This window comes from Arthrobacter sp. CAN_A2 (genome assembly GCF_015752045.1).
Classification (GTDB): domain Bacteria; phylum Actinomycetota; class Actinomycetes; order Actinomycetales; family Micrococcaceae; genus Arthrobacter_D.
Genome location: NZ_JADOUS010000007.1, coordinates 170488 through 226757 on the forward strand (window position 1 = coordinate 170488; position 56270 = coordinate 226757).

Sequence of the window (56270 nt, forward strand, 5' to 3'; positions counted from 1 at the left end):
AGGTCGATGACGTTGATGCTCCCGGCCGCCGAGTGCAGCCTGTCGACGTTCTGCGTGATGAGGCCGGACAGCAGGCCCCGCTGCTCCAGTCGCGCGACGGCGGCGTGACCGGCATTGGGGTCGGCCCGGCGCAGGTGCCGCCAGCCCAGGTGGTTCCGCGCCCAGTAGCGGCGCCGGAGGGCCTCGTCGCCGACGAACTGCTGGTACGTCATCGGGTTGCGGGGCACCGACCGCGGACCGCGGTAGTCCGGGATGCCGGAGTCGGTACTGAGCCCCGCACCGGTCAGGATGGCCAGGCGCAGCCCGCCGAGCAGGGCGACGGCCTCGTCGAGGAGGACGCGTTCCGCCTGCTGCAGCGCGGTGAGGTCGGACGCCGGGGGCTCGCGCACGAACCCGGTCAGGCCGAGCCCCGGGTTCGACTCCGGTCCGGGCAGGTCGTCACGCATCCGCATGCCGCCGCCCGGAGCGGTCACAGGGCCGCTTCGACCGAACTCAGCGCGCGGGCGTAGTCGGCGATCGGCCGGCCCTGCCCGTGGGCGGACGACACGACGGCGCGCACCACGCCGGCACCGTCGAGCACGTAGCTGATGCGCTCGGCGTAGCCGTTCTCCTCGTCGAACGCCCTGTAGGCGCGCGTGACCGACCCGTGCGGCCAGAAGTCGGCGAGGAGGTCGAAGGAGATGTCGTTCGCGTCGGCGAACGCCCGCAGCGTGTACTTGTGGTCCACGGAGACCGCCACGAGCGTGACGCCCGCGGCGTCGAACAGCTCCAGGTTGTCCCGGAGCTGCCCGAGTTCGTCCGTGCAGACACGGGAGAACGCGAAGGGGAAGAAGACGACGACGGAGCCGCCGACCAGGGATGACCGGGTCACGGTCTCGCCGAACTGGTTCGCCAGTGCGAACCCGGGTGCCGCCGCTCCGACGTCGAGGGGCACGGCCTACTGCTTCCGGCGGTTGACGAGCCGCGTGGCGGCCCATTCCTTGGACACGCCAGCCGAGGACGTCGAATGCAGTCCGGCCGTCGGGGCGGCTTCCTGGATGTCCGCGGGCGGTACATATCCGGGACGGCCCGACTTCGGCGTGAGGAGCCAGACGACTCCATTGCCGCCCAGCGAGGTCAGGGCGTCCACGAGGGCGTCCACCAGGTCGCCGTCGCCGTTCCGCCACCAGAGCACGACACCGTCGACGACATCCTGGTCGTCCTCGGTGAGCAGTTCGGACCCTACGCCGTCCTCGAGGTTTTCACGGAAATCGAAGTCGACGTCGTCGTCGTAACCGAGTTCCTGGACGAGGTCCCCCTGCTTGAAACCCAACTTGCCTGCCACGTTGACCGCAGTGGCGGCTTCAGCCTCGCTCACTTGTCTCCTCCTGGAAAGACGGGACTGTCGCCCGACGGATCCTGCTATAGATGCACATGCCTACCAGCCAACACCTTTATGCGCCAAGCATCAAGCCAGCGGGCGGATTTCAGGCGCGCCGTCGCCCGGCACGCCCGAATCGACCGCGGTGACGCCCCCGCCACACGCCCTCGGCGTAATCTGCCCGGCGTCCCCGCTCCCGCTACGCATCGGGCGCATGGCGGCGATAGAGTGAAGAACCATATGGCCTGGGTGCTTTCGCCGGGCATACACCTCTGCGCGGGCCCACGAGCCATGCGCAGGCATAAAGCGACACAGACAGAATCTGTGGAAGTGGAGAGATATCGCGTGGCTGCAGAACAAGGTACGGCGGATATTCTGAGCGGTCTGACCGCTGGCAAGCCCGACGGGGATCCCGAGGAGACTGCCGAGTGGATCCAGTCCCTCGACGAGCTGATCAGCACCCAGGGCACCGAGCGCGCGCAGTACATCATGCGTTCGCTCCTCCAGCGTGCCGGCGCCCAGTCCGTGGGCGTTCCGATGGTCACGACGACCGACTACGTCAACACCATCCCGGCGGACCAGGAAGCGGAGTTCCCGGGCGACGAGGAGATCGAGCGCAAGTACCGCGCGTGGCTGCGCTGGAACGCGGCGGTGATGGTGCATCGCGCCCAGCGCCCCGAGATCGGCGTCGGCGGACACATCTCGACCTACGCCGGAGCGGCGACCCTGTACGAGGTCGGCTTCAACCACTTCTTCAAGGGCAAGGACCACCCGGGCGGCGGCGACCAGATCTTCTTCCAGGGCCACGCCTCCCCCGGCATGTACGCCCGCGCCTACCTCGAGGGACGCATCACCGAGGAGGACCTCGACGGATTCCGCCAGGAGAAGTCGAAGGAGGGCCACGCCCTCTCCTCCTACCCTCACCCCCGCCTGATGCCGCACTTCTGGGAATTCCCGACCGTGTCGATGGGCATCGGCCCCATGAACGCCATCTACCAGGCGCAGTCGAACCGCTACCTGCACAACCGCGGCCTCAAGGACACCTCCGAGCAGCAGGTCTGGGCCTTCCTCGGCGACGGCGAGATGGACGAGCCCGAGTCGCGCGGCCTGCTCCAGCTCGCAGCGAACGAGAACCTGGACAACCTCAACTTCGTCATCAACTGCAACCTCCAGCGCCTCGACGGGCCGGTGCGCGGTAACGGCAAGATCATGCAGGAGCTCGAAGCCTTCTTCCGCGGTGCGGGCTGGAACGTCATCAAGGTGGTCTGGGGGCGCGAGTGGGACTCGCTGCTCGCCAAGGACCACGGCGGTGCGCTGGTGGACATCATGAACCAGACGCCCGACGGCGACTACCAGACCTACAAGGCCGAGTCCGGCGGCTTCGTCCGCGACCACTTCTTCGGCAAGTCGCCCGAGACGAAGGCCATGGTCGAGGACCTCACCGACGCCGAGATCTGGAACCTCAAGCGCGGCGGCCACGACTACCGCAAGGTGTACGCGGCATACAAGGCCGCCACCGAGTTCAAGGGAAAGCCGACGGTCGTCCTCGCGAAGACGGTCAAGGGATACGGACTGGGCCCGCACTTCGAGGGACGCAACGCGACCCACCAGATGAAGAAGCTGACCAACGCCGACCTGAAGGCGTTCCGCGACCACCTGCGGATCCCCGTCACCGACGAGCAGATCGACGATGACCTCTACAACGCGCCGTACTACCACCCGGGCGCCGATGCACCCGAGATCAAGTACATGCTCGAGCGCCGGGCTGAGCTCGGCGGTTTCGTCCCGGAGCGCCGGACCAAGCACGCCGACGTCGTGCTGCCCGGCGACAAGGCATACGAGACGGCCAAGAAGGGGTCCGGGAAGCAGATGGCCGCCACCACCATGGCGTTCGTGCGCATCCTGAAGGACCTCATGCGCGACAAGGAGTTCGGCAAGCGCATCACGCCGATCATCCCCGACGAGGCACGCACCTTCGGCATGGACTCGTTCTTCCCGACGGCCAAGATCTACAACCCCAAGGGCCAGAACTACCTGTCCGTGGACCGCGACCTCGTCCTCGCCTACAAGGAGTCCGTCCAGGGCCAGATCCTGCACGCGGGCATCAACGAGGCGGGATCCATGGCCGCCTTCACGGCAGCCGGCAGCGCCTACGCCACCCAGGGTGAGCCGCTGATCCCGATCTACGTCTTCTACTCCATGTTCGGCTTCCAGCGCACCGGCGACTCCATCTGGGCGGCCGCGGACCAGATGGCGCGCGGATTCATCATCGGGGCGACCGCCGGACGCACCACGCTGACCGGTGAGGGCCTGCAGCACGCCGATGGGCACTCGCCGATCCTCGCGTCGACCAACCCCGCCGTCATCACCTACGACCCGGCGTTCGGCTACGAAATCGGGCACATCATGCGTGACGGGCTCAACCGGATGTACGGGGACATCGGCGACAAGCCGGAATCCTTCCGCAACGTCATGTACTACGTGACCGTCTACAACGAACCGTTCCAGCAGCCCGCCGAGCCGGAGGAACTGGACGTCGCGGGCCTGCTCAAGGGCATCTACCTGCTGAAGCCCGCGAAGGTCGACGGGCCGAGGACGCAGCTCCTCGCGTCCGGCGTCGCCGTCCCGTGGGCCCTCGAGGCGCAGAAGATCCTCGCCGACGAGTGGGGTGTCTCGGCCGACGTCTGGTCCGTGACCTCCTGGAACGAACTGCGCCGCGACGGCCTCGACGCCGAGGAGGAGGCCTTCCTCAACCCGGGCGCCGAAGCACGCACGCCGTTCGTGACGCAGCAGCTCGAGGGCGCGACAGGTCCGATCGTCGCGGTGTCCGACTTCATGAAGGCCGTCCCCGACCAGATCCGCCAGTTCCTGCCGAACGAGTTCGCGACCCTCGGAGCCGACGGCTTCGGCTTCTCCGACACCCGCGCGGCGGCACGCCGGTTCTTCAAGATCGACAGCCACTCCGTCGTCGTCCGGGCGCTGGAGATGCTCGCCCGCCGCGGCGAGGTCGACGCGAACGCGCCGAAGGAAGCGATCGAGAAGTACCGCCTGCTCGACGTGAACGCCGGGACCACCGGCACCACGGGCGGCGAGGCCTAGGCCCCGAGTTCCGCTGGAGGGCGGCGGCGGGAGCAGTCACGAACTGTTCCCGCCGTCGCCCTTTTTGTAGCCTTCACACAAATGGAAGGTGGCGGGTCGGAGACCGTATGCTCGGAGGATGCCGCAGCCTGACGACGTTCCCGCCAGCGTCCCGACCACGGGAGGGGCGACGAACGCGGGCACCGCTCCCCCGGATCCGGCGACCGTCGAGAAGCTCCGCGCCACCATCGGGTCGCTGTCCACGGCGACGCTCCGGCAGCTCGACGCCGACCTGCCGTGGTACCGCGGACTGCGGCCGGACGAGCGCTCGGCGCTCGGCATGGTGGCGCAGAAGGGCATCGCGTCCTTCGTCAACTGGTACCAGAAGCCCGTCTCGCCGGCCTGGGTCCTCAGCGACGTCTTCGGCACGGCACCCACGGAGCTCACCCGCTCCATCAGCCTTCAGAAGGCCCTGCAGCTCATCCGGGTGGTGGTGCAGGTCGTCGAGGACCACGTCCCGTTCCTCGCGCCGGCCGCCGACCAGGGGCCCCTGCGTGAAGCCGTGCTCCGCTACTCGCGCGAGGTTGCCTTCGCCGCGGCCGACGTCTACGCCCGGGCCGCAGAGACCCGCGGATCCTGGGACACGCGGCTCGAAGCACTCGTGGTGGACGCCATCCTGCGCGGCGAGAGCTCGGACGCGCTCCGTTCCCGGATCGCCGCTGTCGGCTGGAAGTCCCAGGCCCGCATCACCGTGATGGTCGGCAGCGCCCCACAGGAGCCCAACGCCGGCTTCCTCAACGAACTCCGTCGCGTCACAGGGCGCCTGGCCGAGGACGTCCTCGTCGGCATCCAGGGCGAGCGGCTCATCCTGGTCCTGGGCGGGGTCCGGGATCCAGCCAAGGCCTACCCGAGGATCAGCGAGCTCTTCGGCGACGGCGCCGTGGTCCTGGGACCCGAGGCGGAGTCGCTGGTCGCCGCGAGCAGTTCGGCCCAGGCGGCCTTCGCGGGACTGACGGCCGCGAGGGCGTGGCCCGGAGCGCCCCGGCCGGTCTCCTCCGAGGACCTGTGGCCCGAGCGCGTCATGTCGGGCGACGACACCGCGCGGCGCTCCCTCATCAGGACGATCTACCGCCCGCTCCTGGCTGCCTCGAACGGGCTCGAGCAGACCCTGTCCGCCTACCTCAGCCTCGGGCACTCGCTGGAAGCCACCGCCCGGTCCCTCTTCGTGCACGCGAACACCGTCCGGTACCGGCTCCGCCGCGTCTGCGATGTCACCGGCTGGGACCCGCTCGTCCCCCGCGAGGCCTACGTCCTCCAGACGGCGCTGGTCGTCGGCCGCCTCGCGCCACCGCCGACGGCCGCCGTGCTCGGCGGACCGGCAGCCGGGACGGGGCGCGCAGCACGCGCCGCACCCGCCGACCAGGGCGCGACAGCGGCTGCCGCGCGTGCGGTGTCCTTGTAGACTTCCTACAACGCTGCACAGTGAGCTTGGTTCAGGCGAACACCCGATAATGCTCCACCGATTTGGAAAGCTGGAAGAGTGCTTGCAATTGCCTGCCCCGGACAGGGCTCACAGACTCCGGGCTTCCTGAGCCCCTGGCTCGAGCTCCCGGGAGTCCGGGACCACCTGGAACGGCTCAGCGACCGCGCCGGCACGGACCTGGTCCGCCACGGCACCGTCTCCGACGAGGAGACCATCAAGGACACCGCCGTCGCCCAGCCGCTGATCGTCGCGGCGGGCCTCGTCACCGCGCGCCTGATCCTCCAGGACCACCCGCTCACCGCGGCCACCGTCGTCGCGGGGCACTCCGTGGGTGAACTGACCGCCTCGGCCGTCGCGGGGGCACTCACCGAGGACGACGCCGTCGCCTTCGTCCGGGTCCGGGCCAACGCCATGGCCGAAGCCGCCGCCGCACTGCCCACCGGCATGAGCGCCGTCCTGGGCGGCGACCCCGACGAGGTAGCCGCCGTGCTCGCGGACCTCGGGCTCACCGCCGCGAACGCCAACGGAGGAGGGCAGGTCGTCGCCGCGGGTACCCTCGAACAGCTGGCTGCCCTCGCCGACGCTCCTCCCGCCAAGGCGCGCGTCATCCCCCTGAAGGTCGCCGGGGCCTTCCACACCAGTCACATGGCCCCAGCCGTGACGGCCCTCGAAGCGCTGCGCCCCAGCCTCTCGCCGACGGACCCGCTCGCCACCCTCGTGTCCAACTATGACGGAAGGCCCGTCGCCGCCGGCGAGGGCAACCTGGACAGCCTCATCGCGCAGGTCTCCCGCCCGGTGCGCTGGGACCTCTGCATGCAGTCCATGCAGGCGATGGGTGTCACCGGGATGATCGAACTGTCACCCGCAGGCACGCTGACCGGTCTGGCCAAGCGTGGAATGCGCGGTACGGCGGCACTCGCAGTAAAGTCGCCGGAGGACCTGGACGCCGCCCGCAGCTTCATCACGGAGCATTCGCGGACCTCGGATCCGGATCCGTCCCTTACCTCCGAAGGACCTCAGTGAGCATCGCCGCAATGAAGCAAGCCCCCCTCCGCGAACACACCCGCATCCTCGGCGTCGGCGCGTACCGGCCGGAGGTCATCGTCACCAACGACGACGTGTGCCAGTGGATCGACTCCTCCGACGAGTGGATCCGGCAGCGGACCGGCATCGTCACCAGGCACCGCGCGCCCCGGGATGTCAGCGTCATCGACATGGCGGAGGCCGCCTCCCGCGAGGCGCTGGAGGCGGCGGGCATCGACGCGTCGCAGCTCGGGGCCGTCCTCGTCTCGACGGTGACCCACCCCTACGCCACGCCGTCGGCGGCCGCTCAGCTGACCGACCGGCTGGGAGCGACGCCCGCACCCGCCTTCGACATCTCCGCAGCCTGCGCCGGCTACTGCTACGGCATCGCGCAGGGTGACGCGCTGGTGCACGCCGGGACCGCTGAGTACGTCCTTGTGGTGGGCGTCGAGAAGCTCTCCGACTTCATCGACAACTCCGACCGCACCATCTCGTTCCTCCTCGGCGACGGCGCCGGCGCCGTGGTGATCGGCCCCAGCGACTCGGCGGGCATCGGCCCGTCCGTGTGGGGATCGGACGGCAGCAAGCACGAGGCCATCCGCATGCACCGGTCCCTCATCGACGTGCGCGACTACGCCATCGGCGCCGTCGCCACCGACACGGAGCGCGCGGCCGACGTCGACGCCGGCCGCGAGAGCCTCTGGCCCACGATGCGCCAGGACGGTCCCACGGTGTTCCGCTGGGCGGTCTGGGAGATGGCCAAGGTCGCGCAGCAGGCCCTGGACGCGGCCGGCGTGACCGCCGACGACCTCGCGGTGTTCCTCCCCCACCAGGCCAACATCCGTATCATCGATGAGATGGTGAAGCAGCTGAAGCTGCCCGAGCACGTCTACGTGGCTCGGGACATCGTGGACGCCGGCAACACCTCCGCCGCCTCGATCCCGCTCGCCATGCACCGCACCCTGAAGGAACAGCCGTCGCTCCGCGGCACGCTGGCCCTGCAGATCGGTTTCGGTGCAGGCCTCGTGTTCGGCGCCCAGGTCATCGTTCTCCCCTAGTTTTCAAGCCCAGACCGCGAGAGTGCGGTTTGACCATCCCCGCCGGTGCACCGGCAAGAACAGAAAAGGAGCCACCATGGCTAGCAACGAAGAAATCCTGACCGGCCTCGCCGAGATCGTCAACGAGGAGACGGGCCTCGCCCCGGAGTCCGTCGAGATGGACAAGTCCTTCACGGACGACCTGGACATCGACTCCATCTCGATGATGACCATCGTCGTCAACGCCGAGGAGAAGTTCGGCGTGCGCATCCCCGACGAGGAAGTCAAGAACCTGAAGACCGTCGGCGACGCCGTCAACTTCATCTCGGGCGCACAGGCCTAGTTCCTGCGGTTCCGAGCGCTGCGGCCGCTCCCGGCGTCCCCGCCGTGAGCGGCCGTACTCGTAATCCCCCCGCCCCGGTCGAGCCGGCGCACCTCCCAGCTTCGAAAGAGTGACCATGCCACGCAAAGTCGTCATCACCGGACTCGGTGCAACCACCCCCATCGGCGGGGATGTCCCGACCATGTGGGCCAACTCCCTCAAGGGAGTCTCGGGCGCACGGACCATCGAAGCCGACTGGGTGCAGAAGTACGAGCTGCCGGTCACCTTCGCCGCCCAGATCACGACCCCCGCCTCGGAGGTCCTGTCCCGGGTCGAGGCCAAGCGGATGGACCCGTCCACGCAGTTCGCCGTCGTCGCCTCCCGCGAGGCGTGGCGGGACTCGGGGATCGAGGAGGTCGACAAGGATCGCCTGGCCGTCGCGTTCGCGACCGGCATCGGCGGCGTGTGGACGCTGCTCGACGCCTGGGACACGCTGCGCGAGAAGGGTCCCCGGCGGGTCCTGCCCATGACCGTGCCGATGCTCATGCCCAACGGCCCGGCCGCAGCCGTCAGCCTCGACCTAGGCGCCCGCGCCGGCGCCCACACCCCGGTGTCCGCCTGCGCCTCAGGCACCGAGGCACTGCACCTGGGCCTCGACCTGATCCGTTCCGGCAAGGCCGACGTCGTCATGTGCGGCGGCGCCGAAGCCGCCATCCATCCGATGCCGATCGCGGCATTCGCCGCCATGCAGGCGCTGTCACGGCGGAACGACGAGCCGGAGCTGGCCTCACGTCCCTACGACACGGCCCGTAACGGCTTCGTCATGGGCGAGGGCGCCGGAGCGCTCGTCATCGAGGCCGAGGAGCACGCCTTGGCGCGCGGCGCCCGCATCTACGCCGAGCTCGCAGGCACCTCCGTCACCGCGGACGCCTACCACATCACAGCCCCCGACCCCGAGGGCCTGGGTGCGACCCGTGCCCTGAAGGCGGCCCTCTTCGACGCCCGCGCCCAGGCGGAGGATGTGGTCCACATCAACGCGCATGCCACCTCGACGCCGGTCGGCGACAAGCCCGAGTACATCGCCCTGAAGGCCGCCCTGGGCAACCATGTGCACGAGGTCGCGGTATCGGCGACGAAGTCGCAGACCGGTCACCTCCTCGGGGCGTCCGGTGCCGTGGAAGCCGTGATGACGGTCCTCGCCATCCACGAGCGCAAGGCCCCGGTGACGATCAACCTCGACAACCAGGATCCCGAGATCCCCCTCGACGTCGTCACCTCCCCGCGCGACCTGCCCTCGGGCGACATCGTCGCCCTGAGCAACTCCTTCGGGTTCGGCGGCCACAACGCCGTCATCGTCCTCCGGAACGTCTGACCCTCCGCAAGGGGAAAGGCGCCACCCCCGTGGGGTGGCGCCTTTCCCCTTGCGGTCGATGCGGTGTGACATCGGAGCCCTGCGGCCGCAGCCGGGGCGAAGGTCTGCCGCCGACGGGACGTGCGGTCAACCCACCTGGTGCAGCCAGCGCACGGGCGCGCCCTCGGCGGCGTGGCGGAAGGGCTCCAGTTCCTCGTCCCACGACTCCCCGAGTGCGAGGGACAGTTCGTGGTAGACGGCAGCGGGATCGCCCGCTCCTGCCTCATAGGCGTAGCGGATGCGGTCCTCCGTCACCATGATGTTGCCGTGGACGTCCGTCGTGGCGTGGAAGATCCCGAGCTCGGGCGTGTGGGACCATCGGCCGCCGTCGGCGCCGGCGCTCTGTTCCTCGGTGACCTCGTAGCGAAGGTGTGCCCATCCGCGGAGCGCGGACGCGAGCTGCGCGCCGGACCCCTGCGGGCCGACCCAGGAGAGTTCGGCGCGCAGCATTCCGGGCGCGGCGGGCTGCGCCGTCCACTCCATGTCGATGCGCTTGTCCAGCACGGAGCCGATCGCCCATTCGACATGGGGGCACAACGCAGTAGGGGCTGAGTGCACGTACAAGACACCGCGCGCCATCACAACAGACATTCCATCCTCCATAGCTGTAGGTACGTCTTCCCCAACGACCTGCAACGGATGATGACAGTGCGATTAACCTGGCAGAGCTTCACGAGACCACCCGCGTTACCACGCGGGATCCGCCTGACTCCTGCTCATTCTGCACGAGACGCGTGAATTTCGCCACTTCGACAGCCCGCTGCCCATCCCTTGGACGGCCAGGCCCGGAATGGCTAGCCGACAGCGGTTCCTCACGCCCTCGGATGTGCCTGCTCGTAGCTGCGGCGGAGCCGGTCGACCGACACGTGCGTGTACAGCTGGGTGGTGGCGAGGCTGGAGTGCCCGAGGATCTCCTGGACCGCCCGGAGGTCGGCGCCGCCATCGAGCAGATGGGTCGCGGCGCTGTGGCGCAGCGCGTGCGGCCCGCTCGCGGCGGTGTCGCCCAGCGCGTCGAGGGTCGCGCTGACCTGCGCTCGCACCGCGCGCTGGTCGATCCGCCCTCCGCGCCGGCCCAGGAAGAGCGCGGGGCCGCTCTTCTCCGACACCCACCGTGGCCGGCCGCGTCGTAGCCAGTCGTCGACGGCGTGCGCTGCCGGGACGCCGTAGGGGACGGTGCGCTCCTTCGCGCCCTTGCCGAGCACCACGAGCGTTCGGCGCTCCGTGTCGAGGTCGTCGATGTCGAGACCCACCAGCTCGCCGACGCGGACTCCCGTCGCGTACAGCAGTTCGAGCATCGCGCGCAGTTGCAGCTCCTGCGGGTCGCCCTGTTCGGTCCGCTCGGCGACGGTCGTGAACATCGCGGCGGCCTGCGGCTGGCTGAGGACGGCGGGCAGGGTACTCGTCCTTTTGGGGGCACGGAGTCGGAGGGCCGGGTTGGCGGGGATCAGATCCTCCCGAACCGCCCAGTCCATGAAGGTGCGGACCGATGCGGCCCGCCGGGCGATCGTCGACCGGGACAGCCCGGCGGCGTCGAGCGCTCCGAGCCACGCGCGGAAATGCCGCAGTTCCAGCTGCGTGAGCGCGGTGACGCCCGACTCCCCTGCATGCAGCAGGAAGAGTTCCACGTCCTTCAGGTACGCGCGCACCGTGTGCTCCGAACGGTTGCGCTCCCGCGTCAGGTAGTCGCCGAAACCGTCGAGGCCGGCGCGGAGCTCGCTCGCCAATCCCGCACTGCTGTCTGCCATGAGTTCCTCCGCTCCCAGTATCCACGGCACACTCCGTCCGGCATGCTCTCCGACCCGGCGAGGCGCCCGCGGGCACCGAGCGGCAACAGGGCGGCAACCGGGCGGGCTCACCGCTGGAGGTCCTGCGCGAGACGCGGACCGGGATCTGCTCGGTGCTCCCGTTCGAGGTCCAGCAGCGCGGTCTTGGTCGCCGTCCCCGCGGCATACCCGACCACGGCTCCGGTGCTGCCGACCACCCGGTGGCCCGGCACCATGATCGACACGGGATTGTCGCGCACTGCCGCACCGACCGCGCGGCCCATCCGGGGGTTGCCGAGCTGCGTGGCGATATCGCGGTAGCTGCGGGTCTCCCCGTAGGGGATCGCCCCCACCTCGGCCCACACCCGGTGCTGGAAGGCCGTGCCGTGGAGCTCGACCGGAGTGTCGAACGTGCGGCGCGTTCCAGCGAAGTACTCACCGAGCTCCCGGCCCGCCTGGCGGAGGAGGTCGACGGTCCGGGCGGGAGGGGCCGCGGCTCGGGCCTCCGCCGCCGTCGGGAAACCCCGCTCGTGGAGGTGGTTCTCCGTGCTGCGGTGCCCGAGACGCGCCCGGTCCGGCGCCGGGGAATGCCCCGCGTGATACAGGCCGATGATCGCATCCGCACCGGCGACGACAAGCAGGGGTCCCACGGGTGATGGGATCTCGTGATGCCACCGGTCCGTCTCCGGGTCGTCGGGATGGTCGCTGGTCATGTGTGTCCTCCTGGGTGGCGGGTAGGGCGGGCGGGCTCAGGTGGAGCCGCGGTGGTGGACTCGGAGGTTCGATGGAGGTGGGCCGGTCAGGCTCTCCGGCGGCACCACCCGCCGCCGGCCCTCACCGCGAGTCCCGCCAGCTCGAGGCGCGCGAGTCCGCTGATGACCTCCCGCGTGGAAAGGCCCGCGACGATGGACAGCTTGTCCACCGTGGTCGGAGCACGGACCGGGAGGCCGTCCAGCAGCAGCAGGTCCGGGATGGTGAGGCCGTCGTGGTCCCGGACGGGAGCGGCGTCGGCCCGTGCCTGGTCGCCGAGCGACTCTGCCCCGAGCGGCCCCGCGAGCTCGACGACGTCGTCGGCGTCCGTGACGCATACCGCCGTCCCGTCCCTCAGCAGCCGGTGGCACCCCGCGGAGTTCACCGATTGCACGGAGCCCGGTACGGCTCCGACCGGACGGCCGAGCCCGGCGGCATGGTGTGCCGTGTTGAGCGCCCCGGAGCGCCACCGCGCCTCGACCACGACCGTCACCGCGCTGAGGGCGGCGATCAGCCGGTTGCGCTGGAGGAACCGCCAGCGCGTCGGGGAGCTGCCGGGCGGCACCTCCGAGATGAGCACGCCCTGGTCGGCGATCGCGCGCAGCAGGTCCTCGTTCCCGGCCGGGTAGTACCGGTCGATTCCGCAGGCCAGGATGGCGACGGTGGAGGCGTGGTCCCCTCCCCCGGTCGTGGCGAGCGCGGCCCGGTGCGCCTGCGCGTCGATGCCGTAGGCGCCGCCGGACACCACGGTGTAGCCGCGCAGGGCGAGGCCCGAGGCCAGGTCGATGGTGACGGAGGACCCGTAGGCGGTGCTGTCCCGCGACCCGACCAGTGCGGCGAGACGCGCGGACGGCGGGATCTCGTGCCGCCCCCGGACCCAAAGGCACAGGGGTGCCGTTCGCTGCAGGTCATCCAGCCCCGCCGGCCAGTCGTCGGACTCCGGGATGACGAGGCGCCCGCCGAGCCGTTCCAGCGTCGCCAGGTCCCTCTCGGGTGCCAGGTCGCGGAGCCGTGGAGTCCACCGCGCCAGCCCGTCCTCGAGCGGACGGCGGCCGCCGTCCGGGATGTCGAGTGTTTCGCTCAGGTGGCCGTGCACATCGGGGCCCGCCATGACCTCCCGACGGGCGATGCGCAGGGCATCCCGGGGTCCTACTACCGACACCAGGGCCAGGCCGACGGCATCCGATGGTTCGAACAGGCGGGACAGCGCGGCCCTGGCCAGACGGAGGTCCTGCTGCTCCCGACTCACGCGGCACGCTCCTGCAGCCGGAAGCCGAGAGCGGTGACGACGTCGTCCGCCTCAGGGCGGGAGCGCCCGGCCAGGTCCGCAATGGTCCACGCGACGCGCAGGACCCTGTCCCAGCCGCGAGCGCTGACGAGATTCCGGTCGAGCGCGCGATCGAGTGAGGCCGTGACCGCCCGGGGAAGCGCGAGCTCACCGCGGAGGATCCTCCCCTGGACCTCCGCGTTGGTGGCGTAGTCCCAGCGGTGGAGGCGTTCCCGCTGGGCTGCCCGCGCCTCGGCGACCCTGCCCGCCACGGCCGCGGAGGTCTCGGCCGACCGGACGTCCACGTAGTCGACCAGACTCACACGCTGGACGGCCAGTTGCAGGTCGACGCGGTCCAGGAGCGGCCCAGAGAGGCGGTTGAAGTACCTCCGGCGCTGCTGCGCGGTACACATGCAGTCGATCCCCTTCCCGTTCGCGAGACCGCAGGGGCAGGGGTTCAGGGCCAGGACGAGCTGGAACCGGGCAGGGTAGGACGCCGTGCCGGAGGCCCGGTGCAGGACCAGCCTGCCGCTCTCGAGCGGCTCGCGCAGCGCCTCGAGCACGCGTCTCTCGTACTCGGGCGCCTCATCGAGGAACAGGATGCCCCGATGCGCCCGGGAGGCAGCGCCCGGTCTCGGGATGCCGGTGCCACCCCCGATGATCGATGCGGGCGTCGCCGTGTGGTGCGGGCTCTCGAAGGGCGGCTTCCGCACCAGCTCGGTGCAGAACCGTTCGCCGGAGAGGCTGTGGATCGCCGACACCTCCATCGCGTGGTCGTCCTCGAGATCCGGGAGGATGCCCGGCAGCCGCTCCGCGAGCATCGTCTTGCCAGCGCCCGGCGGTCCGACCATGAGGAGATGGTGGGCGCCCGCGGCGGCGATCTCGAGCGCGAACCTCGCCTCGTGCTGGCCCGCGATGTCGGAGAGATCCCGGGCCGGCAGGGGCCGTGCCGTGTGGACGACCGGTTCGCTGCGGACGACGGGCTCGGGCAGCGTGACCTGCGCGGCGTCCGCACCGAAGGCCAGCACCACCTCGGCGAGCGTGCGGTAGGACCCGACCTCGGCGGCCGGGACGAGGGCTGCCTCCGGCGCGTTCTCCTCCGCGACGATGATGCGATGGTGCCCGGCCTCCACGGCAGCCATCACCGCGGGCAGCACACCGCGGACCGGCCGGAGCTGCCCGTCCAGCCCCAGCTCGGCGATGAAGACCGTGGACCCAACGCCGCGGACATCGCCCGCCGCGGCCAGCGCCGACATGACGATCGCGAGGTCGAAGGACGACCCCCGCTTCGGCAGGGACGCGGGGATCAGGTTCACCGTGATCTTCCGACGGCTGAGCGGCACGCCGGCGTTGCGGGCCGCGGCCCTGATCCGGTCCTTGGCCTCGTTGAGCGCCGCGTCCGGGAGGCCGAGCAGCACGAACGCGGGCAGGGTCTGCCCGATGTCCGCCTCGACCTCCACCACATGCCCGTTCATGCCCACGAGGGACACGGCGTAGGTACGTCCGAGCGCCATCAGATCACGGCCCGCACGTGTTCGATGCGCGGTGTTCCCGTGCCGTCGTCGAGCACGCCGACGGCGTCGATCCGGAAACCGCTGAACCGCCGGTTGTGCGCGCGGGCCCACTGCGAGGCGAGCAGATACAGCCTCTGGAGCTTGGCGGCCGTGATGGCCTCGAGGGGTTGCCCGAAATCGTCCGAGCTGCGCGTCTTGACCTCGACGACCACGAGGGTGGACCCGTCCACCGCCACGAGGTCGATCTCCCCCGCCGGGCACCGCCAGTTCCGATCCACGATCGTCAGACCGGCCCGCTCCAGGAAGACGGCGGCTGTCGCTTCCCCGCGACGCCCCAATTGATCCTTCGCCAACATGGCTATCACCTCCGCCCCCAGCCTCGTCGCGGCGGGTGGCCCCCACGGGGCGTCGGGCGGCTATGTGGACAACCAGACGACGCCGCCCCGGTCCACACGCCGGACACGGCACTGGTGGACGGACCGGCGTCGTCCTAGCGTGGAGGTGCAGCGGCAGCCGGCCGGCCGCCGCGCAGTCGACGGATGGAGGACACCGTGTCAGAGCAGAGTGATGTCATTCCCGGTGGGACCGAAGCGGATCTCCAGGGGCAGCGGGCCTCGGCCGGGGCCGGGGCGGCGAGCATGGCTGCGGCCGGTGAGGGGACGGGAGGCTCGGAGGCCGACCGGCAGGAACAGGACACCCCCTCGACGTCGGTGCCCCCGGCGGTGGTGTGGGCATCGCTGGCGAAGGGACAGGCGGCTCGGAAGCCGATCGCCTGGAGCAGGCCGCGGACGTGCCGCTCGATGCCGAGGACGCCTTCCCGCACGGGAGCGGGGACGACACCGGGTCCTGACGTGGTGGGACCCGGCGTCCTGACGGGGTAGCACCTGTCTACCGCGGTTCGGCAGGCCCCGCTCGCCGTGGCGGTAGGACCTCGGGCCTGGAGGTAGCCAGGACCCCCCGCCGTGGGCGCCCGGAGGGCGTCAGTTGCCCAGGGTGCCGTCCTTGGGCAACGCGATGTCGTCCGACTTGGCGAGCTCCTCCACGTTGACGTCCTTGAACGTGATGACGCGGACGTTCTTCACGAAGCGGGCCGAGCGGTACACGTCCCACACCCACGCGTCCTGCAGCGTCAGGTCGAAGTAGACCTCGCCGTCGGCAGAGCGCGCCTGGAGGTCCACGTGGTTGGCCAGGTAGAACCGGCGTTCCGTCTCCACGACATAGCTGAACAGTCCCACGACGTCCCGGTACTCGCGGTAGAGCTGGAGCTCCATGTCTGTTTCGTAGTTCTCAAGATCCTCGGCACTCATTCGACCATCATCCTCCACTTTCCATACGGGCTGCGCCGGGCCGGTCTAGGCTCCCCAGACGCCAGGTCCTTCGGTGGTACGCACTGGGGCCGGCCGCGTCGATGGCCGCGCGATGACCCTCCGTCGCATAGCCCTTGTTCACGTCCCACCCGAACTCCGGATGGTCCGCGGCGAGCGACACCATCAGGGCATCCCGCTCCACCTTGGCCAGTACGCTGGCTGCCGCCACGCTCAGGCACGTCAGGTCCGCCTTGATCCGGGTGTGGACCGGGGCGGTGCATCCGGCGAGGTCCACCTGCTCGACCGGGGCGCACGCGCCGTCGTCCGTCCCGTAAAGCACCCCCTGGGACCGCGCGGACAGCCAGTCGTGGTTACCGTCGAGGATGACGACGTCGGGGGTGACGGTGTCCAGGACCGAGGCCCAGGCCCTGCCCCCGGCTGCGCGCAGCGCGGACATCAGTCCCAGCGCGTCGATCTCGGCTGCCGAGGCGTGGCCGACGGCGGACGCGACGGACCAGCGGCGGATGCGGGGCACGAGCGCCTCGCGCTCGGACGGAGGGAGCAATTTGCTGTCCCGCACGCCGCGCAGAGGGGAGGGCGCACCGAGGTCGACGACGACGATGCCCACCGACACCGGCCCGGCCAGGGCCCCCCTGCCGACCTCGTCGCATCCGGCCACGTAGCGATGACCGGCAGTGGCGAAGGACTTCTCGACGCTCAGGGTGGGCGCGGTGGAGCGTTTCCTGCGCAGGGCCGTCATGGACCGGTGGGCGTGGGAGCTGGAGTGGCGGCGGAAGTCGGCCGCGCATCGGTCTCGGGCTCGGGTACGCCGTCGAACACCTCCGATGGGGTGCCGAGGAGACCGATCCGGTTCAGCGGCCAGGCGATGACCGCGGCCCTGCCCTCGACGTCGTCGATCTGGACGAAACCCGCACCGGGCTTGTCCCGGTTGGCCCGCGAGTCGGCGGAGGCGTTGCGGTGGTCCCCCATCACCCAGAGCTTGCCCTCGGGCACGACCACGTCGAAGGGCACGTCCGAGGGGCTTGCTCCCGGGTAGAGGTACGGCTCGTCGAGCGGCTCGCCGTTGACGGTGAGGCGGCCCTGGGCGTCGCAGCAGATGACGTGGTCACCCGGGAGCCCGATGACACGCTTCACCAGGTGCTGCTGGGACTCGTCGGGGGCGAGACCGATGAAGACGAGCGAGTCCTTGAGCCAGCTGCCCTGCGTCTCGGTCTGCACGGGGAGCCAGCCCTCGGTGTCGCTGAAGACGACGATGTCCCCGCGCTGCAGGTCGAAGGGCTGCGGCACCAGCCGATTGACGAAGATGCGGTCGTCGATCTCCAGGGTCTCCTCCATGGAGCCCGAAGGGATGAAGAACGCCCGGAAGAGGAAGGTCTTGATGAGGAAGGAGAGCACCAGCGCGATCACGACGATCGTGCCGATCTCCTTGAGCCAGGCGCCGACGCCGCGATCGCGGTCCTTGCCGTCGCGGCGTCGATCCCGGGGAGCGTCGGGCACGGCCCCGCCCGCAGGGGGTGCACCGGGATCGGACGCCGGTGCTGCGGGGGCCTCGGCCCGCGAAGAGGACTTCCTGCGGAAGCTCCGTGCCATGTGAAAACTTTCCTCTGTACTCGTGATGCCCGGCTGCCGCCGGCTCCGGGAACGGGCCTCCGACAGGCGGCCCGGGCTCCGATTCGACGTCAGTCGGACGGTCGGTCGATCGGGCCGGACCGGTCCAGTGGCCAGACTAGCTGAAAGGCCCGCCCGATGATCCGATCCTCGGCGACGAGCCCCCCGCCCGGCGAGCCGAGCAGCGACCGCGAGTCCATCGATGCCGAGCGATGGTCGCCGAGGAGCCACAGCCGCCCCTCGGGGACGACGACGTCGAACCTCGTGGTGCTCGCGGCCTCGTCCGGGTGGACGTACGGCTCGTCGAGGACGGTGCCGTTGACCGTCAGCGACCCGCCTGCGCTGCAGCACGCCACGCGGTCACCGCCGACACCGATGACGCGCTTGACGTAGGTGGTGTCGTTTCCGGCGAGTCCGAGCCACTGACCCGCGCCGGCGAGGACCTGCTCGGGGAGGCTCCGCGGATCACGGATCGGGTCGAAGGACCCGCGGCCGTCGAACACGACGACGTCGCCGCGCTGGACACCCTGGTCCGCGAGCTTGCTCACGAGCACGCGGTCGCCCTCCGTGAGCAGGGGCTCCATCGATGCCGACGGGATGAAGTAGACGTCCAGCAGGAATCCTCGCACGAGTCCGGTGACCAGGACGGCGAGGAAGACGGCGGAGAACACGAAACGCCAGCCCACAGAGCGGGGCCGGCGTTTCGGTTGCCCTCCAGCCGATGACCGGGAAGCGGGCGTTTCATGCACCAGAGGGAGCTACTTGACCGTCTTGGGGTCGCGCTTCTCCTTGATTTTCGCTGCCTTGCCGCGCAGTTCGCGCATGTAGTACAGCTTGGCGCGACGCACGTCGCCCTTGGAGACGACCTCGATCTTGTCGAGGACCGGGCTGTGCACGGGGAACGTACGCTCCACGCCGACACCGAAGCTCACCTTGCGGACCGTGAAGGTCTCGCGGATGCCGTCGCCCTGGCGACCGAGCACGAAGCCCTTGAAGATCTGAACACGGGTGTTCTTGCCTTCGATGATGTTGACGTGGACATTGACGGTGTCACCCGCGCGGAAGTCGGGGACGTTGTCGCGGAAGGATCCGGCGTCAACCGAGTCGAGAATATGCATGGTCATGCTCCTGGTGAACGCCACAGGTCATCCACGTTGGTCACGGCGGCCGAGGACCGGACGCATGGCCCGGACAATACCGCCGAAGTAGGTTTTCCGGCCGATCCGATGATTCGGTGGCCGGTGTGTGGAACTGTTGGCCGGACGCCCCCTGTGGCAGGGACCGGCCCAGTGGACACAGAGCACGATTATTCCACAGCGCAGACGCCAACTGCTAATGCTGCGGTTTCGTCAGCCGGCCGTCGACGACGTCGAAACCCGCCGCACGCAGCGCCTTGAGATCCGCTTTCCCCAGGACGCCGACGTCGACCCGGGCGAGGAGGTCCGGGCGGCGGTCGGCGGTGCGCTGGAACTGCTCGAGACGGCGCCATTGCGCGATCATCGCGTGGTTGCCGCTCAGGAGCACGTCGGGGACGTCGCGCCCGCGCCACGACGACGGTTTGGTGTACACGGGGTATTCGAGCAGGCCGTCCGAGTGGGACTCCTCCACGAGGGACTCCGGGTTGCCGACGACACCGGGGATGAGCCGCGCCACGGCCTCGACCATCGCGAGGACTGCCACTTCCCCGCCGTTGAGCACGTAGTCGCCGAGTGAGACCGGCCGGACGTCGAACTCCTCGCGCGCCCAGTCGACCGCGCGCTCGTCGATGCCCTCGTACCGGCCGCACGCGAAGACCAGATGATCGAGCTCGGCGAGCTCGTACGCCATCGCCTGGTCGAACACGGCACCGGCCGGCGACGGCACGATGAGGGTGGGCCGGGACGCGCCGGCGGGTGCCTCCGCCCGGACCGCCTCGAGCGCCTGCGCCCAGGGCTCGGGCTTCATGACCATGCCCGCGCCGCCGCCGTAGGGGGTGTCGTCGACCGTCCTGTGCCTGTCGGTCGTGAACGACCGCAGGTCATGGATGCGCACGTCCAGCACGCCGTCCTGGCGCGCCTTCCCGATGAGGGACAGGTCGAGCGCGGCGAGGTACTCCGGGAAGATGGAGACGACGTCGATGCGCACTAGTCGCGCGTCCCGCCCGGCCCGGAGTCGGCGGCGGAATCGCCGGGAGCGGCGTCGCCCGCGACGTCGTCGCCGTCGTCGGGCGCCTGGTTGGAGCCGGGGGTGTTGAGGTCGAAGAGGCCGGTCGGCGGGACGATGGTCACGAAGCCCCCCTCCGGGTCCACCTCGGGCACGATCGATCCGACGAACGGCACCAGCGCCTCGTGGCCGTCGGCGAGTTCGACGACGAGGAGGTCCTGGACCGCCATGGTCCGCAGGGCGGTGACCTTGCCCACGGACGTCCCGTCGACGCGGGCGTCGAGGCCGACGAGCTCGTGCTCGTACCAGGCGTCGTCGTCGTCGTCCTGGGCGCCGGCCGTGTCGACGAAGAGCTGTGCACCGCGCAGCGTCTCGGCCTGGTTGCGGTCCGCCACCTGCTCGAAGGCGACGATCAGGATGTCCTTGTTCCACCGCGCCTTCACGACCGTCAGTTCGGCGACCCCCGCGCCCTCGACACGGAAGGTCCCGCCCGGCTCGAAGCGGTCCTCCGGGGCGTCGGTGAAGAGCTGGACCGTCACCTCTCCGCGGATGCCGTGGGGCTTCCCGATCCTGGCTGCGAGTACGTCCATCGTGGTGCTCCTGCTTGGTCTGGCTGATGCGTGGGTACTACCTGGGTATATGGGAACGGCCCCACCACCAGGTCCTGGTGGTGGGGCCGTTCAGCATGCTGTCTGCCGTGAAGCTCGGGGCCGGTCAGTCCCGGCGGCGGTCGGTGTCCACGACGTCGACCCGCACCGGTTCGCCGTCCGCGAGGGCCGACACCACGGTGCGCAATGCCCGGGCGGTGCGCCCCTGGCGGCCGATCACGCGGCCGAGGTCCTCCTGGTGGACGCGGACCTCGAGCGTCTCGCCGCGGCGGTTGTTCTTCGCGGAGACCCTGACATCGTCAGGGTTGTCGACGATGCCGCGGACGAGGTGCTCCAGAGCTTCGGCCAGCAAGTTACTCTGCCTCGGTGGCTTCCGCGGCGGCGTCGTCGGTCTTCTTCGCCTTCGGCGTGATGGCCTCGGGGACGATCACCGAGCCCTTCTCGGGGGCGACGAACGCCTCCTTGGCGGCCTTGGTCCTCAGGGTGCCTTCCTGGCCCTTGAGTCCCTTGAACTTCTGCCAGTCACCGGTGATCTTCAGCAGGACGGAGACCTGCTCGGTGGGCTGCGCGCCGACACCGAGCCAGTACTGTGCACGCTCGGAGTTGATCTCGATGAACGAGGGCTCCTCGGTGGGGTTGTACTTGCCGATCTCTTCGAGGGCACGGCCATCACGCTTGGAGCGTGAATCCATGACGACGACGCGGTAGAACGGTGCGCGGATCTTGCCCATGCGCTTGAGGCGAATCTTTACGGCCACTTGTGTGGTCACTCCTTGTAAATGAAAAGGGGGCGAACCCGTCATCCTGCTCCCGTGGGGCGGGCCATTCATGAGGGTTCAAAGGACACAATGCACGCGCAGAGAGAGGGGCTGCGCGGATCGAGTACGGAACCATTGTGCCAGACGGCCGTGCTTTAGGCGATTCCGCCCGACGTGTCGGCGGCAGCCACCCTGATCCGGTTCCGCCAGGGGTCCTCGAAGCGCAACTCCGCCCCCGTGTGGTGGGTTGCGACGCCCGCGTGGGCCAGGCGGTCCGCCAGTGCACCGACCCCGTCCGCCGCCGGCACGCGGATGAGGACCTCGCCGAGTCCGAGGGTGTCCTTCCGCGGCCCGGCACCCCTGCTGTTCCAGACATTCATGGCCATGTGGTGGTGGTAGCCGCCGGCGGAGACGAACAGGGCCTGGTCGTGCCACCCGGCGGTGCGCTCGAAGCCGAGGACGTCCACGTAGAAGCGATGCGCCGTGCCGACGTCGCCGACCTGCAGGTGGATGTGGCCCACCCTCGCGGCCCTCGACGCCGCGTGCGACGCCGCGTCCTCGGTGAGGTACCGCTCGACGTAGTCCCGCGGGGGGAGGGGGAGGCTGTCCATCACCACCGTGCGGGTGCCGCGCCCGTCGCCCGTCCACGTCCACTCGCCCCTGGGCCGGTCGACATACAGTTCGATCCCGTTCCCCTCGGGGTCGGTGAAGTAGAACGCCTCGCTCACGAGGTGGTCTGCACTGCCCACGTAGGTACTGAGAGGATGCCGGGCGGCGGAGGCGACGGCGGCCGCCAGGTCCGCACGGTCCGTGAAGAGGAGGGCGGTGTGGAAAAGGCCGGCGTCACCGCGCTGCGGGAGGTGCAGGTGACGGGCGGACTCGAGGCGGAGGACCGCGCTCCCCCGCCGGCCGAGGACGACGGCGTCGGCCCCGTCCTCGAGCACTTCGAGCCCGAGGGCCGTGGTGTAGTAGTGGGCCAGACCGCCGAGATCATCGACCCTGAGCGTCAGCGCCCCCATGGCGGTATCGGCGGGCAGCAGGTCCTGCATGGGCATGTCGGCTCCTCGAGGTGGAAGGTTCTCCCCCTGCACAACTAGTTGAAGCTTCAACTTATTCCACGGATGCGGTCATGACCTCGCCGCGGAGCACCACGGCGCGGAGGGAGGCGAGGGTGCCCACCCCCAGGCGCGGATCGGCAGCGCAGACGACGGCGTCGGCGCTCGCCCCCTCCTCGATCCCCGGGAAACCCAGCCAGGCACGCGCGGACCAGCAGGCCGCGTCGAGTGCCGCGGCGGGGCCGAGACCCGCAGCGGACAGCGCCGCCACCTCGTCGGGGAGCCTGCCGTGGGCGATGACACTGCCGGCGTCGGTACCCGCATAGACGGCGATCCCGGCATCGTACGCCCGCCGGACCATCTCCTCCCGACCACCCCACAGCCGGCGCATGTGCGCCGCGTAGTCGGGATACTTGCCCGCGGCGCCGTCGGCGATGGCGGGGAAGGTGTCGATGTTGATCAGCGTGGGGACGATCGCCACGCCCTGCTCCCGGAATCGGGGGATGTGCCGCGGGAGCATGCCGGTGGCGTGCTCGATGCAGTCGATCCCGGCGTCGAGCATCCCGTCGAGCGTCTCGGCCGCGAAGCAGTGGGCGGTCACACGGGCACCCTCCGCGTGCGCGGCGTCGACCGCCTCCCTGAGGGCCGCGGGAGGGAAGGCGGGGGCGAGGTCGCCGAGGGAACGGTCGATCCAGTCCCCCACGATCTTGACCCAGCCGTCGCCGCGCCGCGCCTGCTCCGCGACGGCTCCGGCGAGGTCCGCCGGCTCCACCTCGACGGCGTAGTCGCGGAAGTAGCGGCGCGTCCGCGCCACGTGCCGGCCCGCGCGGACGAGGCGGGGCAGGTCGGCGCGGCCCTGCACCCACCGCGTGTCGTTGACGACCCCGGCATCGCGGATGAGCAGCGTGCCTGCGTCCCGGTCCTGCAGCGCCTGCTGTTCCGCCAGCTCGTTGGGCACCCGCCCCCGTCCGTCGAGGCCGACATGGCAGTGGGCGTCCACCAGGCCGGGCAGCACCCAGCCCTCGATCGTCCGTGCCGGCCGGCCGGGTGGGCGCCGGAAGGTGAACCGACCGTCCTGCACGTAGACGTCGGGCACGGACCGCGATGGCGCCGGCAGCACCGTCCCGGTGAGGTGCAGGAAACCGGGCCCGTCAGGCAGCACGGGATCCGTCGACGACGGTCATGCGGCGGCCTGCTGCCGGCTGGTGCGCAGGAAGGACCGGATGAACGCGTCGCCCTCGGCGGTGTCGTGCGGACGGTGCCCGCCCGGTGCCGTGCGGTGGATCGCGCCCGTGCCGGCGAGGTATGCGGCGACCTCCTCGTACAGGGGCTCCCATCCGCCGGTCAGCACCAGGGTCGGCACGCCGGGGACGATCGACAACGGGGCCTCCCAGGGAGGGCTCTGGAGGCGGAGCCTCGCGGCGTCGCGCCGGGCATCGGTCGTGGCGGGGGTCCGCGCGTCGGCGTCGGACACACGCCGCACGAAGGTGCGGAGGATGTCGTCGTCGGACATCGCGTGGCGCTCGGCGAAGAGGGGCTCCATCAGGGCGATGTGCGCCGCCGTGGCGGGGAGTTCCGCCGTGAGGGAGAAGCACGCGGGCTCCACCAGGGTGAGCGTGCGCACCAGGTCGGGCCGATCGACGGCGAGCATCATCGCCGCCACCGCTCCCTGGGAGTGGGCGACGACGTGTCCTCCGCCGCCTCCCCCGCCGCCCAGGGCATCCGCGATGATCTCCTGGTCCCGGTCATGGTCCGTGCCGACGGGTTCCTCGGTCGCGGAGAAACCGTGCCGGCGGACGTAGAGGCAGTCGAAGTCGATGGACAGGCCGTGCTGCCGGGGCCACGCCGCGGCACCGAAGGACCCGCTGCCATGGACGAAGACCACGCGCTCGGCGCCCATCAGGGCCCGCCCATCACTGCTCGGCGCTTCGGGTCGCAGGACGGCACGGCCGCCCTACTTCCCGAGGAACTTCTCGAAGCCCTTGGGGAGATTCATCGCCGACGGGTCGAAGTCCTCCTGGCCACCGAACGCGGCACCGGTGGGCGCCGCCGTGCGGGCGGCCGCGCGTCGCGCCTCCGCTTCCTGGAGCTCCTGCGCCGCCTTCGCGGGGTTGCCCGAGCGCGGCTTCTTCTTGCCCTTCGCGGCGGCGGCCTTGTTCTTGCGGGGCCCGCCGAAGCCTCCAGGACCGGCCATGCCGGGCATGCCCGGGATGCCGCCGCCGGACGCCATCTTCTTCATCATCTTCTGTGCCTGCGTGAAACGCTCCAGCAGGCCGTTGACCTCGGAGACATGGACGCCGGAGCCACGGGCGATCCTCGCGCGGCGGGATCCGTTGATGATCTTGGGGGCGAGGCGCTCGTGCGGGGTCATCGAGCGGACGATGGCCTCCACGCGGTCGATCTCGCGCTCGTCGAAGTTCTCGAGCTGCTCCCGCATGTTGGCGGCACCCGGCATCATCATGAGCATCTTCTTCATGGAGCCCATGTTGCGGATCTGCTGCATCTGCGCGAGGAAGTCGTCGAGGGTGAAGTCCTCCTGGTCGGCGAACTTCTTCGCCATCCTGGCCGCTTCGTCCTTGTCCCAGGACTGCTCGGCCTGCTCGATCAGGGTGAGGATGTCGCCCATGTCGAGGATGCGCGAGGCCATGCGGTCGGGGTGGAACAGCTCGAAATCGCCGAGCCCCTCACCGGTCGAGGCGAACATGACCGGCTTGCCGGTGACGGACGCGACCGAGAGTGCGGCACCGCCGCGGGCATCGCCGTCGAGCTTGGTCAGGACGACGCCGGTGAAGTCCACGCCCTCGTTGAAGGCGAGCGCGGTGTTGACGGCGTCCTGGCCGATCATCGCGTCGATGACGAACAGCACCTCGTCGGGGTTGATGGCCGCACGGATGTCCGCCGCCTGCTGCATGAGCTCCGCGTCCACGCCGAGGCGACCGGCGGTGTCGACGATGACGACGTCGTGCAGTCGGGCGCGCGCCTCGGCGACACCCTGGCGGGCGACGGCGACCGGGTCACCGGTGGCGGCCTCGAACTCGGAGCTGACGCCGGGGTGCGGCGCGTAGACGGGCACGCCGGCCCGCTCGCCGTTGACCTGGAGCTGCCGGACGGCGTTGGGGCGCTGGAGGTCGCACGCGACGAGCAGCGGGCTGTGGCCCTGGCCCTTGAGCCACTTGGAGAGCTTGCCCGCGAGCGTCGTCTTGCCTGCACCCTGCAGGCCGGCGAGCATGATCACGGTCGGCGGGTTCTTCGCGAGCCGGATGCGCCGGGTCTCGCCGCCGAGGATCCCGACGAGTTCCTCGTTGACGATCTTGACGATCTGCTGACCCGGGTTCAGGGCCTGCGAGACCTCGAGGCCGAGGGCGCGCTCCTTGACGGCGGCCGTGAAGGCACGCACCACGGGAACGGCGACGTCGGCGTCGAGCAGGGCGCGGCGGATCTCGCGGACCGTGGCATCGATATCCGCCTCGGTGAGGCGGCCCTTGCCGCGGAGGTTCTTGAAGGTCGCAGTCAGCCGGTCGGAGAGTGAATTGAACACGTGCCGTGCACTACTTTCATCGGGGACTTTGGAGACTCAACTCCCAAGGGTATCAACTGGGGACGCCCGGGAGCGCTCGGCGCCCCGTCCCGGGACCGCCCTGCGCCCTGCCCCGCCGTGCCGCCGGGCGCAGACCGCGACGCGCGTCGGCGGCGCAGGACACACACGGGGATAAGTGGCAGGGTGAAGAGGTGGATACTCACTCGCTCGCAGAACACGACACCATCCCCGACGACGCCGACACGCGCGTCAGGACGCTCCTGATCCTCGGTGCCTCCGGCGACCTGACCGGGCGCCTCCTCCTCCCGGGACTCGCGCGGCTCATCCGCCTCGGCCGGGCCGACGGGCTGAAGCTCGTGGGCGCGGGCTCCGACGACTGGACCGACGAGCAGTGGCGTGACCGGCTGGACGACTCGTTCGCCCACGCGCGCGAGAAGGCGGACGACGCCGGACGGGCATCGCTGCAGCAGGTGCGCGACGACAGCTGGTACCAGTTCCTCGACGTGACGAAGGACGGGCTGGCCGATCTGGTGCAGGGCCTCGAGGGTCCGGTGGCCATCTACTTCGCCCTGCCCCCGGCCGTCAGCCAGATGGCCTGCAGCGCACTCGGGCCGGATTCGCTGCCGAAGAGCACCCGCCTCGTGATGGAGAAGCCCTTCGGCACGGACCAGGCCAGCGCGCACACCCTCAACGAGAAGCTCTCGAAGCTGGTGCCCGAGCAGAACATCCACCGCGTGGACCATTTCCTCGGCAAGGCGACGGTGTTCAACATCCTCGGCCTGCGGTTCGCCAACCGCATCCTCGAGCCGGTCTGGAACAACCTGCACATCGAGAAGGTCGAGGTGATCTTCGACGAGGACCTCGCGCTCGAGAACCGGGCCCGTTACTACGACGGCGCCGGCGCGCTGCGCGACATGATCCAGAGCCACCTGCTGCACGTCATGGCACTCCTGGCCCTGAACGCGCCGTCCACCCTGCACGAGAGGGACCTCCGCGACCACATCGGTTCCATCCTCCGGGCCAGCACGGTGGACCTGGACAGTCCGGGCAGCAGCCGCCGGGCACGCTACGCGGCGGGCACGATCGGCGACCGGCAGATCCCCGACTATGCGGCCGAGACCGGCGTCGACCCGGAGAAGGGCACCGAGACGCTCGCGGAGATCACCGTGTCCATCAACAACGAACGCTGGTCCGGCGTGCCGTTCGTCCTCCGCTCCGGCAAGGCGCTCGGTATCAAGCGCAAGGAGGCCGTCATCACCTTCCGGCCGGTGAGCCACCTGCCGGTGGGCTTCACGGGCCAGGACGCACCGACGAAGCTGCGTATCGGGTTCGGCCCCGACACGCTGCAGCTGGAGATCGACGTCAACGGGCCCGGCGACATCTTCTCCTTGGACCGGGCGACCCTGAGCGCCGACCTGAACCAGACGGACCTGCTGCCCTACGGCGAGGTGATCGAGGGTGTCCTCGCCGGCGATCCGACGCTCTCGGTCCGCGGCGACACCGCGGAGGACTGCTGGCGCATCGTGGAGCCGGTCCTCGAGGCGTGGTCGGAGGGCCGCGTGCCCCTCGAGGAGTACCGGGCAGGCTCGGACGGACCGGAGGCGTGGCCGTCGTCGCACGGCCGGAAGGAGTAGGCCGCAAGGAGTCCGTCCGATGCGGCCGACCCATGCGCCCACCGACTCATCCTGGTCGATGGGCATCACGCAGGATGCCCCCTGAGGAGGGCGAGTCGGTGGGCAGAGGGATCAGCGCCGAACCCACCTGAGTGGGCTGATCGGGTGCACCGGAGGGAGTTCCGGCGCTCAGACGCTCGCGCGGGCCAGCAACTCGTCGAGCTGCTCGTAGGCTTCGCCGAGGCCGCCCTCCATCCCGGACTGCGCCGTGCCGTCCCGGGCCTCCATGCTCGGATAGACGGCACGGGCGCTCAGCCGCGTCCTGCCGCCGGGCAGGTCCTGGAAGGTCAGGAACTCGATGCTGACGACGTCGGGGTAGCCGTCGTACTCGAAGGTCTGGATCGCGAAGTCGTTCTCCCGGACCGTATGGAAGACGCCGCTGAACACGTGGTCGACGCCGTCCGGGCCGGTGTGGGTGTAGCGGTAGCTGCCGCCGGTCCGGAAGGAATAGTGGTCGATGCCCAGCTTCAGACGTCGCGGGCCCAGCCACTGAGCGACGAGATCGGGGTCCGCGTACGCGTGGAAGACCTCCCTCACGGGATGGTCGAACTCGCGGTCGAAGTCGATGAAGGGCAGGCCCTCCGGGATGGTGAGTTTCAGGGCATTGCTCATGACGAGTCCTTTGCCTGCGAGCCGCGTGCAGCGGCCCGGGTGGTGAGCACGGCGTCGAGGCCGCGGAACTGCTCCTCGTGGATCAGCCGGTACTGGTCGATCCAGGCGGTGAGCGCCTCCAGTCGTGCAGGGTTCAGGTGGACGGGCCGGCGCTGGGCGTCCCGCGTGCGCGTGACGAGTCCCGCCTGCTCGAGGACCTGGATGTGCTTCGAGATCGCCTGTTTGGTAATCGCGAAGGGTTCCGCCAGTTCGTTGACCGTGGCCGGACCCCGGCTGAGCCGGGCGATGAGGCGGCGGCGGACGGGATCGGCCAGCGCCAGGAAGGCGAGGTCGAGGCGTTCGTCGTCGGTCACGGGTCACGCTCCGGGTGTTCGACCACTGCGTCGATCAACGAGTTCATTGATCAACCAGATGGTTGTTCAAGGGTAGTCCCGCTGTTCGGGCAAGGGCAAGGGGCCGGCTTCCTCTTTCTACGGACCCGTGTGCCCACCGACTCGCGCTTGTCGCGTGGCATGTCGCGGGATGCCCCCTGATTAGGACGAGTCGATGGGCAGGACCGTCGAGGGCCGGCACAGCAGGACGCCCGGCCGGATATCCCGGCCGGGCGTTCTTGGCGGTGCTTCAGGTGCGGGGCTGCCTACAGGGCCGCGTCTCCGCGTTCGCCGGTGCGGACGCGGACGGCTTCCTCGACCGGGATGACCCACACCTTGCCGTCCCCGGCGCGGCCGGTGTTGGCGGTGGAGACCAGGACGTCGACGATGTCGGTCACCCACGCATCCGCGACGAGGACCTCGACGCGCGCTTTCTGCAGGAGGTCCACGGTGTATTCGGCCCCGCGGTAGACCTCGGTGTGACCGCGCTGGCGGCCGTAGCCGCTCGCCTGGCTCACGGTGAGGCCCTGCACCCCGTAGTTCTCCAGGGCTCCCCGGACGCCGTCGAGCTTGTCGGGCCGGACGATGGCTGTGACCAGTTTCATGAATGTACGCCTTCCGTGACGTCCTGCTGCGCGGAGTTCTGCTTGGTGCTGTGCTTGGCGCCCTGCTGGGAGATCATCTGCTCGGCGAACGGGTGGAAGGATCCGCCCACGCCCAGCCCGCCGAATTCGTAGGCGGTCTCCGCGTGCTCGGTGAGGTCCACGCCGGACACCTCGTCGTCCGAGCTGATCCGGAAGCCGATGGTCTTGTGGATGGCGAGGCCGATGATCGCGGTCATGACCGCGGACAGGGCGATCGCGATCGCAGCGGCCACGATCTGCGCGACCAGCTGGCCGACGCCGCCGCCGTAGAGCAGGCCGCCACCCTCACCCTCGATGGGCAGCATGATGAAGCCGAGGGACAGCGTGCCGACGATCCCGGCCACGAGGTGGACGGCGACGACGTCGAGCGAGTCGTCGAACCCGAGCCGGTACTTGATGCCGACCGCGAGGGCGCAGACCGCGCCGGAGACGAGGCCGAGGCAGAGGGCGCCGACGGGGCTGACGTTCGCGCAGGCCGGGGTGATGGCCACGAGGCCGGCGACGATGCCCGACGCGGCGCCGAGCGAGGTGGGGCGTCCGTCACGGATGCGCTCGGTCATGAGCCAGCCGACCATAGCTGCCGCGGGGGCTGCCATGGTGTTGACCCAGATCAGACCCGCTTCCTCGGCCGAGCCGGCCGCGCCGCCGTTGAAGCCGAACCAGCCGAACCACAGGAGCGCGGCCCCGAGCATCACGAACGGGATGTTGTGCGGGCGCTGTGCGGGGTCCTTGCCGAACCCCTGGCGCTTGCCGAGGATCAGGGCGAGGACCAGGGCTGCCACGCCGGCGCTGATGTGCACCACGGTGCCGCCCGCGAAGTCGACGGCTTCTCCGACCGCGCCGCCGACGGCGCCGTCGGCGCTCAGGAGGCCGCCGCCCCACACCATGAAGGCGAGGGGGCAGTAGACCAGGGTGACCCAGATGGGGACGAAGATCACCCAGGCACCGAACTTCGCCCGGTCGGCGATGGCACCGCTGATCAGCGCCACGGTGATGATGGCGAACGTCGCGCCGTACCCGGCGCCGATGAGGTCCTCGGTGCCGATGAGCCCGCTCATGCCGAACGAGGTGAACGGGTTGCCGAAGAGCTGGGCGATACCATCGCCGCCGGTCATCGAGTAGCCCCAGAGGACCCACACGATCCCCACGAGTCCGACGGCGATGAAGCTCATCATCATCATGTTGAGGGCGGCCTTGGCGCGGGTCATGCCGCCGTAGAAGAAGGCGAGCCCGGGGGTCATGAGAAGTACGAGGGCGGCTGAGATCATCACCCAGACGTGGCCTGCTGTCAGATCCATCAAACACGATCCTTCCAAAGGTGCGGGGACTTCCCGCTCCTCCAGAATGCGATGGCCGTGTTTCGGTCCCGGGGGCATCGTGTTGCGCGCAGGTTACGGGCGGAGCGTCGGAGTAAAGACCCTGTGACGCTCGTGTTTCCTGCAGGTTTCCCGGCCCGCCGGGCCTTGACGCGGAGCGGCTCGCAGCCCGCTCCCGCCGACGGTCCTAGCTGAGCAGGGCGTCGACGAATCCCTCGGCGTCGAACGGCGCGAGATCGTCGGCACCCTCGCCCAGCCCGATCAGCTTCACGGGCACACCGAGGCTGCGCTGGATGGCGACGACGATGCCGCCCTTGGCGGTCCCGTCCAGCTTGGTGAGGACGATGCCGGTGATGTTCACGACCTCGGCGAACACGCGGGCCTGGTTGAGGCCGTTCTGGCCCGTGGTCGCGTCCAGGACGAGGAGCACCTCGTCCACGGTGCCCTGCTTCTCGATGACGCGCTTGACCTTGCCGAGCTCGTCCATCAGGCCCACCTTGTTCTGCAGGCGCCCGGCGGTGTCGATGAGCACGACGTCGACCTCCTGCTCGATGCCGGTCTTGACCGCCTCGAACGCGACGGACGCGGGATCGGCGCCGTCGACGTCGGACTTCACCGTCGGCACGCCGACACGGGCACCCCAGGTGGCCAGCTGCTCGGCGGCGGCCGCGCGGAACGTGTCCGCGGCGCCGAGGAGCACGTCCTTGTCATCGGCGACGAGCACGCGCGCGAGCTTGCCGACCGTGGTGGTCTTGCCGACTCCGTTGACGCCGACCACCATGACGATGGCCGGACGGTCGGCGTGGCGCTGGGTGGCCAGGGACCGGTCCATCGTGGGATCGACGAGCTTCACGAGTTCCTCGCGGAGCATGTCCCTGACCTCGGCGGGGTTGCGGCTGCCCGTCACCTTCACGCGCTCGCGCAGCGCGTCGACGAGTTCCATGGTGGGCTCGGTGCCGAGGTCGGCCATGAGGAGGGTCTCCTCCACCTCGTCCCAGACATCCTCGTCGATGTTGTCCCGGGACAGGAGGGCGAGGAGGCCCTTGCCGAGGGCGTTGTTGGACCGCACCAGGCGGGCGCGCAACCGGGCGAGCCGGCCCTGGACGGGATCGACGGTGTCCAGGCGCGGGGCGGGCGCCTCCTCCAGGCCGCTGAGGTCGTTCGGGACGAGCACCCCGGTCGGCAGGCCGTCCGGCCGCTCCAGGACGTCCGTGGACGTGGCGCCGTGCGTCCCGCCGCCCTCCACCTGGTCATCGGGGTCCCGGGGCGAGGAGTACATGCCGGGAGGGGTCCGTCTGCCGCGCACGAGGAGGATCGCGAGCGACCCGATCACGGCGAGCGCGAGGATGACGAAGATGACAGGCAGGAGGATGTCGTTCACTGATCCACCTTCTCATATGGGTCCTGCAGGCATGGATTGAGCCCCGGCCCCGAGGCAGTGACAGAATGCGAGGACCATGGCCGGATTCCCTCGCATACCCAAGAACTCCCCCTTCCGGATCTCCCGCCCGGGACGACGGACGGGAGACGGCGCCACACCCGTCGAGGAGCGGCAGCGGATCCCCCGGGAGATCCGGGTCCTCATCGCGGCCGCGTTCGTCATCGCGATCGGGTTCGGCCTCGTGGCGCCGATCCTGCCGCAATTCGCGCAGAGTTTCGACGTGGGGGTCACCGCGTCGGCCGTGATCGTGAGTGCGTTCGCGTTCACGCGCCTCGTCTTCGCGCCCGCGGGTGGCCGCCTCGTGGAGCGGCTCGGCGAACGGCCCGTCTATATCGTCGGGCTGCTCATCGTGGCCCTGTCCACCGCTGCCTGCGCCTTCGCCGCCGACTACTGGCAGCTCCTCGTCTTCCGCGCCCTCGGCGGTATCGGCTCGACGATGTTCACGGTCTCCGCGATGGGCCTGATCGTGCGGCTCGCCCCGCCGGCCATCCGCGGCCGGGTGTCCGGTGCGTATGCCACCGCGTTCCTCCTCGGCAGCATCGGCGGTCCGATCGTGGGCGGCCTGCTCGCCCGGTTCGGCCTGCGGGTGCCGTTCCTCGTCTACGCGGCAGCCCTGCTGGTCGCCTCAGCGGTCGTCTTCTTCCAGCTGAAGGACACCTCGCTCTCGGAACGCAAGGCGGCGCGCAGCAAGCCGGCACTGACGGTCCGTGAGGCGCTCACGGACTCCGGGTACCGGGCGGCGCTGGCGTCCAGCTTCACCAACGGCTGGTCCTCCTTCGGCGTCCGGATGGCGCTGGTGCCGCTGTTCGCGGACGCGGTCCTCGGAGCGGGTACGGAGATCGCCGGCATCTCCCTCGCCTTCTTCGCAGCGGGGACGGCGCTCGCCCTCACGGTGTCCGGCGGGCTCGCCGACTCGCTGGGCCGGCGGCCGCTCGTGATCACGGGGCTCCTCGTGAACGGGGCCGCGATGATCGCCCTCGGCTTCTCCGGGAACGTGCCGGTGTTCCTCGCCCTGTGCGTCGTGGCGGGCATCGGCACCGGCCTCCTCAATCCGGCACAGCAGGCCGCGGTGGCCGACGTCATCGGCAACGACCGCAGCGGCGGAAGGGTCCTCGCGACCTTCCAGATGAGCTCCGACTTCGGAGCCATCCTCGGCCCGATCCTCGCCGGCCTCATCATCGACCAGCTGCCCTTCGGCTCCTTCGCCCTCGCCTTCACCGTGACCGGCGTCCTGGCCGCTCTCGCCGCCGTCGTCTGGACGCTGTCCCGGGAGACACTGTCCCGGGAGACGCTGTCCCGTCCGGACCGCACCCCCGCGGCCGCCCCCGACGGCGACGACCCGGCCGGCCGCCGCAGCTCCGGCCCGTCCACGGAGGAGCAGGGGACCCCGGGGTCCTAGCCGAGGGCGTCCTCCCGCTCGGCCGCCATGCGCTGGCTGATGACCGTGGACACGCCGTCGCCGCGCATCGTCACACCGTAGAGGGCGTCGGCGACCTCCATGGTGCGTTTCTGGTGGGTGACGATGATCAGCTGGCTGGACTTCCGCAGTTCCTGGAAGATCGTGATCAGCCGCCCGAGGTTGGTGTCGTCGAGGGCGGCCTCCACCTCGTCCATCACGTAGAAGGGCGAGGGACGCGCCTTGAAGATCGCGACCAGCAGCGCGACGGCGGTCAGCGACCGTTCACCGCCGGAGAGCAGTGACAGCCGCTTGATCCGCTTGCCGGCGGGCCTGGCCTCGACCTCGATCCCGGTGGCGAGCATGTCCGCCGGGTCCGTGAGCACCAGCCTGCCCTCGCCGCCCGGGAAGAGGGTCGCGAAGACGCGCTCGAACTGGTCGGCGGTGTCCCGGTACGCAGCCGTGAAGACCTGCTCCACCCGCTCGTCGACCTCCCGGATGATGTCCAGCAGGTCCTTGCGCGTCGCCTTGAGGTCGGCGAGCTGCGTGCTCAGGAACTGGTGCCGCTCCTCGAGCGCCGCGAACTCCTCGAGGGCGAGGGGGTTCACCCTGCCGAGTGCGGCGAGGTCCCGTTCGGCGCGCTTCAGCCTCTTCTCCTGCTCCTCCCGCACGAACGGGACGCCCTGCGGCAGCGGCGTGCCGTCGTCGTCGACCGGCGCGCGCAGCGCCGCCCACTTGTCCTCCGTCACCACGTCCCCGGGCACGGGCAGGTGCGGACCGAACTCGTCCACGAGGTGGTCCGGTGTGAGGCCGAGGTCCTCGATGGAGCGGTTCTCGAGCGCCTCGATCCTGAGGCGCTGCTGCGTGCGCGCGAGCTCGTCCCGATGCACAGAGTCCGTGAGCCGTGCCAGTTCGACGCCGAGGGCCGCGGTGGACGCCCGGACCTCCTGCAGCTCCCTGTCCTGCTGCTCGCGCAACTGTTCGGCGGCGTCGCGCTGGTCCGCCGCGACGGCCACGGACTGCGCGGCCTGCTGCTCCGCGCGGCGCGCTGCCGCGGCGACCGCCGCAGCCCTGACGGCCTGGACCTGACGGATCCTCGCCTTCTCCGCCGCCTGCTCGCGTGCGCGGCGTTCGGACTGCGCGGCGCGTTCGAGCGCTGCGGCCCGGTTCCCGAGCGCGGCGAGCTGCTCCTCGCGGCTGCGCAGAGCGAGGCGGGCCTCCAGTTCGGCCTGACGCGACTCCACCGCGGCGCGCCGCAGGGCGTCGCGGTGCTCGCTCGAGGGCTCGGCCTCCTCGGGCTGCTCCTGAAGGTCCGTCAACCGCTGGACGGCCTCCTGCAGCCGGGTCTCCTCCTGCGCGAGATTGGCCTCGGCGGCATGCACCAGGACCGTCAGCCGCTCGGCCTCCCCGCCCGCGGACCTCGACTCAGCGTGGAGCCGGCCGAGCTTCTCGGCGACCGCGGCCATCCGGGCATCGGATTCGTGCAGGCGTGCGAGCGCGGCGTCGACGCGGTGCTGCGCCGCCTGCCGGCCGGACCGTGCCGCGGCCAGGCTGAACCTGAGGCGTTCCGCAGCGGCGACGGTGCGGGCCAGCTTCTCCTCCGTGCCCTCGGCGGCGGCCCGCAGTTCGAGGGAGCCTGCCGCACCCGGTGCGCCGCCCCGCGCCGTATGGCGGGACACGACATCGCCGTCGTGCGTGACCGCCAGGGGCGCAGTCCCGTCCTCCACGGCGCGGCGCGCCGCCTCGAGGTCCGCGACCACCACGACGCCGTCGAGCAGCGCGGCCACGGCAGGCTGCAGGGCAGGCGGAGCGGTCACGACGGTCAGCGCGGGGACGACGGCGGCGGAGAGCTCCGGCCCCGCGTCCGGCCTCGACGGCCGGCTGGTCGCCCCGGGTCCGGAGGCGACGACGAGCGAGACCTGCCCGGCGTCGTCGTGCTTCATGAGGTCGATCGCCCGCGCTGCCACGGCGATGCTCCGGACGGCGACGGCGTCGGCGGAGCCCGCGAGCGCGGCGACGATTGCCTTCTCGAAACCGGGGGCAACGTGCAGGAGCTGGGCGAGCGGCTCCAGCACGCCGTCGAGCCCGGCGGCGAGGAGGGCCGCGGAGCCGTCGCGCTGCTGCAGGCCCTCACGCTGCGCCTCGAGCCGCGCGGCCAGGGCACCGCGCTCACGTTCCGTGGCGCGCTCCTGCTCCACGAGGGCGGCCACGTCCTGGGTGAGGGACCGGAGGACGTCCGACGCCGCCTCGTGATCGGCGTCGAGGCCCTCCTCGCCCTCCTCGTCCCCGGCGACCCGGCCTTCGAGCGCCTGGAAGTCGTGCTCGGCCGTCCGACGTCGTTCCTCGGCCGCGGTGATGGACGTGCGCAGGCGCCCGAGCTCGGCGACCGCGGACTCGACGCGCGAACGTGCCGCACCCACGGCTCCCGCGAGCCGCGCATCGCCCTCGCGCCGGTCCGCGGCGGCCCGCAGGAGGCGCGCGAGCCTCGCATCCTCGGCCGTCGAGGCCTCTTCCGCGGTGCGCCGGGCGGTGAGGGTCTCCTCGAGGGCACGGCCGAGGACCGCCACTTCCTCCGCCAGGCCGGCGACCTCCGCCCGCACGCGCCCGGCCTGCCGGTCGAGGTGGTCGGGGTCGCGTCCCTGGTCCGGTTCCGACGCCTGTCCGAGGAGGTGTCCGCGGTCCTCGGCGCGCGTTGCGAGGGCGGCGAGCTTCTCCCGGGCGCTGGAGAGCGCGTACCAGGCCTCACGTGTCCGGTTGAGCGCCGGGACGGAGGCCGCTGCGGCCCGCTCGAGGTCCGCCTGCCGCTCCCGGCGGGCGCCGAGCAGCGTCTCGATCTCGTCGCGGCGTTCCTGCAGGGCGGCCTCGGCCGCGGTGTCCCGCTCGAATCCGGCGCGCAGGGTGACGAGCTCGGCGGCGAGCAGGCGCGACCTCGCGTCACGCACCGCGAACTGGACCTGCTGGGCGCGCCGGGCCACCTCGGCCTGCTTCCCGAGCGGCGTGAGCTGCCGGCGCAGCTCCCCCGTTAGGTCGGACAGCCGTGCGAGGTTCGTCTGCATCGCGTCGAGCTTCCGCACGGTCTTCTCGCGCCGGCGACGGTGCTTGAGGATCCCCGCGGCCTCCTCGATGAAGCCCCGGCGTTCCTCGGGGGTGGCGTGCAGCACCTTGTCGAGCTGCCCCTGGCCGATGATGACGTGCATCTCACGGCCGAGCCCGGAGTCGGAAAGGAGTTCCTGGATGTCGAGGAGTCGGCAGTTCTTGCCGTTGATGGCGTACTCGGACCCGCCCGACCGGAAGAGCGTGCGGGAGATCGTCACCTCGGAGAACTCGATGGGCAGGGCGCCGTCGGTGTTGTCGATGGTGAGGGATACGTGGGCCCGCCCGAGCGGCGCGCGGCCGGACGTCCCGGCGAAGATGACGTCCTCCATCCTGCCGCCGCGGAGCGTCTTGGCCCCCTGCTCCCCCATGACCCAGGCGAGCGCGTCGACGACGTTGGACTTGCCGGACCCGTTGGGGCCGACGACGGCGGTCACGCCGGGCTCGAAGTCGAAGGTGGTTGCCGAGGCGAAAGACTTGAACCCTCGCACGGTTAGACTCTTCAGATGCACGGTGGCAGGCTCTCCAGATGGGGTAGGACCTCCCTAATCTACCGGAGTCCACCGACGGCACCGGGTAGCGGGTAGCCAGGACGGCGGTCCCCGACGCTTCCGGAGTGACCGCCGATGCATTACCAAGTAGGCTTACGAAAGTTTCAGCAGTATCCGAAGGCGTCCAGGCCGACCCACTCGTGGGTACCTTCCCGGCCACAGACCGGCGCTATCAGTTGACGAGGCAGGAAATTTGACCGGTAACGCGACCTTCCGACATGACAACACGGCTTTGCTCGCCGTCACGAGTGTGGAGGCGCCGGTAGTCGTCAGTTCCGCAGAGTTCGACGAACGGCTTGCCCCCAGCCTCAAGAGACTGCGCCTCTCCAAGCGGCTCCTCGAGCGCGTCGCAGGAGTCACCGAGCGCAGGTGGTGGTCCCCCGGCTCCGACTTCGACGACGCCGCGATCGAGGCCGGCGCCAAGGCGATGGCCGAGGCGGGCATCGAGCCGGGTGAGGTGGGCCTCCTGATCAACACCTCGGTGACGCGACGCAACCTCGAACCGTCGGTCGCCGTGAAGATCCACCACTCGCTCGGCCTCCCCTCCTCGGCCATGAACTTCGACCTGGCGAACGCCTGCCTCGGCTTCGTGAACGGCATGACCCTCGCCGCGAACATGATCGATTCGGGGCAGATCAAGTACGCGCTGATCGTCGCCGGTGAGGACGCCCAGAAGACCCAGGAAGCCACGTTCCGGCGGCTCAACCGGGAGGATTCGACGCGCCAGGACTTCCTGAGCGAATTCGCGACCCTCACGCTCGGTTCGGGGGCGGCCGCCGCCGTGCTCGGCCCCGCGGACCTCCACCCGGGCTCGCACCGCATCCTCGGCGGGGTGTCCCGCGCCGGGACCGAGCACCACGAACTCTGCGTCGGCGGGATCGACGGCATGTACACGGACACCAAGGGCCTGCTCGACGGCGGCCTGGAACTCGTCGTCACCGCGTGGCACGAGGCGCAGGCGGACGGCTGGGCCTGGGACTCCATGGACCGCTACGTCACCCACCAGGTCTCCAACTCCTACACGAACGCGATCATCAAGGCCGTCGACCTCGAGCGCGACCGGGTCCCCATCACCTTCCCCCACTGGGGCAACGTAGGGCCCGCATCCCTGCCCATGACCCTCGCCCAGGAGGGCGCTTCCCTGAGGTCCGGGGACCGTGTCCTGTGCCTCGGCGTCGGGTCCGGCCTCAACACCTCGATGATGGAGATTGCGTGGTAGCACTCCCCGGCGTCGACCCCTCCTGGTCGACGTATCTCGACGTGCCCTCGACCAGCGGGGCGGACCGCCCCGGCACCACCCACCGCTGGCACTACCTCGACAACGGCGCCGACCTCGCGGGCGGCACGATCCGGGGCACGCTGCTCTGCGTGCACGGCAACCCCACCTGGTCCTACCTCTGGAGGACCTACCTCGCCGCCGGTCGCGCAGCGGGCTGGCACGTCATCGCCGTGGACCAGCTCGAGATGGGCTACTCCGAGCGGACGGGCGTGTTCCGGCGGCTGGACGACCGCATCACCGACCTCGAGGACTTCGTCTCGGCCGTCGGGCTCACCGGCCCCGTGGTCACCGTGGGCCACGACTGGGGCGGCGTCGTCAGCCTCGGCTACGCCGACCGGAACCGGGAGGACCTGGCCGCGGCCATCCTCACCAACACCGCCATCCACCAGGACCCGGACCGGCCCATCCCGGCGCCGCTCAGGCTCGCCCTCGCCCCGGGCGTCCACGGCCTCGGCACCCGGACCACGAGCGCGTTCCTCGACGTGACGCTGGCCCTCGCCCGGCCCGCCCTCGCCCCCGACGTGCGCCGCGCCTTCCGTGACCCGTACCGCACGGCCGCCGATCGCCAGGGCATCACGCACTTCGTGTCGGATATCCCCGCGGATCCCTCGCACCCCAGCTACGCGGCCCTGACCAGGACCGCCGAGGGCATCCGCAGCCTCGGCGTCCCCGTCCTCATGATGTGGGGGCCGCACGACCCGATCTTCTCGGACCCCTACCTGGAGGACCTCGCACGGCGCCTCCCCCACGCCGACGTCCACCGCTTCGAGCGTGCGAGCCACCTCGTGCAGGAGGACGCCGACACGGCGTCGACGGCCATGCAGTGGCTGGCCGGACGATCGGTCGGACACCCCGCAGCCGACAGCGGAGTCCCGACCCGCGACGACGTCCCGGCCCCCGACAGGGCGCCGCATGTCCCGCTCGGCCGGCGACTCACCGAGCTGGCCGCCGGACCGGACGCCGCGCGGACCGCTGTCGCGGAGATGAAGCCCTCCGGCCCGGCGCGGACCCTCTCCTGGCAGGAACTCGCCGACGACGTCGCCGCCGTCGCCGCCGGACTGACCGCGCTCGGCTACGGTCCCGGCAGCCGGGTGAGCCTCCTCGTCCCGCCCGGCGTGGACCTGACCGTGCTCATCTACGCGTGCCTGCGCATCGGCGCCGTGATCGTCGTGGCCGACGCCGGCCTCGGCGCCCGCGGCCTCAGCCGTGCCGTGAAGGGGTCGGCGCCCGACGTCGTCATCGGCATCGAGCGCGCCCTCGTCGCGGCCCGCGCCTTCGGGTGGCCCGGGCGGCGGATCAGCGCTGCTCCCCTGCCCCCGGCAATGCGCCGGGCGCTGCGCGTGGAAGCCTCGCTCAACGACCTGCGCGCCGCACCGCCCGGACCCGCCCCCGAAACGCCCGACGCCGACGCCGACGCCGCCATCCTCTTCACCTCCGGCTCCACGGGCCCGGCGAAGGGCGTGGTCTACACGCACCGGCAGCTCTCCGCCATGCGGGACGCCGTCGCCGCCACCCTGGGCCTGGGCGAGGGAGCCTCGCTCGTCGCGGGCTTCGCGCCCTTCGCGCTGCTGGGACCCGCACTCGGCGCGACGTCGGTCACCCCGGCCATGGATGTCACGGCCCCACGGACCCTGACCGCGCAGGCGCTGGCCGACGCCGCGGACGCGATCGACGCGACGGTCGTCTTCGCGTCCCCGGCCGCCCTGCGCAACGTCCTCGCCACCGCCGACGCGCTGACGGACGAGGGCAGGACGGCCCTGGGGCGGATCTCGCTGCTGCTCTCGGCGGGAGCACCGATCCCCGTGCCGCTCCTCGAAGCGGTGCAGGACCTCGTGCCGTCCGCCGCCCTGCACACCCCCTACGGCATGACGGAGTCCCTCCTCGTCGCCGACATCGACCTCGCGGGCATCCGCGCTGCCGCGGCCGCCGCGGAGGACGGTCTCGACGGCGCAGGGGGCGGGGTGTGCGTCGGGCTTCCCGTGCACGGCGCCCGAGTGGCCGTCAGTCCACTCGACGGCAACGGGTCGGCGACGGGCGAGGCCACGACGGCGCCGGGGCGGACCGGCGAGATCCTCGTCGACGCTCCGCACGTCAAGGACCGCTATTTCCGGCTGTGGAAGACGCAGCAGGAATCGACACGGACTGCCCCGTGGCACCGCACCGGGGACGTCGGTCACTTCGACGCCGCCGGACGCCTCTGGGTCGAGGGCCGGCTTGGCCATATCATCACGGCGGCCTCCGGCGTCCTGACGCCCGTCGCCCTCGAACAGTCGCTGGAGACGATCGACGGCGTCCGGCTGGCAGCCCTCGTCGGGGTCGGTCCCGCAGGTACGCAGGCCGTCGTCGCCGTCATCGAAGCCGACGCCGCGGGGCGCCGCCCGGCCCTGGCCGATGCTCCGCTGGCGGACGCCGCACGGGCCGCCGCCCGGAGCCACGGCGTCGACCTGGCTGCGGTCATCGCGGTCCCCGCCCTTCCCGTGGACATCCGGCACAACGCGAAGATCGACCGCACGCGCATCGCCGAGTGGTGTGCCCGCTTCCTCTCCGGCGCCCGCGCAGGGTCCCTGTGACCGTCCTCGTCACGGGGGCGAGCGGGATGCTGGGGCGCGCCGTCGCCGGGCACCTCATCGCAGCCGGTGAGGACGTCCGGTGTCTCCAGCGTCGGCCCTCCACCGTCATCGGCGCGCAGGACGTCCTGGGGGCCATCACGGATCCGGTGGCCGTCGCCGCCGCGGTGCAGGGCTGCCGCGCCGTGATCCATCTGGCGGCGAAGGTCTCCTTCACCGGCGCCCCTGCCGAGTTCGACAGCATCAACATCGACGGGACCCGGATCCTGCTGGACGCCGCCCGGGCGGCCGGCGTCACCGACGTCGTGCACGTGTCCTCGCCGTCCGTCGCGCACGACGGCTCGTCGCTGGTCGGCGCTCCCGCCGGCCGCGCGGACCCGGCACACGCGCGCGGCGACTACGCCCGCACCAAGGCCGCGGCCGAGCTGCTCGCCCTGGGCCGTTCGACGCCGGCGTTCCGCGTCGCTGCGGTCCGGCCGCACATCGTGTGGGGGCCCGGCGACACGCAGCTGGTGGAACGCGTGATCGAGCGCGCGCGCCACGGGCGCCTGCCGCTGCTCGACGGCGGGACCGCACTGATCGACACGACGTACGTGGACAATGCGGCGTCGGCCATCGTCGCGTGCCTGCGGCGCATGGACGCGGCGCAGGGCCAGGCGCTCGTCGTCACCAATGGCGAGCCCCGCGCGATCGCCGAGCTGCTCGGCGGGATCTGCCGTGCCGGCGGGGTGGAGCCACCCCGCCGGTCCGTTCCGGGAGCCGTGGCCCGGGGAGCGGGGTCCGTGATCGAGCGCGCGTGGCTCCGCCTCGGCAGGACGGGTGAGCCGCCCATGACCCGCTTCCTGGCCGAGCAGCTGTCGACGGCGCACTGGTTCGACCAGCGGCACACGCGCAGCGTGCTCGACTGGCGTCCGTCCGTCAGCGTCGACGAGGGGCTCGAGCGCCTCGCGGCGTACTACCGCTGAGGCCCGCTTCCGCCTTGCCCTTCCTGCGCCTGATGGTGCAGCTGTGGCGGGTCGTGCCGTCGAACACCCGCCACATCTGCGCAACGGACGCATTCCGCGCACGCACCCCGGGTGCCGGCCCCCTGCGCCGGCCGCCTGCCCGGCCAAAAACGCAGAAGGACGGGATGCGTGATGCATCCCGTCCTTCCGACCGTCCTGCTGGTGGCGCCGGCCGTACGGCCGACGGACTCAGCTAGCGGGTGTAGTACCCGTCCACCGACATGGCGCTGACCGAGTGGACCAGGGTGCCCTGCGAGGCGTTCAGGGCGCTGACCATCTGGCCGTCACCGAGGTAGATACCCACGTGGCTGCCACCGTTCTGGCTCACCAGGTCACCCGGCTGGGGGTTGCTGGTGGGCGTCAGGGCAGCGAACTGGTCCCAGGTGGTGCGCGGCAGGCTGATGCCGTTCTGGGCGTAGGCCCACTGCACGAACGCCGAGCAGTCCCAGGCGCCGAACGCGGTTCCGCCGTACACGTAGCCCGAGCCCACGCCCTGCATCGCCGTTCCGACGATGCCGCCGCCGGCCGCCGGAGCGACGGACTGGAAGCTGTACGCGGGGGTGGCTGCCGGAGCGGCCGGAGCAGCGGGGGCTGCGACCGGAGCGGGTGCCGCGGCGGGCACTGCGACGATCGAGGCCGACTGCGCGGAGTACTGCGCGGGAGCGGCGGAACCGCCGAGGGAGATCGACTGGCCGGGGTAGATGACCGAGGCGTAACCGAGTCCGTTGGCTGCGAACAGCGCGTCCAGGCCGACGCCGTGCAGTGCCGCGATGGAGCCGAGCGTGTCGCCGGCCTGCACGGTGTAGGTGCCCGCGGCAGCGGTGGAGGCTGCTGCCGGCTGGGTGGTGATCTCGCCTGCGGCGTTCGCCGGGAGCGATGCGCCGAACATGATCCCTGAAGCGACGGCGACGACGGCGGCAGGCTTGCCGGCGACGGAGGCGCTTGCGGAGACGGCTCGTGACGCCGTGATGAAGGGGTTGATGCGCGTGGGGACGGCCCGGTGGCGCGCGATATGGCTCTGCTTGGACATGTTGTTGCCTTTCCCAATGCCTGCGAAGTTAGCTGTCGGGTTCGGATGGGACATCCGGACACGCTTCCTGCAGACCATCGTCCCCAGGACTGGTCTGCGCGTGTCTTTACCCCTAGGACCCGTGATCGAGTCCGCTAGTGGTTCCCCCGCCCCTGTCGAATGTGTAGTGCGAACGGTCCGTCCTCATCGACAGGGTTAGGCAGTGTGAGGATGGGCGCCCATCCGTTGTGGATCGGACGCGAGACCAACCGTACCGGCTCCCGGCGCCGGTTGTCACATTTAGATCACGAGGCGAAAATCACCTTTTTCCACCAAAGATGTCAGAGCCGTGCATTGCGTGGTCTGGGCTGGCACTGCGGGCACAGATAGGACGATCTGTTCATGAACGATTCGCGGCGCAGCAGTGTGTTCCTGCCCACGGACGCACAGCGGCGGCAGGGCCTGCCCTCCCGCCCATAGGCCTCCAGATCGCGGGCGAAATAGCCCGACGCCCCGTTCACGTTGACGTACAGGGAGTCGAAGCTGGTGCCACCGGCCGCCAGCGCGCGCTGCATCACCGAGGTGACGGCGTCCACGATGCGCTGGGTATCCGGGCGGCGCATCGTGTCCGTGGGGCGCGCATAGTGGAATCTGGCGGCCCACAGCGCCTCGTCGGCGTAGATGTTGCCGATCCCGGAGACGAGTCCCTGGTCGAGCAGGGCGCGTTTGAGTCCTGTCCTGCGCCCGCGCAGACGTTCGTGGAGGGAGTCTGCGGAGAACGCCGGGTCGAGGGGGTCGCGCGCGATGTGCGCGGCCTGGTGGGGGATGAGTGGGAGGTCCGATGCTCCGAGCCCGCCGGGCAGCCCGTCCGGCGTCGGCTCCAGTTCCGCGACGAACATGCCGCCGAAGATCCTCTGGTCGACGAACCGCAGGTCGCCCGGCAGGGCGGCGCCGTCGTCGTCGACAGCCGGCGAGAGCGCGAGGCGGACCTTCAGGTGCTTCTCCCGGGGGGCGTCGGGTTCCTCGACGAGGAGCTGCCCGCTCATCCCCAGATGCGCCATCAGTGCGACGTGCGGGCGATCGCCGGGCCGGCCGGCGTCCTCGAGGGTCATCCACAGGAACTTCCCCCGGCGCACCACGTCCGTCACACGGGCACCCGTTACGTTGCCGACGAAGTCCTCGACGCCCTCGACGTGTCGCCGGAGGGACCGGGGATCGAGGATGTCCACCGATTCGACGGTGCGGCCCACCACCCAGCGCACGAGGCCGCGGCGCACGACCTCGACCTCGGGGAGTTCAGGCACTCAGGCCCCGTCGGGCGACGCGGAAGCGTCCCGAACGCCGGTGACACCCGCGACACCCGCGACACCGGTGCTGCCGCCATCGGCCGGCCCGCCCTGCAGCGTCGGCTCCTGCTGCGCCGTCAACGTCTTCCAGGACTCGGCCGCGGCCGCCTGCTCGGCTTCCTTCTTGGAGTTGCCGCACCCGGAGCCGTACTCGGTGCCACCGATCAGCAGGCGGGCCGTGAACGTCCGGGCGTGGTCCGGTCCCGTGCCGTCCACCTGGTAGTCGATCGTCCCGAGCCGCCGGGCTGCGGCGGTCTCCTGGATGCGGGTCTTCCAGTCGGTGCCCTCGCCGAGCACCGCCGAATCGCGCAGCAGCGGCCCGATCAGCCGCATGACCATGGCGCGGGCCGTCTCGATGCCGTGGCTGAGGTAGGCCGCCCCGATGACGGCCTCCATGGTGTCCGCGAGGATCGACGCCTTGTCGCGTCCGTTGGTCAGCTTCTCCCCCTGGCCCAGCAGCACGTAGCTGCCGAGATCCAGGGTGCGGGCCACCCCGGCGAGGGCCCTGGTGCTGACCACGGCGGAGCGCCGCGTGGCGAGTTCTCCCTCGGACAGCGCGGGGTTGTCCCGGTACAGCGCGTCGGTGACCGCCAGCCCGAGGACCGAGTCGCCGAGGAACTCCAGGCGCTCGTTCGTCGGGATCCCGCCCTTCTCGTAGGCGTAGGAGCGGTGCGTGAGGGCAAGACGAAGCGTCCCGGTGTCGATATCGACTCCGAGACGCTTCGTGAGGTCTTCCGTATTCTTCACAACTGCATCAGCTGATCCAGCACCGGACGGACGCCCGGGCAGGCACAGGGCCTGGCCGCGGGGCGCGGGTCCGCTGTCAGACGTCGGCTACCTTGCGGCCCTTGTATTCAAGGAACAGCGGGGTGCCGGCGGAATCGGTGACAACCTTGGCCTGGTGGGCGAGGCTGTAGGTGACGCGGCCGTTCTCGAGGGTCTTGACCAGCTTGGGGGCGGTTGCCTTCCACTGGGACCGGCGTGCGCGGGTATTCGCGCGGGACATCTTCCGTTTCGGGACAGCCACGGCTAACTCTCTTCCTTCTCGTCTGACTCTGACTTGGGTGCCGCGTTCTGCTCGGCGGCGGTGCCCGTCAGCCCGGCAAGGGCTGACCAGCGAGGATCCAAAACTTCATGGTGGTGGTCAGGATCGTCGTTGAGCTGCGCTCCGCATTCGGAACACAGGCCCTGGCAATCCTCCCGGCACACCGGCTGGAATGGCAGCGACGTAACCACTGCATCCCTCAGCACGGGTTCCAGAGCGACCGAATCGTTCTCCACCGTGTGCTGTTCTTCTTCGCCTTCCACCGACAGCGACGCGGAGTCGCTGTAGAAGAAGAGCTCCTGGATCTCCACGTCGCGGTCAAACCGCAGTGGCTCCAGGCACCGGCCGCACTCGCCGGTTACTTCGACGTTTGCCGTTCCCGACACCAGGATCCCCTCGTGTACCGACTCGAAGCGCAGATCGAGTTCCATATCGGAACCCTCCTGCACGCCGATCAATGCGACGCCGAAATCCTTGGGTACCGGTGCATGTTCTTCGACTGTCCGCATGCTTCCCGGACTGCGTCCGAGATCCTTGACACTGAATGTCAAAGGCGAACTGAGATCGCTTTTAATGGTGACTCCTGTAGAACATATGACCGACGTACCATCCTAGCCTGATCAGGCGGGCAGGCCCAAAACGGGTGGGCCGTCTAGGCTCGGACCGTGATGTCCCAGTCCCCTCCCCCCGCACAGCGTCGACGCCTGGCCCGGGGCCTGCGCATGGCGGGCGTCCTGCTGGTCGCAGGACTGGCGGCCTGGCTGGTCCTCGCCTGGACGCTGTTCTACGATCCCCCGCTCGGTCCGGCGGGCAGGGCCGACGCCGTCGTCGTCCTCGCCGGAGCGGCAGCGGAACGCCTGCCGCTCGGACAGGACCTGGTCGACGACGGCGTCGCCGACGAACTCGTCCTCTCCTCCACCGGGCTGCCGGGCAATACGGCGACGGACGCCGTGTGCGCCGAGGAGAACCCCCGCATCACCTGCTTCGTCCCCGATCCGCTGACCACGCGCGGTGAGGCCCGCGCTGTGGCCGCCCTGGCGCGGGACAACGGCTGGGACGACATCGTCGTCGTGACCTCCGCCTACCATGTGACCCGGGCGTCGGTGAACCTGGCGCAGTGTTCCACGGCGGACATCACGATGGCCGGGTCACGGCCCGATCTCGGGGCTCCCGGGTGGCTCGCACGGTTCGTCGAGGAGAGCACGGCCCTCGTGGCGTCGGTCGTCCGACCGGCCTGCGCACGCGCCGTCTGAGGGCGGGTCCCGCGATCCGGAGGATCAGGCGGATCCCCGGAGGTGCCTGTTGACCGCGTCCGGGACGAAGGGGGTGACGTCGCCGCCGAGTGATGCCACCTCCTTCAGGAGGGTCGAGGAGACGTGCGCGAACTCGGTGTCCGTCGGCAGGAACACGGTGTCGATGTCGGCCAGGTGCCGGTTCATGGTGGCCATCGGCAGCTCGTAGTCGAAGTCGAGGCCGGACCGCAGCCCCTTCACGAGCGCGGTGGCGCCCTGCTCCCGGCAGAAGTCCGCGAGCAGACCCTCGCCCATCGGGAGCACCGTCACCCCGGGGAGGTGCGCGAGGCTCTCCGCGCAGAACATCATGCGCTGCTCGAGGTCGAACCGGTACTTCTTCGCGTAGTTCGTCGAGACCGCGACGATCACCTCGTCGAAGAGCCGCGCGGCACGGCTGATGACCTCGAGGTGGCCATTGTGGAGGGGGTCGAAGGATCCGGGGCAGACGGCGCGGCTCATGCCCCCACGGTACCCAGTCAGGCCGACCCCGGTGGGATGGGGCCGACCCCGGCCGCGCGGGGCCCGCGGTGCGGGGACCCGCGGGTGGTGGCGCGGGGTGTCGGAACGGCAATACTGGTGGGATGACGACAGACGCTCAGACTCCTGCCACGCGGAGTACCGGCGGGGCGCCGTGGATGCGGGCGGCGCGCGGCGCGAACCTGCTCGGCGATGACGGCCGGCTCGGCATCACCATCTTCGAGGAGGTCACGGCCCTCGCGCAGCAGCATGCGGCGGTCAACCTCGGCCAGGGCTTCCCCGACGAGGACGGACCGCAGGAGATCCTGGATGCGGCGCGGGCGGCGATCGCCGACGGCGCGAACCAGTACGCGCCGGGTCAGGGACTCCCCGTGCTGCGCCAGGCGATCGCCGCGCACCAGGAGCGCTTCTACGGTCTCACCGTGGACCCGCAGACCGAGGTGATCGTCAGTACGGGCGCCACCGAGTCGATCGCCGCCGCGATCCTCGCCTTCGCCGGCCCCGGGGACGAGGTGCTGACCTTCGAACCGTTCTACGACTCCTACGGCGCCGTGATCGGCCTCTCCGGCGCGACGCACACCACGGCCCCGCTGCGCGCGCCGGACTTCCAGCCCGACGCCGCGAGCCTCGAGGCCGCGTTCAGCGAGCGCACGAGGATCGTCGTCGTCAACAATCCCCACAACCCGACGGGCAGTGTCTTCACCCGCCCCGCCCTCGAACTGATCGTGCGGCTGGCGGAGCGCCACGACGCGATCATCCTGACGGACGAGGTGTACGAGCACCTCACGTTCGGTGTGCAGCACGTGCCGGTCGCATCCCTGCCCGGGGCGGCGGAGCGCACCCTCAGCATCTCCTCCGCCGGCAAGACGTTCTCCGTGACGGGCTGGAAGATCGGCTGGCTCAGCGGTCCGGCAGAGCTCGTCGCCCAGGTCCGTACCGTCAAGACCTTCCTCACGTACACCTCGGGCACGCCGTTCCAGGGCGCGATCGCCCGGGGCCTGGCCCTGCCCGATCAGTTCTTCACCTCGGCCGCGGACATCCTGCGGAAGAAGCGGGACCTGCTGGGCGAAGGCCTTCGCGCGGCCGGCTTCGACGTCTACGAGCCGGAGGGCACCTTCTTCACCATGGTGGACGCCGCGCCGCTCGGCATCGAGGACGCCACCGACCTCGCGCGCCGCCTGCCGGGCCTGATCGGCGTCGCGGCGATCCCCGTGGCGATGTTCTGCCACGCCGAGGGCGCCGAGCGCACCCGATCCCTGCTGCGCTTCGCCTTCTGCAAGAAGTTCGACGTCATCGAGGAGGGCGCACGGCGCCTGGCGACCCTGCGGGCGCGCGTATGAGGACCGGACCGGACTCCGGCGCGGGATCGGGCCCGGCGTCGGGCGCGGGATTCGCGGGGCCATCAGGAGGACAGTCGGCGACCGAGGAGTTCGAGGTCCGCACCCGCTGGCTCCCCGGGACGGGCGCATACGCGGAGATCGACGAGGACGCCTACATCGAGGGGGCCCTGATCCTCAGCATCGGCGGAGCGCAGCAGTCCCACGTGGACATGCTGCATCCCGGCCGGGTGTTCTACGAGTACCTGCAGCGCGTCGCCAACGTCATCGACCTGGCGGCGCCCGCGGGTACTCCCCTGCGGGTCCTGCACCTCGGCGCCGGGGCCCTGACCCTCGTCCGCTACGTCCAGGCCACGCGGCCCGGCTCCCGGCAGGTCGCCGTGGACCTGGAGGCCGAGCTGATCGACTTCGTCCTGGACGCCATGCCGCTGCCCGAGGGCACCTTGTGCGAGATCATCGCGGGAGACGCCGCGGACGCCGTGCTCGAACAGCCCGACGCAGCCTTCGACGTCGTCGTGCTGGACATCTTCGCGGGGGCGGACGCCCCCGCCCACCTGACGAGCCCGGACTTCGCGGCGCACCTGCTGCGGGTGTGCGCCGAGGACGGCGTGGTGCTGGTGAACGTCGGCGACGACCCCCCGCTCACCTTCGCCCGCGCCCAGAGCAGGCAGCTCTCCTCGCTTGCGACGGCGACCGCCGTCCTGACCGAGGCCGCCATGGTGGGCGGTGAGCAGGCGGGGAACGTCGTCGTCGCCGCCCGTCACGCTGCATGGCCCGCCGCGTGGACCCGGGCGCTGCTCTCCGCCGGGCCCCATCCTGCGGCCGTCCTGGCCGGCACGGACCTCGCGGACTTCGAACAGGCACCCGCCTAGAGCTTCCTCCCATCCGGAGGCCGCACCCGCACGAAGCACTCCGTACGCGGGTGGCGCGGGAGGCAGCGGTACGCTGGTCAGGACGGTGAGCGTCGGCTGTTCCAGGAGCGCCGGCAGCCCCGCACGCGGACGAGACCACTGCACCACGGGGAGGAGATATTCATGGCCGATCGCGGCCTTCCCTATCTCCGGGCCCTCATGCTCGTCTCGCTGATCATGGCGGTGTCCTCGGCATCCCACGTCCTCGCCTCGGGGCACCTGCCGCACCTCGGCGTGATCCTGCTGCTCGGCGCGCTCCTCCTGATCCCGATGACGCTGCTCACCCGGCGTCCGCTCTCCTTCCGTTCGGCGCTGGTCGCGATGGGCGCTGGGCAGCTGCTGCTGCACGTCCTCTTCGGCATGACCGCCGCTCCCGCCGTCTGCCAGAGCTCCTCCGCGATGCCCGGCCATCACGCGGCCTTCGAGCTCGCCTGCTCGCCGGCCGCCCAGGACCAGATGGGCGCCACGTCGGGGGGCCTCGTGATGCTGCTGCTGCACGCGCTCGCCACGGTGATCCTGGCCGTCGCCGTCTCCCGCAGCGATCACGCGCTGGAGTTCCTCCGGGCGTGGCTGCGCCCGCTGTTCGTCCTTCCGGCGCTCGCCCCGCCGGCGCCGCCGCGCCGCCGTCCTGTCCGGGACGTCCCGCCGCCCGTCGCGCCGCTGTCGGTGCACACCTCGGTGCCGACGCTGCGCGGTCCGCCGCGCGCCCGCGCGCTGCCGATCTGACCCGGACGTCCCACGGACCCTGGGCTCCGGTGGCGCCTGCCCGCACCCCTTCCCCCAGTTCCCCGCTGCTCCACGATCTCCCGCTGTCGCGGGCTGGAGCGCACCCCTGAAAGGCAGTCCCATGACGTCGTCCTCCCCCTCACGCGCCCTCACCACCGGCGCCGTCGCACTCGCCACCGTCGGCCTGATGGCCGTCGGCCTCGGCGCGGCCGGCGCCCACGTCGGCGTCGAACCGACCTCCACCACGGAGGATGGGTACGCGCAGCTCACCTTCAGCGTGCCCAATGAATCCGAGACCGCAGGCACGAACAAGATCGAGGTGCAGCTCCCCACCGAGCAGCCCTTCACCTCGGTGCGGGTCAAGCCGGTCGAGGGTTGGACGGCGGAGGTCGTCTCCGGCGCCCTGCCGGAGCCCGTCACCACTGCCGACGGCGCCACGCTCAGCGAAGCGGCCCTGTCCGTCGTGTGGACAGCGGACCCAGGCGCGGAGATCTCCCAGCAGGAGTACCAGACGTTCTCGATCTCGGTCGGCCGCCTCCCCGAGGCAGGGTCCACCGTCCTGCTGCCCACCACCCAGTCCTACACGGACGGCGAGGTCTCGGAGTGGACCCAGGAGACCGTCGAGGGCGAGGAGGAACCGGAGAAGCCCGCACCGTCCTTCGTGACCACCACGGCCGCCGAGGGCGAGGACGCGCACGGCACACACGGGGCGGCTGACAGCGAGGCGACCGACGAGGCCGTCGACGCCGAGCAGGCCGGGTCGACCACGGACGCAGCGTCCAGCACCGACACCGGGTCGATGTCGGCAATCGGCTGGACCGGCCTGGTCGCCGGCCTGCTCGGACTCGCCGCCGGCGTGACGGCGCTCGTGAGGACGAGGCGCCGTGCCTAGCCGCCTCCGACCCTGCACCCCGGGTCAGATCCTGGCCCGGGGGCCGGGCGGCAGAGCCTGACCCGGGACGGGCGGTGTCCGCGAGAGCAGACACCGCCCGTCAGCGCTGCGCCTGAGCACGCCGCCGTCCGTCAGTCGACGGCCGGCTCCAGGAACCACAGGCGCGTCTCGCCGTACTTCTTGTCCGAGAACCGCTCGAGCCATGCGGGCCACTCAGGTTCCGGGGACCGCGATGACCGCTCGACGACGACCACGGCGCCCTCGGCCAGCCGCGACTCCAGTGCACCGAGGACCGCGAGCACGCCGTCCGCCATGACCGTGTACGGCGGGTCCATCAGGACGAGGTCCCACGTCAGTTCCGGCGCCACGCGTTCGAGGTAGGTCTCGACCTTGGACCGGTGCACGCGCACCGCCGTCCAGCCCAGCACCTTGTTCACGAGGTCGGCGTTCTTCTGGGCCACGGCGGCGGCACGGTCGGCGGATTCGACGAGATCCACGGTGGCCGCGCCGCGGCTCGCGCTCTCGACGCCGAGGGATCCCGAGCCTGCGTACAGGTCCAGCACATGCGCCCCGTGCAGCACCCCGTAGGACTCCAGGCGCGAGAACAGGGCTTCCTTCACGCGGTCGGTCGTGGGCCGGGTGCTGGTCCCCTCGACGCTGGTGAGGGTCGAGCCGCCCGCGGCTCCGGCGATGATGCGCGTCATACCGTCGACTCTATCGCCCGTCCGGTGCCCGGCACGCCCCCGCCCTACAGGGGGTAGATGCTCGCGTCCTCGTGACGGAACCCCAGGAACAGCCGGCTGCCGGGCACGATCCCGAGGGCGACGACGTCGGACGGGGCGACATCCGCCGCCAGGCCGCCGGCGTGCACGCGGACGAGGTCGCCGCGGTGCTCGACGTCGTCGACCTCCGCCTCGATGCACGCCGTCCCCGGCGCGGTCCCGGCGCTGCGGGACACGGCGACCTTGCCCGGCCGGACGGCGAGCGCGAGGGATGCCCGCTCCGGGTCCGTGCCGGTCAGCGGCACCGTCCACCCGTCGGCCGACCGGAAGCCGTCGGCCGTCCGGACGCCCGTGACGAGGTTCAGGCCGGCCAGGTGAGCGCCGAACGCCGTGACCGGGCGCGTCAGGACGGCAGCCGTGGCCCCGGACTCGACCACCCTGCCGCCGTCGAGGATGAGCACGCGGTCGGCGAGGAGGAAGGCATCGAGCGGGTCGTGGGTCACGATGATCGCCGAACGGTCCACCAGGACATCCCGCAGCAGGGTCCGGATGGCCGGGGCGACGGTGACGTCGAGGGCGGACAGCGGTTCGTCGAGCAGGAGCAGCGACGGGTCGGCGGCGAGCGCGCGGGCGACGGCGACGCGCTGCGCCTGCCCGCCCGAGAGTTGCCCGGGCCGCCGGCCCGCGAGGTCCCCGGCGCCGACGCGGTCGAGCCACGCCAGGGCCGTGGACCGGGCGGCGGCCCGGTCCGCGCTGCGGCTGCGCGGGCCGAATGCGACGTTCTCCAGCGCCGTGAGGTGAGGGAACAGCAGCGCCTCCTGCGCGAGCAGCGACACGCCGCGGTGCCGCGGTTCCGTGAGCACGCGCCGGCCCGCGGCGACGTCGAACAGGACCGTCCCGTTCAGGTCCGCCCGGCCCGTGGACGGGGCGAGCAGCCCGGCGAGCAGGGCGAGCAGGGTGGACTTGCCCGCGCCGTTGGGCCCGAGGACGGCGAGGGTCTCCCCCGGGGCGAGTCCGAAGGCGACGTCGAAGCCGCGCTCGGCCAGCGTCGCGGCGAACGTGAGGCTCATGGGCGGGCCGCTTCCCGGGACGTTGCCCGTGGCGGGGCGGCGAGGTCCCCGAGGGGCCGGACGCGGTGGGCCACCCCGACGACGGCGACGGCCACCAGCACGAGGATGAAGGAGAGGGCGACGGCGGCGTCAGGGTCGGTCTCCCGCTGGAGGTACACCTCGAGCGGGAGCGTCCTCGTGGTGCCCTGGAGGCTGCCGGCGAAGGTCAGCGTGGCGCCGAACTCGCCGAGGGCCCGCGCGAAGGAGAGCACCGCCCCGGACACCAGCGCCGGCAGCACGAGGGGCAGGGTGATGCGCCGCAGCACGGTCCAGCGTCCGGCGCCGAGGGTGGCGCCCACGGCCTCGTACCGGGTGCCGACCGTGCGCAGGGCGCCCTCGAGGCTGAGCACCAGGAACGGCAGCGCCACGAAGGCCTGCGACAGGACGACGGCGGTGGTCGTGAAGGCGATGTCGATTCCCAGGGCGGTGAGGCTGCTGCCGAGCAGCCCCCGCCGCCCGAACGTATAGAGCAGTGCGATGCCTCCGACCACGGGGGGCAGGACCAGCGGCAGCAGCACGAGGGACCGGAGCAGCCGCTGGCCGCGGAACGAGGTCCGGGCGAGGACGAGCGCCATGGGGACGCCGAACAGGATGCACAGCGCCGTCGCCGTGACGGAGGTCCGCAGGCTCAGCAGCAGGGCCGCCGTCGCGCTTTCCGAGGTGACGAGCGGGACGACATTCGGCCAGTCGACCCGCAGGGCCATCGCAACGATGGGCAGGACGACGAACAGGCTGCCGACGACGGCCATCGCCACCACCCAGCGGGGCAAACGTGCGGCGCTCACGGGCGCCGCCTCAGGGCGCCGCAGCGGGCGCGGGAGGACTCAGGGCGCACCGAAGCCCGCCGCCCCGAGGACCGACCGCCCAAACGGGCCGGACGCGAACTCCACGAACTCCTGTGCGGTCGCGGCGTCACCGCTGCCGGCGAGGGCCGCGATCGGATAGGTGGTGGGCGCACCGGCGGCCTCCGGGATGTCGATGCCGCGGACGGCGTCGCCCGCCGACCGCACGTCGGTCACGTAGACCAGGCCGGCGTCCGCCTGGCCGGAGGTGACCTTGCCCAGCACGTCCGTCACGGAGGATTCCTCGCTGACGGGCGCCAGGTCCACGTCGGCGGCCTCCTCGACCGTCGCGGCCGCGGCCCCGCAGGGCACCTGCTGCGCGCAGACCACCGTCTTGACCCCGGGCCTCGCCGCATCAGCGAGGGAGGTGATGCCCGCCGGGTTGTCCGCGGGCACGGCCAGCTGGAGGGTGTTGGTGGCGACATCGACGGGGTCCCCGGCGAGCAGGTCAGCGACCTTCGCCATGTTCCCTGCGTCGGCGGAGACGAAGACGTCGGCCGGCGCGCCCTCGCCGATCTGGGTGGCGAGATCGGACGAGCCCGCGAAGTTCAGGCTGACCTGCGCCCTGGGGTAGGCCTCCTCGAACTGCCCGGCCAGTTCCGTGAACGAGGCCGTGAGGGACGCCGCGGCGAACACGGTGATGCTGCCGTCGACCGCGTCTCCGCCCGCGGCGCCGTCCGCGGCGCCGGGGTCCGCGGTGCCGCACGCGGTCAGGGCGAGCACGACGGCGGCCCCGACGGCCGCCACGATCGCGCGAGGGCGGGGGGCGGACGTCGGGCGCTTCCCTGTCATGCCTTGCCCGCGGGGGTCTCGATGATGACCGTGGTGGCCTTGACGACGGCGATGGCGATCGACCCCTTTTCCAGGCCGAGGTCCCGGACGGCCTCGCTGCTCATGAGGGACACCACGCGGTGCTGCCCGCACTGCAGTTCCACCTGGGCCATGACGGTGTCCGTGATGATGTCCGTGATGATCCCGACGAATCGGTTGCGCGCGGACCGGCCGATGTCCGAGGGGTCGCCGGGCAGCACTGCGTTGCGGCGCGCGAGCCCGGCGAGCTCCAGCGCGTCCACCACGGCCCGCCCCGAGGCGTCCTTCGTGCTCCCGAGGAGGCCGCCGTCGATCCAGCGGCGCACGGTGTCGTCGCTGACAGCGAGGAAGCGCGCGGCGTCACCGATCCGTATCTGCGTCATGGAGAAGAGATTACCTCCTCAGACGCGGACATCGCAGGTCAGCCCTTCTCGAGGAACGCTTCCTTCTCGGGGTTCAGGTACAGCTCGATTGCCAGCGCCAGCCCCGGGGACTCGTGCAGGTCCGGATCCTCGGCGACGATCTCCTGCGCATCGGTGCGCGCCTTCTCGATGACCTTGCCGTGCTGGGTGATCTTCAGGAAGCGGAGAGCCGAGCGACCGCCGGACTGCGACGCTCCGAGGATGTCCCCTTCGCGCCGGAGTTCGAGGTCCTTCTGCGAGAGCTCGAAGCCGTCCGTGGTGGACGCGACGGCGGACAGCCGCTCCCGGCTCGGGTGGTCGGGCTCCAGCTTCGTGACGAGCAGGCAGGTTCCCGCGTGCCCTCCCCTGCCGATGCGCCCGCGCAGCTGGTGGAGCTGGGAGATGCCGAAGCGGTCCGCGTCCATGATGACCATGAGCGTCGCGTTGGGCACGTCCACGCCCACCTCGATCACCGTGGTGGCGATCAGCAGCTGTACGGTGCCGTCCGCGAAGCGTCCCATGACGTCCGCCTTGTCCTGCGGGTCCAGGCGCCCGTGGAGCATACCGCTCGTGACGCCCTGCAGCTGGGGGATCTCCGCCAGGGACTCGAAGAGCGCGACGACGCTCGTGAGCTCCTGCGCTCCCCCGGCCTTACGCTCCACGGTCGGGTCCCCGTAGAGCGCCTCGGGTGCGTCGTCGTCGGCTTTGCCGTTGTCGCCGATCTTCGGGCACACCACGTAGACCTGTCGCCCGGCGTCGATCTCCTCGCGGGCGCGGGACCAGATCCGGTCGATCCACGCCGGGTGCTCCGTGAGGCCCACCTCGTGGGTCGCGATCGGCGACCGCCCGGCCGGCAGCTCGGAGAGCGTGGAGGTCTCGAGGTCGCCGAAGACCGTCATGGCGACGGTCCGCGGGATCGGGGTGGCGGTCATGACCAGCACGTGCGGGGAGGTGCGGGCCTTGGTCCGCAGGGAGTCGCGCTGTTCCACGCCGAACCGGTGCTGCTCGTCGACGACGATCAGGCCGAGGTCGAAGAACTGCACGTTCTCGGAGAGCAGCGCGTGCGTGCCGATGACGATCCCGGCCTCCCCCGACGCGGCGTCGAGCAGGGACCTCTTCCGCTGCGCGGTGGACATGGACCCGGTGAGCAGCACCACGCGGGTGCCGTCCATGGCCCCGCCGAGCATGCCGCCCTCCGCCAGCGGCCCGAGCGTCCGGGTGATGGACTGCAGGTGCTGGGCAGCCAGCACCTCGGTGGGGGCGAGCAGCGCGGCCTGTCCCCCGGCGTCGATGACCTGCAGCATGGCCCGGAGGGCCACGAGGGTCTTCCCCGAGCCGACCTCACCCTGCAGCAGCCGG

The 56270-nt window shown here is 70.9% G+C and carries 57 protein-coding genes and 1 riboswitch (2 of these 58 only partly in view); of the genes, 17 read left to right on the top strand and 40 right to left on the bottom strand.

All coding sequences use genetic code 11. From position 1 onward, the window contains the following. The 3 genes in view from IWX63_RS11225 to IWX63_RS11235 are tightly spaced (at most 23 nt apart) and all read right to left on the bottom strand, a layout consistent with a single transcriptional unit that may run on beyond the window. Window positions 1-446: the start of an NAD-dependent protein deacetylase gene (locus tag IWX63_RS11225; protein ID WP_199278316.1), read on the bottom strand. It extends 490 nt beyond the left edge of the window; the window shows 446 of its 936 coding nt (coding positions 1-446); it begins with the start codon at window positions 444-446; its stop codon lies off the left edge, out of view. A 23-nt stretch (window positions 447-469) separates the two neighbouring features. Continuing rightward, the gene (locus IWX63_RS11230) at window positions 470-934 is read right to left on the bottom strand and encodes a redoxin domain-containing protein (protein ID WP_199278245.1); all 465 of its coding nucleotides are present in this window, start codon (window positions 932-934) and stop codon (window positions 470-472) included. 3 nt (window positions 935-937) lie between these two features. Then, the gene (locus IWX63_RS11235) at window positions 938-1357 is read right to left on the bottom strand and encodes a DUF3052 domain-containing protein (protein WP_199278246.1); all 420 of its coding nucleotides are present in this window, start codon (window positions 1355-1357) and stop codon (window positions 938-940) included. Window positions 1358-1651: 294 nt separating this feature from the next. On the opposite strand from IWX63_RS11235, the gene aceE reads away from it, so the two are divergent. The 6 genes from aceE (at window position 1652) to fabF (ending at window position 9675) form a co-directional block, all read left to right on the top strand. Then, the gene (aceE, locus tag IWX63_RS11240) at window positions 1652-4459 is read left to right on the top strand and encodes a pyruvate dehydrogenase (acetyl-transferring), homodimeric type (RefSeq protein WP_199278247.1); all 2808 of its coding nucleotides are present in this window, start codon (window positions 1652-1654) and stop codon (window positions 4457-4459) included. Between the two features lie 118 nt (window positions 4460-4577). Further along, the gene (locus IWX63_RS11245) at window positions 4578-5900 is read left to right on the top strand and encodes a PucR family transcriptional regulator (protein WP_199278248.1); all 1323 of its coding nucleotides are present in this window, start codon (window positions 4578-4580) and stop codon (window positions 5898-5900) included. 78 nt (window positions 5901-5978) lie between these two features. After that, entirely contained in the window at window positions 5979-6944 is a 966-nt protein-coding gene (locus IWX63_RS11250) for an ACP S-malonyltransferase (protein ID WP_199278249.1), read from the top strand. 11 nt (window positions 6945-6955) lie between these two features. Beyond that, window positions 6956-8002, top strand: coding sequence for a beta-ketoacyl-ACP synthase III (locus tag IWX63_RS11255; protein ID WP_442859127.1), 1047 nt, complete (start codon window positions 6956-6958; stop codon window positions 8000-8002). Window positions 8003-8078: 76 nt separating this feature from the next. After that, the gene (locus IWX63_RS11260; RefSeq protein ID WP_043445747.1) at window positions 8079-8324 is read left to right on the top strand and encodes an acyl carrier protein; all 246 of its coding nucleotides are present in this window, start codon (window positions 8079-8081) and stop codon (window positions 8322-8324) included. 115 nt (window positions 8325-8439) lie between these two features. Then, the gene (gene fabF, locus IWX63_RS11265; protein WP_199278251.1) at window positions 8440-9675 is read left to right on the top strand and encodes a beta-ketoacyl-ACP synthase II; all 1236 of its coding nucleotides are present in this window, start codon (window positions 8440-8442) and stop codon (window positions 9673-9675) included. 126 nt (window positions 9676-9801) lie between these two features. On the opposite strand, the gene IWX63_RS11270 is transcribed toward fabF, so the two are convergent. From IWX63_RS11270 to IWX63_RS11295, 6 genes are all read right to left on the bottom strand, one after another. Further along, window positions 9802-10305 (bottom strand): DUF3145 domain-containing protein, encoded by a 504-nt coding sequence (locus IWX63_RS11270; RefSeq protein ID WP_087026634.1) that lies wholly within the window; start codon window positions 10303-10305, stop codon window positions 9802-9804. A 221-nt stretch (window positions 10306-10526) separates the two neighbouring features. After that, on the bottom strand, window positions 10527-11459 hold the full coding sequence (locus IWX63_RS11275) for a tyrosine recombinase XerC (RefSeq protein WP_199278252.1): 933 nt from the start codon (window positions 11457-11459) through the stop codon (window positions 10527-10529). A gap of 107 nt (window positions 11460-11566) precedes the next feature. Continuing rightward, on the bottom strand, window positions 11567-12190 hold the full coding sequence (locus IWX63_RS11280; protein ID WP_199278253.1) for a methylated-DNA--[protein]-cysteine S-methyltransferase: 624 nt from the start codon (window positions 12188-12190) through the stop codon (window positions 11567-11569). A gap of 86 nt (window positions 12191-12276) precedes the next feature. Next, window positions 12277-13476 (bottom strand): DNA-processing protein DprA, encoded by a 1200-nt coding sequence (dprA, locus tag IWX63_RS11285; protein ID WP_199278254.1) that lies wholly within the window; start codon window positions 13474-13476, stop codon window positions 12277-12279. Further along, window positions 13473-15008, bottom strand: coding sequence for a YifB family Mg chelatase-like AAA ATPase (locus tag IWX63_RS11290; protein WP_199278255.1), 1536 nt, complete (start codon window positions 15006-15008; stop codon window positions 13473-13475). The genes dprA and IWX63_RS11290 overlap by 4 nt, the downstream gene beginning before the upstream one ends. Next, a complete protein-coding gene (locus tag IWX63_RS11295; protein ID WP_199278256.1) occupies window positions 15008-15373 on the bottom strand; it encodes a YraN family protein in 366 nt (121 codons plus the stop codon). Before IWX63_RS11295 ends, IWX63_RS11290 begins: the two co-directional genes overlap by 1 nt. 186 nt (window positions 15374-15559) lie before the next feature. On the opposite strand from IWX63_RS11295, the gene IWX63_RS11300 reads away from it, so the two are divergent. Next, a complete protein-coding gene (locus IWX63_RS11300; protein ID WP_199278257.1) occupies window positions 15560-15889 on the top strand; it encodes a hypothetical protein in 330 nt (109 codons plus the stop codon). A 99-nt stretch (window positions 15890-15988) separates the two neighbouring features. On the opposite strand, the gene IWX63_RS11305 is transcribed toward IWX63_RS11300, so the two are convergent. The 13 genes from IWX63_RS11305 to ffh all read right to left on the bottom strand — a co-directional run bounded on the left by IWX63_RS11305 (window position 15989) and on the right by ffh (window position 26045). Continuing rightward, window positions 15989-16315, bottom strand: coding sequence for a DUF2469 domain-containing protein (locus IWX63_RS11305; RefSeq protein WP_043445771.1), 327 nt, complete (start codon window positions 16313-16315; stop codon window positions 15989-15991). A gap of 7 nt (window positions 16316-16322) precedes the next feature. Beyond that, window positions 16323-17075, bottom strand: a complete 753-nt coding sequence (locus IWX63_RS11310) for a ribonuclease HII (RefSeq protein ID WP_199278258.1) — start codon at window positions 17073-17075, stop codon at window positions 16323-16325. Continuing rightward, window positions 17072-17926, bottom strand: coding sequence for a signal peptidase I (gene lepB / locus IWX63_RS11315; protein WP_199278259.1), 855 nt, complete (start codon window positions 17924-17926; stop codon window positions 17072-17074). Before lepB (IWX63_RS11315) ends, IWX63_RS11310 begins: the two co-directional genes overlap by 4 nt. An 89-nt stretch (window positions 17927-18015) precedes the next feature. Then, window positions 18016-18630: a signal peptidase I gene (gene lepB / locus IWX63_RS11320; RefSeq protein ID WP_334685812.1), complete on the bottom strand. Its 615-nt coding sequence runs from the start codon at window positions 18628-18630 to the stop codon at window positions 18016-18018. A 72-nt stretch (window positions 18631-18702) separates the two neighbouring features. Continuing rightward, window positions 18703-19062: a 50S ribosomal protein L19 gene (rplS, locus tag IWX63_RS11325; protein ID WP_055773319.1), complete on the bottom strand. Its 360-nt coding sequence runs from the start codon at window positions 19060-19062 to the stop codon at window positions 18703-18705. 214 nt (window positions 19063-19276) lie between these two features. Then, on the bottom strand, window positions 19277-20068 hold the full coding sequence (gene trmD / locus IWX63_RS11330; RefSeq protein WP_199278260.1) for a tRNA (guanosine(37)-N1)-methyltransferase TrmD: 792 nt from the start codon (window positions 20066-20068) through the stop codon (window positions 19277-19279). Continuing rightward, complete coding sequence (gene rimM / locus IWX63_RS11335; RefSeq protein WP_199278261.1) at window positions 20068-20676, bottom strand: ribosome maturation factor RimM; 609 nt, start codon at window positions 20674-20676, stop codon at window positions 20068-20070. The genes trmD and rimM overlap by 1 nt, the downstream gene beginning before the upstream one ends. Before the next feature lie 124 nt (window positions 20677-20800). After that, entirely contained in the window at window positions 20801-21046 is a 246-nt protein-coding gene (locus IWX63_RS11340) for an RNA-binding protein (protein ID WP_199278262.1), read from the bottom strand. 1 nt (window position 21047) lies between these two features. Continuing rightward, entirely contained in the window at window positions 21048-21452 is a 405-nt protein-coding gene (gene rpsP, locus IWX63_RS11345; RefSeq protein WP_043445782.1) for a 30S ribosomal protein S16, read from the bottom strand. 155 nt (window positions 21453-21607) lie between these two features. Beyond that, window positions 21608-22507 carry a VOC family protein gene (locus tag IWX63_RS11350; protein WP_199278263.1) on the bottom strand — a complete coding sequence of 300 codons (900 nt, stop codon included), beginning with the start codon at window positions 22505-22507 and terminating at the stop codon, window positions 21608-21610. A 55-nt stretch (window positions 22508-22562) separates the two neighbouring features. Then, window positions 22563-23669: an amidohydrolase family protein gene (locus IWX63_RS11355; protein WP_442859124.1), complete on the bottom strand. Its 1107-nt coding sequence runs from the start codon at window positions 23667-23669 to the stop codon at window positions 22563-22565. An 18-nt stretch (window positions 23670-23687) separates the two neighbouring features. Beyond that, window positions 23688-24407: an alpha/beta fold hydrolase gene (locus IWX63_RS11360; protein ID WP_199278264.1), complete on the bottom strand. Its 720-nt coding sequence runs from the start codon at window positions 24405-24407 to the stop codon at window positions 23688-23690. Window positions 24408-24461: 54 nt separating this feature from the next. Continuing rightward, the gene (gene ffh, locus IWX63_RS11365) at window positions 24462-26045 is read right to left on the bottom strand and encodes a signal recognition particle protein (RefSeq protein WP_199278265.1); all 1584 of its coding nucleotides are present in this window, start codon (window positions 26043-26045) and stop codon (window positions 24462-24464) included. Window positions 26046-26236: 191 nt separating this feature from the next. Here ffh and IWX63_RS11370 point away from each other — a divergent pair, with 191 nt between their 5' ends. Continuing rightward, window positions 26237-27679, top strand: coding sequence for a glucose-6-phosphate dehydrogenase (locus tag IWX63_RS11370; RefSeq protein ID WP_199278266.1), 1443 nt, complete (start codon window positions 26237-26239; stop codon window positions 27677-27679). 168 nt (window positions 27680-27847) lie between these two features. On the opposite strand, the gene IWX63_RS11375 is transcribed toward IWX63_RS11370, so the two are convergent. The 5 genes from IWX63_RS11375 to ftsY all read right to left on the bottom strand — a co-directional run bounded on the left by IWX63_RS11375 (window position 27848) and on the right by ftsY (window position 32042). Beyond that, window positions 27848-28330: an SRPBCC family protein gene (locus IWX63_RS11375; protein ID WP_199278267.1), complete on the bottom strand. Its 483-nt coding sequence runs from the start codon at window positions 28328-28330 to the stop codon at window positions 27848-27850. Beyond that, window positions 28327-28683, bottom strand: a complete 357-nt coding sequence (locus tag IWX63_RS11380) for an ArsR/SmtB family transcription factor (protein ID WP_199278268.1) — start codon at window positions 28681-28683, stop codon at window positions 28327-28329. Before IWX63_RS11380 ends, IWX63_RS11375 begins: the two co-directional genes overlap by 4 nt. Window positions 28684-28967: 284 nt before the next feature. Then, entirely contained in the window at window positions 28968-29306 is a 339-nt protein-coding gene (locus tag IWX63_RS11385) for a P-II family nitrogen regulator (RefSeq protein WP_055773303.1), read from the bottom strand. Then, a complete protein-coding gene (locus IWX63_RS11390; RefSeq protein WP_199278269.1) occupies window positions 29303-30643 on the bottom strand; it encodes an ammonium transporter in 1341 nt (446 codons plus the stop codon). The genes IWX63_RS11385 and IWX63_RS11390 overlap by 4 nt, the downstream gene beginning before the upstream one ends. 205 nt (window positions 30644-30848) lie before the next feature. After that, window positions 30849-32042 (bottom strand): signal recognition particle-docking protein FtsY, encoded by a 1194-nt coding sequence (gene ftsY, locus IWX63_RS11395; RefSeq protein ID WP_199278270.1) that lies wholly within the window; start codon window positions 32040-32042, stop codon window positions 30849-30851. 76 nt (window positions 32043-32118) lie between these two features. Here ftsY and IWX63_RS11400 point away from each other — a divergent pair, with 76 nt between their 5' ends. Further along, window positions 32119-33501, top strand: coding sequence for an MFS transporter (locus IWX63_RS11400; protein ID WP_199278271.1), 1383 nt, complete (start codon window positions 32119-32121; stop codon window positions 33499-33501). On the opposite strand, the gene smc is transcribed toward IWX63_RS11400, so the two are convergent. After that, the gene (gene smc, locus IWX63_RS11405; protein ID WP_199278272.1) at window positions 33498-37103 is read right to left on the bottom strand and encodes a chromosome segregation protein SMC; all 3606 of its coding nucleotides are present in this window, start codon (window positions 37101-37103) and stop codon (window positions 33498-33500) included. The two genes, IWX63_RS11400 and smc, sit on opposite strands and share 4 nt — an antisense overlap. A 232-nt stretch (window positions 37104-37335) precedes the next feature. Here smc and IWX63_RS11410 point away from each other — a divergent pair, with 232 nt between their 5' ends. Genes IWX63_RS11410 through IWX63_RS11420 form a run of 3 tightly spaced genes read left to right on the top strand, consistent with a single transcriptional unit; the run spans window position 37336 to window position 41953 of the window. Beyond that, window positions 37336-38361, top strand: a complete 1026-nt coding sequence (locus IWX63_RS11410) for a 3-oxoacyl-ACP synthase III (RefSeq protein ID WP_199278273.1) — start codon at window positions 37336-37338, stop codon at window positions 38359-38361. Further along, window positions 38355-40991 carry an alpha/beta fold hydrolase gene (locus IWX63_RS11415; RefSeq protein WP_199278274.1) on the top strand — a complete coding sequence of 879 codons (2637 nt, stop codon included), beginning with the start codon at window positions 38355-38357 and terminating at the stop codon, window positions 40989-40991. The genes IWX63_RS11410 and IWX63_RS11415 overlap by 7 nt, the downstream gene beginning before the upstream one ends. Next, complete coding sequence (locus IWX63_RS11420) at window positions 40988-41953, top strand: NAD-dependent epimerase/dehydratase family protein (protein ID WP_199278275.1); 966 nt, start codon at window positions 40988-40990, stop codon at window positions 41951-41953. Before IWX63_RS11415 ends, IWX63_RS11420 begins: the two co-directional genes overlap by 4 nt. Window positions 41954-42185: 232 nt before the next feature. Here IWX63_RS11420 and IWX63_RS11425 read toward each other — a convergent pair whose 3' ends face one another. From IWX63_RS11425 to IWX63_RS11445, 5 genes are all read right to left on the bottom strand, one after another. Then, window positions 42186-43022, bottom strand: coding sequence for a C40 family peptidase (locus IWX63_RS11425; protein ID WP_199278276.1), 837 nt, complete (start codon window positions 43020-43022; stop codon window positions 42186-42188). 2 nt (window positions 43023-43024) lie between these two features. Continuing rightward, a riboswitch (cyclic di-AMP (ydaO/yuaA leader) is annotated at window positions 43025-43232 on the bottom strand. Window positions 43233-43342: 110 nt separating this feature from the next. Further along, window positions 43343-44305, bottom strand: a complete 963-nt coding sequence (gene mutM / locus IWX63_RS11430) for a bifunctional DNA-formamidopyrimidine glycosylase/DNA-(apurinic or apyrimidinic site) lyase (RefSeq protein ID WP_199278277.1) — start codon at window positions 44303-44305, stop codon at window positions 43343-43345. After that, window positions 44306-45094 carry a ribonuclease III gene (gene rnc / locus IWX63_RS11435; protein ID WP_199278278.1) on the bottom strand — a complete coding sequence of 263 codons (789 nt, stop codon included), beginning with the start codon at window positions 45092-45094 and terminating at the stop codon, window positions 44306-44308. 76 nt (window positions 45095-45170) lie between these two features. Continuing rightward, window positions 45171-45374: a 50S ribosomal protein L32 gene (gene rpmF / locus IWX63_RS11440; protein ID WP_043445822.1), complete on the bottom strand. Its 204-nt coding sequence runs from the start codon at window positions 45372-45374 to the stop codon at window positions 45171-45173. A gap of 2 nt (window positions 45375-45376) precedes the next feature. Continuing rightward, window positions 45377-45943, bottom strand: a complete 567-nt coding sequence (locus IWX63_RS11445) for a YceD family protein (RefSeq protein ID WP_199278279.1) — start codon at window positions 45941-45943, stop codon at window positions 45377-45379. Window positions 45944-46060: 117 nt separating this feature from the next. Between IWX63_RS11445 and IWX63_RS11450 the strand changes: the two genes are divergently transcribed. Next, window positions 46061-46645, top strand: a complete 585-nt coding sequence (locus tag IWX63_RS11450) for a YdcF family protein (protein WP_334685818.1) — start codon at window positions 46061-46063, stop codon at window positions 46643-46645. A gap of 24 nt (window positions 46646-46669) precedes the next feature. Here the strand turns inward: IWX63_RS11450 and coaD are convergent, their stop codons facing one another. Beyond that, entirely contained in the window at window positions 46670-47143 is a 474-nt protein-coding gene (coaD, locus tag IWX63_RS11455; RefSeq protein WP_199278281.1) for a pantetheine-phosphate adenylyltransferase, read from the bottom strand. Window positions 47144-47265: 122 nt separating this feature from the next. Between coaD and IWX63_RS11460 the strand changes: the two genes are divergently transcribed. From IWX63_RS11460 to IWX63_RS11475, 4 genes are all read left to right on the top strand, one after another. Continuing rightward, window positions 47266-48501: an aminotransferase class I/II-fold pyridoxal phosphate-dependent enzyme gene (locus IWX63_RS11460; RefSeq protein ID WP_199278282.1), complete on the top strand. Its 1236-nt coding sequence runs from the start codon at window positions 47266-47268 to the stop codon at window positions 48499-48501. Next, on the top strand, window positions 48498-49370 hold the full coding sequence (locus IWX63_RS11465; RefSeq protein ID WP_199278283.1) for a spermidine synthase: 873 nt from the start codon (window positions 48498-48500) through the stop codon (window positions 49368-49370). Before IWX63_RS11460 ends, IWX63_RS11465 begins: the two co-directional genes overlap by 4 nt. Before the next feature lie 162 nt (window positions 49371-49532). After that, complete coding sequence (locus IWX63_RS11470) at window positions 49533-50135, top strand: hypothetical protein (protein WP_199278284.1); 603 nt, start codon at window positions 49533-49535, stop codon at window positions 50133-50135. 121 nt (window positions 50136-50256) lie between these two features. Then, window positions 50257-51027, top strand: a complete 771-nt coding sequence (locus IWX63_RS11475; RefSeq protein ID WP_199278285.1) for a YcnI family copper-binding membrane protein — start codon at window positions 50257-50259, stop codon at window positions 51025-51027. Between the two features lie 131 nt (window positions 51028-51158). On the opposite strand, the gene rsmD is transcribed toward IWX63_RS11475, so the two are convergent. The 6 genes from rsmD to IWX63_RS11505 form a co-directional block, all read right to left on the bottom strand. Continuing rightward, on the bottom strand, window positions 51159-51731 hold the full coding sequence (gene rsmD, locus IWX63_RS11480) for a 16S rRNA (guanine(966)-N(2))-methyltransferase RsmD (protein WP_199278286.1): 573 nt from the start codon (window positions 51729-51731) through the stop codon (window positions 51159-51161). Between the two features lie 44 nt (window positions 51732-51775). Next, window positions 51776-52819 carry a sulfate/molybdate ABC transporter ATP-binding protein gene (locus IWX63_RS11485; RefSeq protein ID WP_199278287.1) on the bottom strand — a complete coding sequence of 348 codons (1044 nt, stop codon included), beginning with the start codon at window positions 52817-52819 and terminating at the stop codon, window positions 51776-51778. Next, window positions 52816-53607, bottom strand: coding sequence for an ABC transporter permease (locus IWX63_RS11490; RefSeq protein WP_199278319.1), 792 nt, complete (start codon window positions 53605-53607; stop codon window positions 52816-52818). Before IWX63_RS11490 ends, IWX63_RS11485 begins: the two co-directional genes overlap by 4 nt. A gap of 75 nt (window positions 53608-53682) precedes the next feature. Further along, entirely contained in the window at window positions 53683-54492 is an 810-nt protein-coding gene (gene modA, locus IWX63_RS11495; protein ID WP_199278288.1) for a molybdate ABC transporter substrate-binding protein, read from the bottom strand. Then, entirely contained in the window at window positions 54489-54893 is a 405-nt protein-coding gene (locus IWX63_RS11500) for a TOBE domain-containing protein (RefSeq protein WP_199278289.1), read from the bottom strand. The genes modA and IWX63_RS11500 overlap by 4 nt, the downstream gene beginning before the upstream one ends. A gap of 38 nt (window positions 54894-54931) precedes the next feature. Further along, window positions 54932-56270, bottom strand: partial view of an ATP-dependent DNA helicase RecG gene (locus IWX63_RS11505; protein WP_199278290.1) — the 3' portion only. Its footprint extends 923 nt past the window's final position; only the last 1339 of its 2262 coding nucleotides appear in the window; its start codon lies beyond the right edge, outside the window; it ends in the stop codon at window positions 54932-54934.

What these genes read in the sequence shown, in the direction of transcription:
- IWX63_RS11460 (WP_199278282.1), top strand. Translation starts at nt 47,266, where the DNA reads ATGACGACAGACGCTCAGACTCCTGCCACGCGGAGTACCGGCGGGGCG.
- IWX63_RS11305 (WP_043445771.1), bottom strand. Translation starts at nt 16,315, where the DNA reads ATGAGTGCCGAGGATCTTGAGAACTACGAAACAGACATGGAGCTCCAG.
- IWX63_RS11360 (WP_199278264.1), bottom strand. Translation starts at nt 24,407, where the DNA reads ATGGGCGCCGAGCGCGTGGTCTTCGTCCATGGCAGCGGGTCCTTCGGT.
- lepB (WP_199278259.1), bottom strand. Translation starts at nt 17,926, where the DNA reads ATGGCACGGAGCTTCCGCAGGAAGTCCTCTTCGCGGGCCGAGGCCCCC.
- IWX63_RS11385 (WP_055773303.1), bottom strand. Translation starts at nt 29,306, where the DNA reads ATGAAACTGGTCACAGCCATCGTCCGGCCCGACAAGCTCGACGGCGTC.
- IWX63_RS11390 (WP_199278269.1), bottom strand. Translation starts at nt 30,643, where the DNA reads ATGGATCTGACAGCAGGCCACGTCTGGGTGATGATCTCAGCCGCCCTC.
- IWX63_RS11375 (WP_199278267.1), bottom strand. Translation starts at nt 28,330, where the DNA reads ATGAGCAATGCCCTGAAACTCACCATCCCGGAGGGCCTGCCCTTCATC.
- IWX63_RS11450 (WP_334685818.1), top strand. Translation starts at nt 46,061, where the DNA reads ATGTCCCAGTCCCCTCCCCCCGCACAGCGTCGACGCCTGGCCCGGGGC.
- IWX63_RS11275 (WP_199278252.1), bottom strand. Translation starts at nt 11,459, where the DNA reads ATGGCAGACAGCAGTGCGGGATTGGCGAGCGAGCTCCGCGCCGGCCTC.
- IWX63_RS11310 (WP_199278258.1), bottom strand. Translation starts at nt 17,075, where the DNA reads ATGACGGCCCTGCGCAGGAAACGCTCCACCGCGCCCACCCTGAGCGTC.
- IWX63_RS11260 (WP_043445747.1), top strand. Translation starts at nt 8,079, where the DNA reads ATGGCTAGCAACGAAGAAATCCTGACCGGCCTCGCCGAGATCGTCAAC.
- IWX63_RS11400 (WP_199278271.1), top strand. Translation starts at nt 32,119, where the DNA reads ATGGCCGGATTCCCTCGCATACCCAAGAACTCCCCCTTCCGGATCTCC.
- rplS (WP_055773319.1), bottom strand. Translation starts at nt 19,062, where the DNA reads ATGCATATTCTCGACTCGGTTGACGCCGGATCCTTCCGCGACAACGTC.
- IWX63_RS11490 (WP_199278319.1), bottom strand. Translation starts at nt 53,607, where the DNA reads ATGGCCGTCGTCGGCAGCCTGTTCGTCGTCCTGCCCATCGTTGCGATG.
- IWX63_RS11350 (WP_199278263.1), bottom strand. Translation starts at nt 22,507, where the DNA reads ATGCCCATGCAGGACCTGCTGCCCGCCGATACCGCCATGGGGGCGCTG.
- IWX63_RS11270 (WP_087026634.1), bottom strand. Translation starts at nt 10,305, where the DNA reads ATGTCTGTTGTGATGGCGCGCGGTGTCTTGTACGTGCACTCAGCCCCT.
- IWX63_RS11425 (WP_199278276.1), bottom strand. Translation starts at nt 43,022, where the DNA reads ATGTCCAAGCAGAGCCATATCGCGCGCCACCGGGCCGTCCCCACGCGC.
- IWX63_RS11500 (WP_199278289.1), bottom strand. Translation starts at nt 54,893, where the DNA reads ATGACGCAGATACGGATCGGTGACGCCGCGCGCTTCCTCGCTGTCAGC.
- IWX63_RS11290 (WP_199278255.1), bottom strand. Translation starts at nt 15,008, where the DNA reads ATGGCGCTCGGACGTACCTACGCCGTGTCCCTCGTGGGCATGAACGGG.
- IWX63_RS11255 (WP_442859127.1), top strand. Translation starts at nt 6,956, where the DNA reads ATGAAGCAAGCCCCCCTCCGCGAACACACCCGCATCCTCGGCGTCGGC.
- coaD (WP_199278281.1), bottom strand. Translation starts at nt 47,143, where the DNA reads ATGAGCCGCGCCGTCTGCCCCGGATCCTTCGACCCCCTCCACAATGGC.
- IWX63_RS11470 (WP_199278284.1), top strand. Translation starts at nt 49,533, where the DNA reads ATGGCCGATCGCGGCCTTCCCTATCTCCGGGCCCTCATGCTCGTCTCG.
- IWX63_RS11485 (WP_199278287.1), bottom strand. Translation starts at nt 52,819, where the DNA reads ATGAGCCTCACGTTCGCCGCGACGCTGGCCGAGCGCGGCTTCGACGTC.
- IWX63_RS11465 (WP_199278283.1), top strand. Translation starts at nt 48,498, where the DNA reads ATGAGGACCGGACCGGACTCCGGCGCGGGATCGGGCCCGGCGTCGGGC.
- IWX63_RS11245 (WP_199278248.1), top strand. Translation starts at nt 4,578, where the DNA reads ATGCCGCAGCCTGACGACGTTCCCGCCAGCGTCCCGACCACGGGAGGG.
- rsmD (WP_199278286.1), bottom strand. Translation starts at nt 51,731, where the DNA reads ATGACGCGCATCATCGCCGGAGCCGCGGGCGGCTCGACCCTCACCAGC.
- fabF (WP_199278251.1), top strand. Translation starts at nt 8,440, where the DNA reads ATGCCACGCAAAGTCGTCATCACCGGACTCGGTGCAACCACCCCCATC.
- aceE (WP_199278247.1), top strand. Translation starts at nt 1,652, where the DNA reads ATGCGCAGGCATAAAGCGACACAGACAGAATCTGTGGAAGTGGAGAGA.
- rimM (WP_199278261.1), bottom strand. Translation starts at nt 20,676, where the DNA reads ATGGACGTACTCGCAGCCAGGATCGGGAAGCCCCACGGCATCCGCGGA.
- IWX63_RS11475 (WP_199278285.1), top strand. Translation starts at nt 50,257, where the DNA reads ATGACGTCGTCCTCCCCCTCACGCGCCCTCACCACCGGCGCCGTCGCA.
- modA (WP_199278288.1), bottom strand. Translation starts at nt 54,492, where the DNA reads ATGACAGGGAAGCGCCCGACGTCCGCCCCCCGCCCTCGCGCGATCGTG.
- IWX63_RS11280 (WP_199278253.1), bottom strand. Translation starts at nt 12,190, where the DNA reads ATGACCAGCGACCATCCCGACGACCCGGAGACGGACCGGTGGCATCAC.